General features: G+C 70.8%; 54 protein-coding genes (1 of these 54 cut by a window edge). 20 read left to right on the top strand and 34 right to left on the bottom strand.

The annotated features are described in order from the left end of the window. Positions 1 to 13: the 5' portion of a hypothetical protein gene (locus ACLBXO_RS11840; RefSeq protein WP_447685489.1), read on the bottom strand. It extends 650 nt beyond the left edge of the window; the window shows 13 of its 663 coding nt (coding positions 1-13); the start codon lies at positions 11 to 13; its stop codon lies beyond the left edge, outside the window. A 235-nt stretch (positions 14 to 248) separates the two neighbouring features. On the opposite strand from ACLBXO_RS11840, the gene glyA reads away from it, so the two are divergent. The 4 genes from glyA to ACLBXO_RS11860 all read left to right on the top strand — a co-directional run bounded on the left by glyA (position 249) and on the right by ACLBXO_RS11860 (position 3,934). After that, positions 249 to 1,553, top strand: a complete 1,305-nt coding sequence (glyA, locus tag ACLBXO_RS11845; RefSeq protein ID WP_331312741.1) for a serine hydroxymethyltransferase — start codon at positions 249 to 251, stop codon at positions 1,551 to 1,553. Positions 1,554 to 1,667: 114 nt separating this feature from the next. After that, positions 1,668 to 2,201, top strand: a complete 534-nt coding sequence (nrdR, locus tag ACLBXO_RS11850) for a transcriptional regulator NrdR (protein ID WP_447685490.1) — start codon at positions 1,668 to 1,670, stop codon at positions 2,199 to 2,201. Beyond that, a complete protein-coding gene (gene ribD / locus ACLBXO_RS11855) occupies positions 2,198 to 3,307 on the top strand; it encodes a bifunctional diaminohydroxyphosphoribosylaminopyrimidine deaminase/5-amino-6-(5-phosphoribosylamino)uracil reductase RibD (RefSeq protein WP_447685491.1) in 1,110 nt (369 codons plus the stop codon). Before nrdR ends, ribD begins: the two co-directional genes overlap by 4 nt. A 3-nt stretch (positions 3,308 to 3,310) precedes the next feature. Continuing rightward, positions 3,311 to 3,934 carry a riboflavin synthase gene (locus ACLBXO_RS11860; protein ID WP_447685492.1) on the top strand — a complete coding sequence of 208 codons (624 nt, stop codon included), beginning with the start codon at positions 3,311 to 3,313 and terminating at the stop codon, positions 3,932 to 3,934. 28 nt (positions 3,935 to 3,962) lie between these two features. Here ACLBXO_RS11860 and ACLBXO_RS11865 read toward each other — a convergent pair whose 3' ends face one another. The 12 genes from ACLBXO_RS11865 to ACLBXO_RS11920 form a co-directional block, all read right to left on the bottom strand. Then, complete coding sequence (locus ACLBXO_RS11865) at positions 3,963 to 4,391, bottom strand: PaaI family thioesterase (protein ID WP_331312576.1); 429 nt, start codon at positions 4,389 to 4,391, stop codon at positions 3,963 to 3,965. 222 nt (positions 4,392 to 4,613) lie between these two features. Further along, the gene (locus ACLBXO_RS11870; protein WP_331312577.1) at positions 4,614 to 6,191 is read right to left on the bottom strand and encodes a SpoVR family protein; all 1,578 of its coding nucleotides are present in this window, start codon (positions 6,189 to 6,191) and stop codon (positions 4,614 to 4,616) included. Between the two features lie 132 nt (positions 6,192 to 6,323). After that, positions 6,324 to 7,625, bottom strand: a complete 1,302-nt coding sequence (locus tag ACLBXO_RS11875; RefSeq protein WP_331312578.1) for a YeaH/YhbH family protein — start codon at positions 7,623 to 7,625, stop codon at positions 6,324 to 6,326. Between the two features lie 193 nt (positions 7,626 to 7,818). Continuing rightward, positions 7,819 to 9,771, bottom strand: a complete 1,953-nt coding sequence (locus tag ACLBXO_RS11880) for a PrkA family serine protein kinase (protein ID WP_010681919.1) — start codon at positions 9,769 to 9,771, stop codon at positions 7,819 to 7,821. 218 nt (positions 9,772 to 9,989) lie between these two features. After that, positions 9,990 to 10,433 carry an Ig-like domain-containing protein gene (locus ACLBXO_RS11885; protein ID WP_331312579.1) on the bottom strand — a complete coding sequence of 148 codons (444 nt, stop codon included), beginning with the start codon at positions 10,431 to 10,433 and terminating at the stop codon, positions 9,990 to 9,992. Positions 10,434 to 10,553: 120 nt separating this feature from the next. Further along, complete coding sequence (locus tag ACLBXO_RS11890; RefSeq protein ID WP_273560351.1) at positions 10,554 to 10,973, bottom strand: hypothetical protein; 420 nt, start codon at positions 10,971 to 10,973, stop codon at positions 10,554 to 10,556. A 79-nt stretch (positions 10,974 to 11,052) separates the two neighbouring features. After that, positions 11,053 to 11,556 carry a MerR family transcriptional regulator gene (locus ACLBXO_RS11895; RefSeq protein WP_447685493.1) on the bottom strand — a complete coding sequence of 168 codons (504 nt, stop codon included), beginning with the start codon at positions 11,554 to 11,556 and terminating at the stop codon, positions 11,053 to 11,055. A gap of 132 nt (positions 11,557 to 11,688) precedes the next feature. Beyond that, entirely contained in the window at positions 11,689 to 12,009 is a 321-nt protein-coding gene (locus tag ACLBXO_RS11900; RefSeq protein ID WP_020093876.1) for an integration host factor subunit alpha, read from the bottom strand. Positions 12,010 to 12,175: 166 nt separating this feature from the next. Next, a complete protein-coding gene (locus ACLBXO_RS11905) occupies positions 12,176 to 13,183 on the bottom strand; it encodes a beta-ketoacyl-ACP synthase III (protein WP_331312580.1) in 1,008 nt (335 codons plus the stop codon). Between the two features lie 100 nt (positions 13,184 to 13,283). Then, a complete protein-coding gene (gene plsX / locus ACLBXO_RS11910; protein ID WP_043348438.1) occupies positions 13,284 to 14,318 on the bottom strand; it encodes a phosphate acyltransferase PlsX in 1,035 nt (344 codons plus the stop codon). A 144-nt stretch (positions 14,319 to 14,462) separates the two neighbouring features. Then, entirely contained in the window at positions 14,463 to 14,993 is a 531-nt protein-coding gene (locus ACLBXO_RS11915) for a YceD family protein (RefSeq protein ID WP_331312581.1), read from the bottom strand. Continuing rightward, positions 14,990 to 15,559: a ubiquinol-cytochrome C chaperone family protein gene (locus tag ACLBXO_RS11920; protein WP_331312582.1), complete on the bottom strand. Its 570-nt coding sequence runs from the start codon at positions 15,557 to 15,559 to the stop codon at positions 14,990 to 14,992. Before ACLBXO_RS11920 ends, ACLBXO_RS11915 begins: the two co-directional genes overlap by 4 nt. Positions 15,560 to 15,714: 155 nt before the next feature. Here ACLBXO_RS11920 and ACLBXO_RS11925 point away from each other — a divergent pair, with 155 nt between their 5' ends. Then, the gene (locus ACLBXO_RS11925) at positions 15,715 to 16,212 is read left to right on the top strand and encodes an outer membrane protein assembly factor BamE (protein ID WP_020093881.1); all 498 of its coding nucleotides are present in this window, start codon (positions 15,715 to 15,717) and stop codon (positions 16,210 to 16,212) included. Here the strand turns inward: ACLBXO_RS11925 and ACLBXO_RS11930 are convergent. The 3 genes from ACLBXO_RS11930 to ACLBXO_RS11940 all read right to left on the bottom strand — a co-directional run bounded on the left by ACLBXO_RS11930 (position 16,149) and on the right by ACLBXO_RS11940 (position 20,018). Next, positions 16,149 to 16,880 (bottom strand): HAD hydrolase-like protein, encoded by a 732-nt coding sequence (locus ACLBXO_RS11930; RefSeq protein ID WP_447685494.1) that lies wholly within the window; start codon positions 16,878 to 16,880, stop codon positions 16,149 to 16,151. The two genes, ACLBXO_RS11925 and ACLBXO_RS11930, sit on opposite strands and share 64 nt — an antisense overlap. A 1-nt stretch (position 16,881) precedes the next feature. Next, positions 16,882 to 18,795 carry a PAS domain S-box protein gene (locus ACLBXO_RS11935; RefSeq protein ID WP_447685495.1) on the bottom strand — a complete coding sequence of 638 codons (1,914 nt, stop codon included), beginning with the start codon at positions 18,793 to 18,795 and terminating at the stop codon, positions 16,882 to 16,884. A 131-nt stretch (positions 18,796 to 18,926) separates the two neighbouring features. Beyond that, the gene (locus tag ACLBXO_RS11940) at positions 18,927 to 20,018 is read right to left on the bottom strand and encodes an alkene reductase (RefSeq protein WP_331312585.1); all 1,092 of its coding nucleotides are present in this window, start codon (positions 20,016 to 20,018) and stop codon (positions 18,927 to 18,929) included. Between the two features lie 408 nt (positions 20,019 to 20,426). Between ACLBXO_RS11940 and ACLBXO_RS11945 the strand changes: the two genes are divergently transcribed. After that, positions 20,427 to 21,092 carry a hypothetical protein gene (locus tag ACLBXO_RS11945; RefSeq protein WP_447685496.1) on the top strand — a complete coding sequence of 222 codons (666 nt, stop codon included), beginning with the start codon at positions 20,427 to 20,429 and terminating at the stop codon, positions 21,090 to 21,092. A gap of 35 nt (positions 21,093 to 21,127) precedes the next feature. Here ACLBXO_RS11945 and ACLBXO_RS11950 read toward each other — a convergent pair whose 3' ends face one another. From ACLBXO_RS11950 to ACLBXO_RS12000, 11 genes are all read right to left on the bottom strand, one after another. Continuing rightward, a complete protein-coding gene (locus ACLBXO_RS11950) occupies positions 21,128 to 23,071 on the bottom strand; it encodes a TniQ family protein (RefSeq protein WP_447685497.1) in 1,944 nt (647 codons plus the stop codon). Next, positions 23,013 to 24,086, bottom strand: coding sequence for an ATP-binding protein (locus ACLBXO_RS11955; RefSeq protein WP_447685498.1), 1,074 nt, complete (start codon positions 24,084 to 24,086; stop codon positions 23,013 to 23,015). The genes ACLBXO_RS11950 and ACLBXO_RS11955 overlap by 59 nt, the downstream gene beginning before the upstream one ends. Then, entirely contained in the window at positions 24,083 to 26,302 is a 2,220-nt protein-coding gene (locus ACLBXO_RS11960) for a hypothetical protein (RefSeq protein WP_447685499.1), read from the bottom strand. The genes ACLBXO_RS11955 and ACLBXO_RS11960 overlap by 4 nt, the downstream gene beginning before the upstream one ends. 80 nt (positions 26,303 to 26,382) lie before the next feature. Further along, positions 26,383 to 27,120 carry a hypothetical protein gene (locus ACLBXO_RS11965; RefSeq protein ID WP_447685500.1) on the bottom strand — a complete coding sequence of 246 codons (738 nt, stop codon included), beginning with the start codon at positions 27,118 to 27,120 and terminating at the stop codon, positions 26,383 to 26,385. Between the two features lie 686 nt (positions 27,121 to 27,806). Next, positions 27,807 to 28,040 (bottom strand): hypothetical protein, encoded by a 234-nt coding sequence (locus ACLBXO_RS11970; protein WP_447685501.1) that lies wholly within the window; start codon positions 28,038 to 28,040, stop codon positions 27,807 to 27,809. After that, positions 28,033 to 30,078: an AAA family ATPase gene (locus tag ACLBXO_RS11975; RefSeq protein WP_447685502.1), complete on the bottom strand. Its 2,046-nt coding sequence runs from the start codon at positions 30,076 to 30,078 to the stop codon at positions 28,033 to 28,035. The genes ACLBXO_RS11970 and ACLBXO_RS11975 overlap by 8 nt, the downstream gene beginning before the upstream one ends. Positions 30,079 to 30,251: 173 nt before the next feature. Then, positions 30,252 to 30,593 carry a hypothetical protein gene (locus ACLBXO_RS11980; protein WP_447685503.1) on the bottom strand — a complete coding sequence of 114 codons (342 nt, stop codon included), beginning with the start codon at positions 30,591 to 30,593 and terminating at the stop codon, positions 30,252 to 30,254. A gap of 519 nt (positions 30,594 to 31,112) precedes the next feature. Continuing rightward, complete coding sequence (locus ACLBXO_RS11985) at positions 31,113 to 32,942, bottom strand: response regulator receiver domain (protein WP_447685504.1); 1,830 nt, start codon at positions 32,940 to 32,942, stop codon at positions 31,113 to 31,115. Continuing rightward, complete coding sequence (locus ACLBXO_RS11990) at positions 32,939 to 35,935, bottom strand: ATP-binding protein (RefSeq protein ID WP_447685505.1); 2,997 nt, start codon at positions 35,933 to 35,935, stop codon at positions 32,939 to 32,941. The genes ACLBXO_RS11985 and ACLBXO_RS11990 overlap by 4 nt, the downstream gene beginning before the upstream one ends. Continuing rightward, a complete protein-coding gene (locus ACLBXO_RS11995; protein ID WP_447685506.1) occupies positions 35,932 to 36,375 on the bottom strand; it encodes a very short patch repair endonuclease in 444 nt (147 codons plus the stop codon). The genes ACLBXO_RS11990 and ACLBXO_RS11995 overlap by 4 nt, the downstream gene beginning before the upstream one ends. Next, positions 36,372 to 37,412: a DNA cytosine methyltransferase gene (locus tag ACLBXO_RS12000; RefSeq protein WP_447685507.1), complete on the bottom strand. Its 1,041-nt coding sequence runs from the start codon at positions 37,410 to 37,412 to the stop codon at positions 36,372 to 36,374. The genes ACLBXO_RS11995 and ACLBXO_RS12000 overlap by 4 nt, the downstream gene beginning before the upstream one ends. Positions 37,413 to 37,744: 332 nt before the next feature. On the opposite strand from ACLBXO_RS12000, the gene ACLBXO_RS12005 reads away from it, so the two are divergent. Beyond that, a complete protein-coding gene (locus ACLBXO_RS12005; protein WP_447685508.1) occupies positions 37,745 to 38,827 on the top strand; it encodes a DNA-binding protein in 1,083 nt (360 codons plus the stop codon). 69 nt (positions 38,828 to 38,896) lie between these two features. On the opposite strand, the gene ACLBXO_RS12010 is transcribed toward ACLBXO_RS12005, so the two are convergent. Then, positions 38,897 to 40,339: an ADP-ribosylglycohydrolase family protein gene (locus ACLBXO_RS12010; protein WP_447685509.1), complete on the bottom strand. Its 1,443-nt coding sequence runs from the start codon at positions 40,337 to 40,339 to the stop codon at positions 38,897 to 38,899. A 99-nt stretch (positions 40,340 to 40,438) separates the two neighbouring features. Here ACLBXO_RS12010 and ACLBXO_RS12015 point away from each other — a divergent pair, with 99 nt between their 5' ends. After that, on the top strand, positions 40,439 to 41,104 hold the full coding sequence (locus tag ACLBXO_RS12015; RefSeq protein WP_447685510.1) for a hypothetical protein: 666 nt from the start codon (positions 40,439 to 40,441) through the stop codon (positions 41,102 to 41,104). A gap of 94 nt (positions 41,105 to 41,198) precedes the next feature. Here the strand turns inward: ACLBXO_RS12015 and ACLBXO_RS12020 are convergent, their stop codons facing one another. Both ACLBXO_RS12020 and ACLBXO_RS12025 read right to left on the bottom strand, forming a co-directional pair. After that, complete coding sequence (locus ACLBXO_RS12020) at positions 41,199 to 41,738, bottom strand: metallophosphoesterase (RefSeq protein WP_447685511.1); 540 nt, start codon at positions 41,736 to 41,738, stop codon at positions 41,199 to 41,201. A 288-nt stretch (positions 41,739 to 42,026) separates the two neighbouring features. After that, complete coding sequence (locus tag ACLBXO_RS12025; protein ID WP_331312586.1) at positions 42,027 to 44,171, bottom strand: sodium-translocating pyrophosphatase; 2,145 nt, start codon at positions 44,169 to 44,171, stop codon at positions 42,027 to 42,029. Between the two features lie 517 nt (positions 44,172 to 44,688). Between ACLBXO_RS12025 and ACLBXO_RS12030 the strand changes: the two genes are divergently transcribed. Next, positions 44,689 to 45,060: a hypothetical protein gene (locus tag ACLBXO_RS12030; RefSeq protein WP_447685512.1), complete on the top strand. Its 372-nt coding sequence runs from the start codon at positions 44,689 to 44,691 to the stop codon at positions 45,058 to 45,060. On the opposite strand, the gene thiL is transcribed toward ACLBXO_RS12030, so the two are convergent. From thiL to ACLBXO_RS12050, 4 genes are all read right to left on the bottom strand, one after another. Beyond that, a complete protein-coding gene (gene thiL, locus ACLBXO_RS12035; protein WP_447685513.1) occupies positions 44,980 to 45,975 on the bottom strand; it encodes a thiamine-phosphate kinase in 996 nt (331 codons plus the stop codon). The genes ACLBXO_RS12030 and thiL overlap by 81 nt on opposite strands. A 3-nt stretch (positions 45,976 to 45,978) precedes the next feature. Further along, positions 45,979 to 46,569: a transcription antitermination factor NusB gene (nusB, locus tag ACLBXO_RS12040; RefSeq protein WP_447685514.1), complete on the bottom strand. Its 591-nt coding sequence runs from the start codon at positions 46,567 to 46,569 to the stop codon at positions 45,979 to 45,981. Between the two features lie 11 nt (positions 46,570 to 46,580). Further along, positions 46,581 to 47,075 (bottom strand): 6,7-dimethyl-8-ribityllumazine synthase, encoded by a 495-nt coding sequence (gene ribH, locus ACLBXO_RS12045; protein WP_273560364.1) that lies wholly within the window; start codon positions 47,073 to 47,075, stop codon positions 46,581 to 46,583. A 143-nt stretch (positions 47,076 to 47,218) separates the two neighbouring features. After that, a complete protein-coding gene (locus ACLBXO_RS12050; protein WP_331312591.1) occupies positions 47,219 to 47,806 on the bottom strand; it encodes a carboxymuconolactone decarboxylase family protein in 588 nt (195 codons plus the stop codon). 187 nt (positions 47,807 to 47,993) lie between these two features. Between ACLBXO_RS12050 and ACLBXO_RS12055 the strand changes: the two genes are divergently transcribed. The 11 genes from ACLBXO_RS12055 to ACLBXO_RS12105 all read left to right on the top strand — a co-directional run. Continuing rightward, on the top strand, positions 47,994 to 48,716 hold the full coding sequence (locus ACLBXO_RS12055; RefSeq protein WP_041372745.1) for an SDR family NAD(P)-dependent oxidoreductase: 723 nt from the start codon (positions 47,994 to 47,996) through the stop codon (positions 48,714 to 48,716). Positions 48,717 to 48,733: 17 nt separating this feature from the next. Next, positions 48,734 to 49,906 (top strand): hypothetical protein, encoded by a 1,173-nt coding sequence (locus tag ACLBXO_RS12060; protein WP_447685515.1) that lies wholly within the window; start codon positions 48,734 to 48,736, stop codon positions 49,904 to 49,906. After that, positions 49,903 to 50,427, top strand: a complete 525-nt coding sequence (locus ACLBXO_RS12065; RefSeq protein ID WP_331312593.1) for an NUDIX hydrolase — start codon at positions 49,903 to 49,905, stop codon at positions 50,425 to 50,427. Before ACLBXO_RS12060 ends, ACLBXO_RS12065 begins: the two co-directional genes overlap by 4 nt. Next, entirely contained in the window at positions 50,424 to 50,894 is a 471-nt protein-coding gene (locus tag ACLBXO_RS12070; RefSeq protein ID WP_331312594.1) for a TIGR02301 family protein, read from the top strand. Before ACLBXO_RS12065 ends, ACLBXO_RS12070 begins: the two co-directional genes overlap by 4 nt. Before the next feature lie 159 nt (positions 50,895 to 51,053). Then, on the top strand, positions 51,054 to 51,308 hold the full coding sequence (locus tag ACLBXO_RS12075) for a hypothetical protein (protein ID WP_012320917.1): 255 nt from the start codon (positions 51,054 to 51,056) through the stop codon (positions 51,306 to 51,308). Positions 51,309 to 51,421: 113 nt separating this feature from the next. Continuing rightward, complete coding sequence (ygfZ, locus tag ACLBXO_RS12080; protein WP_447685516.1) at positions 51,422 to 52,273, top strand: CAF17-like 4Fe-4S cluster assembly/insertion protein YgfZ; 852 nt, start codon at positions 51,422 to 51,424, stop codon at positions 52,271 to 52,273. A gap of 125 nt (positions 52,274 to 52,398) precedes the next feature. Then, positions 52,399 to 53,013 carry a DNA-3-methyladenine glycosylase I gene (locus tag ACLBXO_RS12085; RefSeq protein ID WP_331312595.1) on the top strand — a complete coding sequence of 205 codons (615 nt, stop codon included), beginning with the start codon at positions 52,399 to 52,401 and terminating at the stop codon, positions 53,011 to 53,013. Beyond that, entirely contained in the window at positions 53,010 to 53,600 is a 591-nt protein-coding gene (locus ACLBXO_RS12090) for an HD family hydrolase (RefSeq protein WP_331312596.1), read from the top strand. The genes ACLBXO_RS12085 and ACLBXO_RS12090 overlap by 4 nt, the downstream gene beginning before the upstream one ends. Positions 53,601 to 53,650: 50 nt before the next feature. Next, positions 53,651 to 54,163: a tyrosine phosphatase family protein gene (locus ACLBXO_RS12095; RefSeq protein ID WP_447685517.1), complete on the top strand. Its 513-nt coding sequence runs from the start codon at positions 53,651 to 53,653 to the stop codon at positions 54,161 to 54,163. Between the two features lie 137 nt (positions 54,164 to 54,300). Then, the gene (locus ACLBXO_RS12100; protein ID WP_012320922.1) at positions 54,301 to 54,561 is read left to right on the top strand and encodes an exodeoxyribonuclease VII small subunit; all 261 of its coding nucleotides are present in this window, start codon (positions 54,301 to 54,303) and stop codon (positions 54,559 to 54,561) included. Between the two features lie 43 nt (positions 54,562 to 54,604). Further along, the coding region (locus ACLBXO_RS12105) for a 1-deoxy-D-xylulose-5-phosphate synthase N-terminal domain-containing protein (RefSeq protein WP_447685520.1) at positions 54,605 to 54,764 on the top strand (160 nt) is incomplete at its 3' end.

The raw sequence follows: 54,764 nt of genomic DNA on the forward strand, positions 1-54,764 counted from the left end.
TCGAAACGTTCATGATTTATTCCATGAATCTTTTCCTTTTGTCAAGCGATTCGTGACAGATAAGGAAAATATGCCGACACCGCCCTCGGGGCAGCCGCGGCAGGCTGCGACAAATAATTCTTGGCGCGCGAGCAAAATGCCTGTGCTTGGCCTGAGCCCCCGGCGCGTGTAGGAATCCCACCTTCAACGCCCGCCCGTGCACGCCGACGAAAGGCCGGGCATCGCCCCTACCAGAACAGAGGCAGACCATGAGCGCCGGTACCGCCGCCGACAAGCACTTCTCCAACAGCTTCTTCGCCGCCCCGCTGACGGAGGCCGACCCCGAGATCGCCGAGGCGGTGGCCAAGGAACTCGGCCGCCAGCAGCACGAGATCGAGCTGATCGCCTCGGAGAACATCGTCTCCCGCGCCGTGCTGGAGGCTCAGGGCTCGGTGCTCACCAACAAGTACGCGGAAGGCTATCCGGGCCGGCGCTACTACGGCGGCTGCCAGTTCGTGGACATCGCCGAGGACCTCGCCATCGAGCGCGCCAAGCGCCTGTTCGATTGCGGCTTCGCCAACGTGCAGCCGAATTCCGGCTCGCAGGCCAACCAGGGCGTGTTCCTCGCGCTCATGCAGCCCGGCGACACCTTCCTGGGCCTCGACCTCGCCGCGGGCGGCCACCTGACGCACGGCGCCCCGCCGAACGTCTCGGGCAAGTGGTTCAAGCCGGTCTCCTACACGGTGCGCCGCGAGGACCAGCGGATCGACATGGATCAGGTCGCCCAGCTCGCGCAGGAGCACAAGCCGAAGGTGATCATCGCCGGCGGTTCGGGCTACCCGCGCCACTGGGACTTCGCAAAGTTCCGCGAGATCGCCGACTCGGTGGGCGCCTACTTCATGGTCGACATGGCCCACTTCGCGGGCCTCGTGGCGGCCGGCGTCCACCCGTCGCCGTTCCCGCACGCCCACGTCGCCACCACGACGACCCACAAGACGCTCCGCGGCCCGCGCGGCGGCATGATCCTGACGAACGACGAGGCGCTCGCCAAGAAGTTCAACTCGGCGATCTTCCCCGGCATCCAGGGCGGCCCGCTGATGCACGTCATCGCCGGCAAGGCCGTGGCCTTCGGGGAGGCGCTGAAGCCCGAGTTCAAGATCTACGCCCGCCAGGTGGTGGAGAACGCCCGGGCGCTCGCCGACACGCTGATCTCGGGCGGCTACGACATCACCTCGGGCGGCACCGACAACCACCTGATGCTGGTCGACCTCCAGCGGAAGGGCCTCACCGGCAAGGCCGCCGAGGCGGCCCTGTCGCGGGCGCACATCACCTGCAACAAGAACGGCGTCCCCTTCGACACGCAGAAGCCGACCATCACGTCGGGCATCCGGCTCGGCACCCCGGCCGGCACCTCGCGCGGCTTCGGCGTCGCCGAGTTCAAGCAGATCGGCGGCTTCATCGTCGAGGTGCTGGACGGGCTCGCCGCCAAGGGTGAGGCGGGCGACAGCGCGGTCGAGGCCGACGTCAAGACCCGCGTCCACGCGCTGACGGACCGGTTCCCGATCTACGGCTGAGGCGAGAGGACCGTCCGAGCGGGGCCGGTCTTCCGGGCCGGCCCGCGGTGGATTAGGAAACGGCCGCGGATCCGACCGGTCCGCGGCCGTTTCCATGCCCGAGTAGCGAAATCCATGCGGTGTCCTTACTGCGGCGGCTCCGAGACCCAGGTGAAGGACTCGCGGCCCTCCGAGGACGGTGCCGCGATCCGGCGCCGCCGGGTCTGCCCGGACTGCGCCGGCCGCTTCACCACCTTCGAGCGCGTGCAGCTCCGCGAGGTCGTGGTGCTCAAGCGCTCGGGCAAGCGCGTGCCGTTCGACCGCGACAAGCTCCAGCGCTCCATCGACGTGGCGCTCCGCAAGCGCGCTGTCGACCCGGAGCGGATCGAGCGGCTGGTCAGCGGCATCACCCGGCAGCTGGAGAGCGCCGGCGAGCCCGAGGTGACCTCCGAGGCGATCGGCGAACTCGTCATGGCGGGGCTCAAGGGCCTCGACGACGTCGCCTACGTGCGCTTCGCCTCCGTCTACAAGAACTTCCGCGAGGCCCGGGACTTCGAGGAGCTGCTCGGCACGCTGAGCGACGGCATCCCGGTGCCGGCGGCCGCGCCGGAACCGGAGGGCGACCCGGAGCCCGAGGCGTCGGGGCGGCGCCGCGTCGGGCGCCCATGAGCGGCGACCCGAACTTCATGCGCCTCGCCCTGGCGCTGGGCCGGCGCGGGCTCGGCACCACCTGGCCGAACCCGTCGGTCGGCGCCGTCGTGGTCGAGCCCGGGACCGGCCGCATCCTCGGGACGGCGGCCACGGCGCCGGGCGGGCGCCCGCACGGGGAGCCCGTGGCGCTCGCCGCCGCCGGCGAGGCCGCCCGCGGCGCGACTCTCTACGTCACCCTGGAGCCCTGCTCCCATCACGGCCGCACGCCGCCCTGCACCGACGCGATCCTGGCCGCCGGGATCGCCCGGGTGGTCAGCGCCCTGGAGGATCCCGACCCGCGTGTGGCGGGGCGCGGCCACGACCTCCTGCGGCGGGGCGGCGTCGCGGTCGAGACCGGCCTGATGCGGGACGAGGCGGCGCGCGACCATGTCGGCCACGTCACCCGGGTGACGCGCGGACGCCCGGCCCTGCACCTCAAGCTCGCCCGCACCCGCGACGGCTTCTGCGCCGCCGCCGGGCCGGAGCGCCTGCGGATCACCGGGCCGGTGGCGGACGGGGCGGTCCACCTCTGGCGGGCGCACGCCGACGCGATCCTGATCGGCATCGGCACCGCCCGGGCCGACGACCCGTCGCTGACCGTGCGGCTGCCGGGCCTGGGCGCGCGCTCGCCCCTGCGGGTCGTGCTCGATACGCATCTGCGGCTCTCCCCGGCGAGCGTGCTCGCCCGGACCGCCCGCGACACGCCGACCCTGGTGCTCACGTCCCGCTCGGCCCCGGCCCACGCGCGGCGGGCCCTGGAGGCCCTCGGCGTCGAGGTCGCGACCGTGCCGGCGGACACGGCCGGCGGGATCGATCTCCCGGCGGCCCTGGCGCATCTCGGCGAGCGCGGCCTGACGCGCCTGTGCAGCGAGGGCGGCCCCCGCCTTGCGGAGGCGCTCGCCCGGGCCGATCTGATCGATGCCTGCACGCTGGTCACCGGACCGGCGGAGCTGGGGCCGGCGGGCGGCCTGCCGGCCGTGGGGCCGGCCCTGGCGGAGGCCCTGGCGGGCGATCGGTTCCGGGAGGCCGAGCGGCTGCGGCTCGGGCCGGACGCGGCCGTGACCTACGAACGCAACAGGACGTAAGCGATGTTCACGGGCTTGGTCAGCGCCATCGGCACGGTCGTCTCGGTCTCGGGCGCGGGCGACCTGCGCCGGATCGCGATCCGCGCCGCCTACGACCCGGCCACGATCGCGCTCGGCGCCTCGATCGCCTGCGCGGGCCCGTGCCTCACGGCCGTGTCGGTGGAGCCGGCGGAGAACGGCTGCGTCTTCGCGGTGGACGCCGCCGCCGAGACGCTGGCGCGCACCACGGTGGGCGCCTGGGTCGCGGGCACGCGGATCAACCTCGAGCGCTCCCTGAAGATCGGCGACGAGCTGGGCGGCCACCTGGTCACCGGCCACGTCGACGGCCTCGCCGAGATCGTGGAGCGCGCGCGTGTCACGGCCGATGCCTGGGGCGCCAGCGAGCGCTTCACCCTCCGGGCGCCGTCGAACTTGGCCAAGTTCATCGCCGAGAAGGGCTCGGTCTGCCTCGACGGCACCTCGCTCACCGTGAATGCGGTCGAGGACGACCTGTTCTCGGTGCTGCTGATCCCGCACACGCTCCAGGTCACCACCTGGGGAGAGCGGCGGCAGGGGGACCGGCTCAACCTGGAGGTCGACCTGATCGCCCGCTACGCCGCACGGCTCGCCGAGGCGCGGGCCGGCTGAGGCCGGCCCCCGTCCTTGCTGCGGCGCGTCAGCGCGGCGGGATCGAGTAGGTGCCGGTGGCGTGGCAGACGAGGTCGGGGTTGCCCGCGGCGGTGATCGACACCTCGCCGACAGCGAGGCGCCGGCCGAGCTTGAGCAGCCGGCATTCGGCCACGAGATCCCCGGTGGCGGGCCTCCGCAGGAAGTTGAAGGTGAGGCTCGTCGTCACCGCGAGCGCCACGGGACCGATATTGGCCAGGATCGCCGCGTAGAGGGCGTAGTCGGCGAGCGCCATCATGGCCGGCCCCGAGACGGTCGCGCCGGGCCGGAGGAAGCGCTCGTGGGCCTCCAGCCGCATCCGCGCCGCGAGCGGTCCCACGGCCTCGAGGTGGTAGGCCCGCCCGCCCGCCTGCATCTGCGGGAACTCGCGGTCGAGGAAGTCGCTGGTCTCGGCGAGGGTGAGGATCGTGGCGGTCATCGCCCCATGCAGCACGGGAGTACCGCCGAGGCAATCACGAGGCCCTCCGAAGCGCCGCCCTCATCGAGAGAGACCGCTCGAGCCGCCGGTGTCGTCTTCGCGAGCGGAGCGACGCCATCCAGTCGGCGCTACACACACGGATGTCGCGCAACCCTGGGTCACATCGCTGCGCTCGTGACGAGGGAGGGCTGCCTCCATCGGAATGCTCGACCGGACGCCCCGTCAGAAGAAGATCGGCCGCGCGCTGGCGGTGATCTCGCCCAGCACCGTGCCGGTGGCGGGCTCGATCTCCTTGAGCACCACGTCGTAGCCCCAGAGGTCGGCGAGGTGCTGCAGCACGCGCTTGGCGTCGTCCTTCTGCAGGGTGATCTTGTTGATCGCCTTGTGGTGCAGGATCAGGCGCCGGTCGCCCTCCAGGTCCACGTCCACCACCTCGATGTCGGGATCGAGCCACGCCACGTCGTACTGACGCGCGAAGGAGCGGCGCAGCTTGCGGTAGCCGCGCTCGTCGTGGATCGCCTCCACCCGCAGTTCCGGCTCCTCCGGATCGTCGACCACGTGGAACAGGCGCAGGTCGCGCATCAGCTTGGGCGACAGGAACTGCTGGATGAAGCTCTCGTCCCGGTAATTCTCCCAGCAGTCGCGCAGGACCGCCATGGCGTCGCCGACCCCGGCGATGTCGGGGAACCATACCCGGTCCTCCTCGGTCGGCTGCTCGGCGATGCGGGCGATGTCCTGCATCATGGCGAAGCCGATCGCGTAGGGATTGTGGCCGCCGTAGGAGCGGTCGTCGTAGTTCGGCTGCCGGATGACGTTGGTGTGGGACTGCAGGAACTCGAGATAGGCCGCCTCGGTGATCTGCCCGGATTCCGACAGGGCGTTCATGATCCGGTAGTGGCAGTAGGTGGCGCAGCCCTCGTTCATCACCTTGGTCTGGCGCTGCGGATAGAAGTACTGGGCGACCAAGCGGACGATCCGCAGGATCTCGCGCTGCCAGGGGCGGAGTCTCGGCGCGACCTTCTCCAGGAAGTAAAGAATATTCTCCTGGGGCAGCTCCAGCAGCGCCTTGCGCCGTTCCGCCGCCACGTCCGGACGCGCCGTGCCGATCTTCTGCGGCAGGGTCCGCCAGAGGTCGTTGTAGATCTGCTCGCCGTGCTCGATCCGCTCGCGCTCGCGCCGCTGCTCGGAGGCGAGGTCCGGCCGCTTCTTGCGCGGGTAGCGGTGGACGCCCTGGCTCATCAGGGCATGGGCGGCGTCGAGCACCTGCTCCACCGCCTGATGGCCGTAGCGCTCCTCGCAGCGGGCGATGAAACCCTTGGCGAAGTCGAGGTAGTCGAGGATGCCCTCGGCGTCGGTCCACTGCCGGAACAGGTAGTTGTTCTTGAAGAAGTGGTTGTGGCCGAAGGCGGCGTGCGCGATGACCAGCGTCTGCATGGTCGCCGTGTTCTCCTCCATCACGTAGGAGATGCACGGGTCGGAGTTGATGACGATCTCGTAGGCGAGCCCCATCAGGCCGCGGCGGTAGCCGGCCTCGTGCTGGGCGAAATGCTTGCCGAACGACCAGTGCTTGTAGAACAGCGGCATGCCGATCGACGCGTAGGCATCGAGCATCTGCTCGGCCGTGATGATCTCGATCTGGTTCGGGTACCAGGACAGGCCGAGCTGCGGCCCGGCCACGGCCTCGCAGGCGTCGTGGATCCGCCGGATCGTGTCGAAATCCCAGTCGTTGCCGGTGAACAGGGGCTTATCGACCTTCACGGCCGGCGCACTCACCTTGGATCGGCTCAGGCTGGTCACCATGAAACCCTCATCGCATTCTCCCCTCCCCCTTGTGGGGAGGGACCGGGGGTGGGGGTGGTGCAGGAGGCACCGCGGCGATCCTTTCTGAACCACCCCCACCCCTACCCCTCCCCACAGGGGGAGGGGACAAACCTACGCCTCCGCCTCGGCGCGGCCTTCCTTGCGGCCGAACAGCTCGCGGAAGACCGGGTAGATCTCCCGGCGGTGGTTGACCTTGCGCATGGCGATCGGGCCGCCGGCCTTGGCGATGGCCTCGTAGGTCCGCCACAGGGTGGTGCGGTGCTCGACGAAGCCGGCGCGGGGGCCGTTCTCGTCCCCGACCTCCAGATAGGCGAAGTGCTGGCAGGCCGGCAGGATGTGCGACCGCAAGAGCTCCGTCGAGGTCGGCCCGTCGGAGGAGACGTTGTCGCCGTCCGAGGCCTGGGCGGCGTAGATGTTCCAGTCGTTCGGGTCGTAGCGCTCGGCGATGACGCGCTTCATCTCCACGAGCGCCGACGAGACCAGGGTGCCGCCGGTCTCGCGGGAGCCGAAGAACGTCTCCTCGTCCACCTCGGTGGCCCGGTCGGTGTGGCGGATGAACACGATCTCGACGTGCCGGTAGCGGCGCGTCAGGAAGATGTGCAGCAGGATGTAGAACCGCTTGGCGAGGTCCTTCATGTGCTCGGTCATCGAGCCGGACACATCCATCAGGCAGAACATCACGGCCTGCGCGATCGGCCGCGGATAGGGCTCGAACCGGCGGAAGCGCAGGTCGATCGGGTCGACGTAGGGGATGCGCTTCGAGCGCTCGCGCAGCCGGAACAGCGCCTGCTCCAGGTCCGGCCGCTCCGGGTGTCCCTCGGCGAGGGCGGCGAGCCGGGCCTCCAGGGCCGCGACCTCGTCGGGCTTCGGGCGCTTGAGGGCGATCCGCCGCGACATCGAGTTGCGCAGGGTGCGGGTCAGCGCGAGATTCGCCGGCGAGCCGGTGACCGTGTAGCCGGCCCGGCGCAGGCCCTCGGTCTCGACCACGGCCAGCCGCCGCTTGGCGAGATCCGGCAGTTCGAGATCCTCGAGGAACAGCTCCAGGAACTCCTCTCGGGTCAGGACGAAGCGGAACGCGTCCTCGCTGTTCTCGCCGCCCTCCCCACCCTCGCCGGCCCCGCGACCGCCGCCGCTGCCCGGGGGGCGCTCGATCGTGTCGCCCTCCACGTAGGTCTTGTTGCCGGGCAGGATGTGGTCCTGCAGGCCCGTGCCGGGCTGGCGCGAGAAGCGCGGCTCCCGGACGCCGTCCGCCGGCACGGTGACGCGGCCGTCCTTGCCGAGATCCTTGATGTCCTTCTCGCGGGCGGATTCGCGCACCGCGCGCTGGGCCACGTCCTTCACGCGCCTCAGGAAGCGCTGGCGGTTCGGGAGGCTCTTGCCGCCCGGGTTCAAACGTCGGTCGACGATGTGCATCCGCTGCGAAAACCCTCGTCCGCGTGCTCCGGCCGGGTCCGGACCCCTGTCGTACCATGCTGTCACCGGAGGGAAGGATCCCTCTTCGGCAGCAGGGCCGCGATCTTCGCCGGCCGGTCGTCCGAAACTGTGGCGGCGGAGGGTCGGAGCGGGGCCCGGCCGATCGATCGGACCGGCCGGGCCCCGTCGCCCCTCAGCCGGCCTGCTTCACCCGCATGTACCATTCCACCAGGCGGCGGACCTGCCGCTCGGTGTAGCCGCGCGCGACCATGCGCTCGACGAACTCGCCGTGCTTCTTCTCGGTCTCGCCGTCCTTCTTCGAGCCGAAGGAGATCACCGGCAGCAGTTCCTCCACCTGGGAGAACATCCGCCGCTCGATCACCTCGCGCAGCTTCTCGTAGCTGGTCCAGCTCGGGTTGCGGCCGCCGTGCTGCGCCCGGGAGCGCAGGGCGAACTTCACCACCTCGTTGCGGAAGTCCTTCGGGTTCGCGATGCCGGCGGGCTTCTCGATCTTGGTCAGCTCCTGATTCAGGAGTTCCCGGTTCATGAGCTGGCCGGTCTCGGCGTCCTTGAAGTCCTGGTCCTCGATCCAGGCGTCGGCGTAGTCGATGTACCGATCGAACAGGTTCTGCCCGTAATCGTGGTACGATTCGAGGTAGGCCTTCTGGATCTCGTGGCCGATGAACTCCGCGTAGCGCGGGGCCAGCTCGGTCTTGATGAATTCCAGGTACTTCTTCTCGGTCTCGGGCGGCAGTTGCTCGCGGCGCAGCGACTGCTCCAGCACGTACATCAGGTGCACCGGGTCGGCCGAGACCTCGGTGGTGTCGTGGTTGAAGGTCGCGGCCAGCACCTTGAAGGCGAAGCGGGTCGAGATCCCGTCCATGCCCTCGTCGACACCGGCCGTATCCTTGTACTCCTGCATCGAGCGGGCGCGGGGATCGACCTCGCGGAGCGACTCGCCGTCGTAGACCCGCATCTTCGAGAAGACGTTGGAATTGGCGTGCTCGCGCAGCCGCGACAGCACCGAGAACCGCGCCAGCATCTCCAGCGTGCCGGGCGCGCAGGCCGCGTCCGACAGTTCCGAGCCGGAGATCAGCTTCTCGTAGATCCGCTGCTCCTCGGTGACGCGCAGGCAGTACGGGACCTTGATCACGTAGATCCGGTCGATGAAGGCCTCGTTGTTCTTGTTGGTCTTGAAGGACTGCCACTCGGCCTCGTTCGAGTGGGCCAGGATCACGCCGGTGAACGGGATCGCGCCGATATTCTCGGTGCCGACGTAGTTGCCCTCCTGCGTCGCCGTGAGCAGCGGGTGCAGCATCTTGATCGGCGCCTTGAACATCTCGACGAACTCGAGGATGCCCTGGTTCGCCCGGTTCAGGCCGCCCGAGTACGAGTAGGCGTCGGGATCGGCCTGGGACAGGGTCTCCAGGCGGCGGATGTCGACCTTGCCGACGAGCGAGGAGATGTCCTGGTTGTTCTCGTCGCCCGGCTCGGTCTTGGCGATGGCGATCTGGCGCAGGCGCGAGGGCCGGACCTTGATCACCTTGAAGCGCGAGATGTCGCCGTTGAACTCGTCGAGGCGCTTCAGCGCCCAGGGGCTCATCAGGCCGGTCAGCCGCCGGCGCGGGATGCCGTAGCGGCGCTGGATCTCCTCGCCCATCGTCTCAGGGTCGAACAGGCCCAGCGGGCTCTCGAAGACCGGCGACACCTCGTCCCCAGCCTTGAGTACGTAGACGGGGTGAACCTCCATCAGGAGCTTCAGCCGCTCGGCCAGCGACGACTTACCGCCGCCCACCGGCCCGAGCAGGTAGAGGATCTGCTTGCGTTCCTCCAGCCCCTGCGCGGCGTGGCGGAAGAACGAGACGATCCGCTCGATCGTCTCCTCCATGCCGTAGAATTCGCGGAAGGCCGGGTAGGTCCGGATCGTCCGGTTCATGAAGATCCGGCCGAGGCGCGAATCCCTGGCGGTGTCCACGAATTCCGGCTCGCCGATCGCCGCGAGGATGCGCTCGGCGGCCGAGGCGTACATCAGGGGCTCGTCGCGACAGGCCTCCAGGTACTCGGAGAGCGTCATCTCCGTGTCGCGGCGGGCCTCGTACCCTCGGGCGAAGCTCTGGAAAAGGTCGTTCGTCGCATGCATCGGCATTCGATAACCCTCTCAGACCGTGACAGCTTCATCCTGTCTCGGCTCGGATGCAACCGACAGGCCCGCTTTTGTCGCAGTGCGGCGAGCATGGCGCCCGGCATGTCGATTGCATGCAACACTCCGGAGCGCTGAAGGCGGCACAGACGAGACTCCGTGCCGCCCCCGGACGGCTGCCCCGGCGGCAGAACTGCTCAGAGACCGGGTCGGCCAGAGCCTGCTCACAAATCCGTGCCCTCTTTCTTGCCGTCGTCTCCCGATTTGGTACCCGCGCCCCCGACCGTGATCTTCACGGTCTGCGTCTGGACTTGGCCGTCGGAGCTCTTGACCTCGAACGTCACCTCGTCGGTGCCGGTGAATCCGTTGTTGGGCTGGTAGAACAGCGCCTGGACGGCCGCCTCCTTGTTGGGGCAGCGGTAGCTCGCCGGCGTCTTCAGCTTGCCGACCTTGGTGATCACCGACCCGTTCTTCGGCGGGCCCGAGACCTTGAACTCGGGCATCGGCCCAGGAGAACAATCCTTCTTGAGGTTCGGCGCGATCTCGATGCGGACCGTCTTGCCGGGCGCCACCGTCTTGGTTCGACTGGACGGCGCCTGGGCCAGGGCGGGCCCGGCCAGTGCCATGCTCCCTGCGAGCAGCGCGGCGAGCGGACGTAGGGCGATCATGGCAGCGTCTCTCCAAAGCCGACCCGGGACCTCTCCCCGGACACGCGTCCGGATGCCCCGTTCATCGGTCCAGACCATGTGGGGACGCCCTGCACGGGCGTCGAGGGCCCGGGCGGCGGCTTAATTCTGGAGGGCCGCCGCGACGATCCCGGTGATGCGGGCGATCTGCGCGGCGTCGAACTCGCCGGCCAGCGCGGCGGCGAGCCGCCCCTCGACCCGCGCCCGCTCCCCGGCATCGGCCACCGGCACGGGGGGAATCTCGTCCTCGGCCAGCCGGCAGACCCGGCGGATCGTCTCGGCCGCGGCCAGGAGTTTCTCCCGGTCGGTGGGACCCATCTCCCAGAGCGGATTGCGCAGGCGGCTGATCACCCGCTTGGCGTCGCGGTACTCCCGGTCGACGCCGGTGGCCGCCTCGATCTGGCTGACGAGGAACATCAGTTCGAGGACTTCGGAGGCCGCCTCCGGGCAGGAGCGGACGATCCGCATGATGCGGGCCATCAGTTCCTGGCTGGGCGTCAACTTGGGTTTGGGCGCGGCCATGCGGGCGACAACGCGAGTTGTCGCCGGAAAGTTCGCCCGCAGGGCGCGATGCCGGGGCGGTCGCGTCCCGCGAGGCCGCTCAGGCCTCCGCGTCGGGCAGGTCGCGCAGCCCGTCGAGCAGGGCGCGGCAGGCCCGCAGCTCGTCCAGGGCCGCGGCCAGGGCCGCCCGGTCCGGGCCGTCGAGCGCGTCGCCCCGGCTCCCGGCCCGGCTTCCGGCCTCCGTCTCGACCTCCTGAAGCAGGGGCTCGGCCGCCACGGCCTCGCCGCGGCCGACCGCCTGGACGAAGCGGACGCCGTTCTCCTTGAGGACCCGCTGCGCCCCCGCGATGGTGTAGCGCTGCACGTGCAGGAGGTGGCGGATGCCGGCGACGAGTTCGATGTCCTGGGGCCGGTAATAGCGCCGCCCGCCCGCCCGCTTCACGGGGCGGATCTGCCCGAAGCGGGTCTCCCAGAACCGCAGCACGTGCTGGGGCACGTCGAGTTCCTCGGCCACCTCGCTGATCGTCCGGAACGCGTGGGCGCTCTTCTCGCCGATTCCGGTCGGCGGTTCGTCGGTCGGTGCGGCGGCGAGGGCTGGCGGCATGGGCGTCTTACGGAGCGGGGCGAAGCGGCCCGATCTTGCCGGCTCGCGAAGCCGCACTCAAGCCTGAAGAGACCGCCGACGCGGCCGCGTTTCAGGCCCGCGCCCGGACTGTGCCCGGACAGCGACGCGCGCTCACTCGTCGTCGTGATCGCCGGCGCCGTTCAGGCCGTTGATCTTGGCCTTGAGCACGTTGGAGGGCTTGAACACCATCACCTGCCGCGGCTCGATCGCGACCTCGACCCCGGTCTTGGGATTGCGGCCGACGCGCTTGCCCTTGCTGCGCACCACGAAGGAGCCGAACGAGGACAGCTTCACCGTCTCGCCGCTCGCGAGGCAGCTGCAGATCTCGGACAGCACGGTCTCGACGAGGGCGGCCGACTCGGTCCGCGACAGGCCCACCTGGTGGTAGACGGCCTCGCTCAAGTCGGCGCGCGTCACCGTCTTGCCTGCCATGCCGTGTCCCCTCGCCCGCATCGCTCGCCCCATGACGCGCGGCGCGGCACCCGTGGCCGCGCCGAACGCTGAAGGCGTATCCCTATGATCCGGCACGCTAATCGGCGCTCCGCCCCCGGTCAACCGCACCGGGGCAGCGAATCGTTTCGGGCGCGCCGCCCGAACCTCACCAGCGGATCAGCGCCGCGCCCCAGCTGAACCCGCCGCCGATCGCCTCGATCATCACGAGGTCGCCCGCCCGGATGCGGCCGTCCCGCCGCGCCACGTCGAGGGCCAGGGGAATCGAGGCCGCCGAGGTGTTGCCGTGGCGGTCCACCGTCAGGACGATCTTGTCCCGGGCGATCCCGAGCTTGTCGGCCGAGGCCTCGATGATCCGGCGGTTGGCCTGATGCGGCACGAACCAGTCGAGCTCCTCCGCGGTGATGCCCGCCTGCGCGAAGGCCTCGACGATCACGTCGGTGACCTGCCCGACGGCGAACCGGAACACGTCGCGGCCCTCCATGCGCAGGTGGCCGGTGGTGCCGGTGGAGCCGGGGCCGCCGTCGACGTAGAGCTTCTCCCGGTGGCGGCCGTCCGACCGCAGGCTCGCGCTGAGGACGCCGCGGTCCCCGGCCCCCTCCTGCGCTTCCAGCACGATGGCACCGGCGCCGTCGCCGAACAGCACGCAGGTGGTGCGGTCCTCCCAGTCGACGATCCGCGAGAAGGTCTCGGCGCCGATCACGAGGGCCCGGCGGGCGGCCCCCGTGGTCAGGAACTTGTCGGCGGTCGAGACCGCGAAGACGAAGCCGGCGCAGACCGCCTGCAGGTCGAAGGCCGCGCCCTGATGGATGCCCAGGGCCGCCTGGATCTGGGTCGCGGTCGCCGGGAAGGTGTGGTCCGGCGTCGAGGTGGCGCAGATCACGAGGTCGATGTCGTCCGCGCTCAGCCCGGCATCGTCCAGGGCGGCCCTGGCGGCGCGCGTGCCGAGGACCGAGGTGGTCTCGTCGGGGCCCGCGAGGTGGCGCTGGCGGATCCCGGTCCGCTGGACGATCCACGCGTCGGAGGTGTCCACCCGCTCGGCCAGATCGGCGTTCGTCACCACCCGCGCCGGCAGGCTCGATCCGGTCCCGACCACCACCGAGCGCAGGGGGGGCGCGCGCCGGTGCTGCTCGGGGTCAGTGCGGAGGGTTGCCATCATTGTCCTTCCCGGACGACACCGGATTCACAATCTTCGGTTGTGAGGCCGCGGGCGTCCGATTTCCATCCCGTCCGTCGACGGAGGCCGGGGGCCGGCGTCAGGCCGGCGCCAGCGCCGCCGTCTGGTCGAGCATCTCGCGGATCGTGCGGATCATGTCGTGGCGCGCCATGTCGTGCGCCAGATCGATCGCCGCGGCGAAGCCCTGCGCGTTCTCCGAGCCGTGGCTCTTGATCACGATGCCCTCGAGGCCGAGGAACACCCCGCCATTGGCCCGGCTCGGGTTCATCTTGTCCTTGAGGGCCTTGAAGGCCTGCCGGGCGAACAGGGCGCCGATCTTGGCGGCCAGCGTCCGGGTCATGGCGGCGCGGAGATAGGTGCCGATCTGCTTGGCGGTGCCCTCGGCGGTCTTGAGGGCGATGTTGCCGGTGAACCCCTCGGTCACGACCACGTCGACCGTGCCGCGCCCGAGATCGGTGCCCTCGACGAAGCCGTGATAGGTCAGGCCGGGGCTCTCCATCTCGCGCAGGATCCGGGCGGCCTCCTTGACCGCCTCGTTGCCCTTCATCTCCTCGGTGCCGACGTTGAGCAGGCCGACGGTGGGGCGGTCGAGGTCGAACACGATGCGCGCCATGGCCGAGCCCATCACGGCCATCTCGACGAGGTGCTCGGCATCCGTGCCGATGGTGGCGCCGACGTCGAGCACGACGCTCTCGCCGCGCACGGTCGGCCACAGGCAGGCGATGGCCGGCCGCTCGATGCCCGACATGGTCTTCAGGCAGATCTTCGACATCGCCATCAGCGCGCCGGTGTTGCCGGCCGACACGCAGGCATCGGCCTGCCCGTCGCGGACCGCCTGGATCGCCTGCCACATCGACGACTTGCCCCGGCCCTGGCGCACCGCCTGACTCGGCTTGTCGTCCATGGCCACGGCCACGCTGGTGTGGCGGATCTCGACGCAGTCCTTGAGCCGGGGCTCCTTGGCGACCAGGGGCGCGATCACCGCCTCGTCGCCGAACATCAGGAAGGTGGTGCCGGGATGGCGCTCCCGGGCCAGCGCCGCGCCGGGCACGACCGTGGTGGGCCCGTGGTCGCCACCCATGGCGTCGAGCGAGATGCACACGCGTTGGGACATGTCGGTAGCGGGTCGCGGGTCTCGGCGGGAAAGGGGTCGGACGGCGGCGGGACGGGGCCCGCCGGGCGCGGCGGACCATAGCGATACCGGCCCGGCGGGCAAATGAAATCGGGCGGCCGGCGGTTCCGGCCGGACGCGGCGGCCTCAGCCGTCGCGGTCGCGGAGCGTGCGCAGGCCGTCGAGGGGCCCCGCGTCGTCGCCCGCCACGACCGGCTCGAAGGCGATGCCGGGCTTGCGCGGGTACGGGTCGAGGCCCAGCGCCAGGAACTCGGCGGTGAGCGCGCCGAAATCGATGCGGCCGCCGACCAGGGGGTCGGGGATGTCGGCGTCCTCGGCATCGGTGCCGGCGAGCCGGTCGGTGTCGGTGAACACCACCTCGACCGGCTCCCGGACCGGCGCCTCGAAGGGCTCGAGGCTGACGGTGCAGACCTGGGTCACCAGGGCCTCCACGGTGCCGGTCACGGTGAGGCGGCTGGTCGCCCCCGCGATGGCGAAGCGCCCGACGAGGTCGCGGATCCCCGGGATGCCGAAATCGGCGGCCAGCGCCGCGCACTCGGCCGGGGTCGCCTCCACGGTGACGGCGCCGCGCCCCTGGGGCAGGCGCTCGACATTGACCCAGCGCGCGAGCGGGAAAGCGTCCTGTCCGGCATCGCGGCTGCTGGCATCGCGGCTCATGGGCGTCCTCCGTGGTCAGGGCCGGCCGGTGCCGGCGCGAAGCCGTCGGGCTCCGGGAAGGGCGGCCCGGCCCCGAGCAGCCCGTCGAGATCGGCCCCGGCGAGGGCGGCGTCGGCCGCCCGCACGTAGGCGGCGAGACCGCGCCCGTCCCCCTCGCCGCCGAGCACGTTGCGGACGAGGGCGGCCGCCAGGGCGGCGGCGTCGCCGGCCTCCAGGGCCGCGTCGTAGCCCTCGGCGCGGCCGTAGAAGGCGGCGCCGAGCTTCTTCATCCGCTTGGACACGCCCATGTCGCCGACACCCAACTCGCGCAGGGAGGCGTCGAGCTGGGTGAAGACGGAATTCACCAGATCCTGCGCCACCTCGGCGGCCGGCGGCGGCAGCCGGTTCAGCCGGCGCAGGACCAGGATCGCGTGCAGGCACAGGGACTCGAACCGGCCCTCCACGGTGTCGGGCACGCCGAGATCCGTGTAGAGGCCCGGCCGGCGCGCGGCCTCGCTCAGGGCGACGTGCAGCCCCTCGACGGCGCGGCGGCGCGCGCCGGCGCGGCGGAACAACCCGGCGATCATCGATGCGGAACCCCGGCCCACTGTGGCCAAGCTTGCCTTGTCAAAGCCATAACCCCGCGGTACGGCAACCCACGCCCAGGGCGCAAGCGCCGTCGGAGCCCCGTGCCGGCGGCGACGGTCGCGCCCCGTCCGTCAACACGCTCTCTGGGGGCCCGATGCGGCGCCGTTTCGTCCAGTCCTTCGCGCGCCTCGCCCTGCTCGGCCTCGCGGCAACCGGTCTGTCGGGCTGCATCGGCGAGGAGCTGCGCCACGGCTACCAGGTCGATCAGGCGGCGCTCGCCACGATCAAGCCCGGCATGGGCCCCGAGCAGGTGCTGCAGATCCTGGGCACGCCCTCGACCGTGTCCACGGTGGGCAACAAGTCCTGGTACTACATCTCGCAGAACACCCGCCGGACGATCATGTTCCTGGGCGAGCAGGTCGAGGACCAGAAGGTCACGGCCGTGTACTTCACCCCCGCCTTCAAGGTCGAGCGCGTGGCCCTCTACGGCCTGCAGGACGGGCGGATCTTCGACTTCATCGAGCGCACGACGCCGACGAGCGGCGCCGACCGCGCCTTCCTCAGCCAGCTGTTCCGCGGCCTGACCCGCTACGAGCCGTTCGGCAGCGGCAGCGGCACCAGCGTCGTGCCGGGCGCCAACCGCGGCATGTGACCGGCCGCGCCCGCCACCAGGCGGGCGATCGCCCCGGGCTCCGGGAACAGGTGCTCGGGGCCGCGGGACGCCAGGGCCCGCGGGTCGGTGTAGCCCCAGGCCACGGCCCCGAACGGGCAGCCCAGCGCCCGCGCCGCCTCGAGGTCGCGGATCTCGTCGCCGACGCAGAGGGCCCGGTGCGGCGGCACCCCGGTCCGCGCGAGCAGCGCCCGCAGCCGGCGCGCCTTCCCGAAGATCGACGCCCCGCAGGCGTAGGCGCCGATGCGGGCGGCATTGTCCGGCCCGAGCACCCGCCGCACCGTGTCGGCGCGATTCGACGACAGGATCGCCAGCGGCACGCCCGCCTCCGCGATCGCGGCCAGCATCGCCGGGACGCCGGGAAACAGCGCGATCTGCGCGGCGTCGCGGGCGGCCAGCGCGTGCATGTGGCGCGCGATGAGCGGCAGCTTCCAGCGCGGGATGCCGAGATGGGCGACGATCGCCCGGGCGCCCTGGAGCCGCAGCTCCTCGACCTCGTGGGCCTCGACCCGGCGGAACCGGTAGCGGTCGGCGACGCCGTTCAGGACCGAGCAGAACCACGCGAAGCTGTCGGCCAGCGTGCCGTCGAAGTCGAGGACGACGAGATCCGGCCCGGGCGCGGCCGGCATCCGGGCCGGCATCCGGGCCATGTCAGGTCCGCAGGTTCTCGAGCGGGACGCTGAGCCGCATCAGGAGACCGCCCGGCGCCCAGTCGTGCTCCAGCTCCCCGTCGAGCTGGCCGGCGACGCTGCGCTCGGCCAGCACCGTGCCGAACCCCTTCCGGGACGGTGCGCCGGCGACCTGCGGGCCGCCCTCCTCGCGCCAGGTCAGCGTGTAGCGGCCCGCCTCGCGGATCCCGCTCAGCGAGACGCCGCCCGCCTGCGTCGAGAGCCCGCCGTACTTGACCGCGTTGGTGGCCTGCTCGTGCATGATCAGCGCGAGGGCCGTGGCGGTGCGCTCGCCGATCTCGGCATCGTCCCCCGAGATCACGACGCGGGCCCGCCCGTTCTCCTCGTAGGCGGCCATGATCAGGCGCATCAGCCCGAGCACCGTCTGCCCGGCGACCGGCGGGGCGCTGTCGGGGGAGTGCGGGCGGACGTACTCGTGGGCTCGGGCCAGGGCGCCGAGCCGCTCGCGGAACGCCGCCACGAAGGGCTTGGCCGCGGGGTCGCTCCGGGCGGTCAGGGCGGCGAGGCCGCCGACCACCGCGAAGATGTTCTTGATCCGGTGGGACAGCTCGCGGATCAGCAGGTCGCGGGCCTCCTCGGCGCGCTTGGCCTCGCGCAGGTCGCGGGTGACGGTGGCGTAGCCGAGTTCGGTCCCGGTCGGGTCGCGCACCGGGAAGATGTTGTAGAGCACGGCCAGGGGCTCGCCGGTGACGAAGTGCCGGAAGGCGAGTTCGCCCTCCCAGAACCCGTCCCGGCGCACCGCCGGCATCACGGTCTCGGCCAGGATCCGGCGGCTGTCGTCGGTGAAGAAGTCGGGCACCGTCTTCGCGCGGGCGGCCGCGAGATCGGGCAGGCCGACCAGGGCCAGCGCCGCCTCGTTGAGGTGGGTGATCGCGCCCTCGAGGGTGCAGAGCCCGATGAAGTCCTTGGAGGTCTCGACGATCGCCGCGAGCTTGCGGGCCTCGGCCTCGGCGCGCTTCAGGTCGTCGATGTCGGTGCAGGTCCCGAACCAGCGCTCGATCCGCCCCTCGGCGTCCCGGATCGGCATGGCCCGCCCGAGGGTCCAGCGGTACTCGCCGCTGCGGTGGCGCAAGCGGTACTCGATCTCGTAGGGATCGCCGGTCGCGAGGCAGTGGCGCCAGCGCGCCCAGGCCCGCTCCTGGTCCTCGGGATGGAACACCCCGTTCCAGCCCTCGCCGTCCGTGGAGCCGTGCGGGACGCCGGTGAACTCGTACCAGCGGTCGTTGTAGTAGTCGTGGAACCCGTCCGGCCGCGTGGTCCAGACCATCTGGGGCATCGCCGAGGTCATCACGCGGAAGCGGCGCTCGCTCGCGGCGATCTCCGCCTCGCGGGCGGCGACCTGCGCCAGCGTCCTGCGGTGCTCCAGCAGGCTCGAGATCTGGCGCGCCAGAGCCAGCAGGGTCGCGGTCTGCTCCGAATCGAGCCCCGCCGGCCGCGGGACGCGGTCCAGCACGCAGAGCGCACCGAGGGGGATGCCGTGGCTACCGCGGATCACCGCGCCCGCGTAGAACCGGAAGGCCGGCGCCCCGGTGACAAGGGGATTCTCGGTGGTCCGCGCGTCGGCGGTCAGGTCGGGGATGATGAGGAGGTCGCCGGCCTCGATCGTGTGGGCGCAGACCGAGCAGGTGATCGGCAGCTCGCGCTTGCCGAGGCCCACCTCCGACTTGAACCATTGCCGCTCGGCGTCGACCAAGCTGACCAGCGCGACCGGGGCCCGGCAGACGTAGGCGGCGACGCGCACGAGGTCGTCGTAGAGCGGCTCCGGCTCGGAATCGAGGATCGCGAGGTCGCGCAGTTCGGCGATCCGGGCCGCTGCGCTCCAGCGCCCGTCGGTCAGTCCGGCTTCCGCGAGCGGGTGAGGTGCAGGCACATCCATGGTCCCGTCCTCACATAGGTGCGCGACGGGCCGCTGCCAAGGAACCGCCGCGCTTTCCTGCCGCACCCGTTCTGCCGCGCCCGCCCTGCCGCGCCCGCGCGAGGCGCGGCAGAGGTGCCGACGGCTGGGCGTCAGGCGGCGCGGGATTCGGCCAGGGTCGGGTAGTCGACGTAGCCCTCGGGGCCCTGGCTGTACCACGTCGCGGCGTCGTCCTTGTTGAGCGGCGCGCCCTTGGCGATGCGCTCGACGAGGTCCGGGTTCGCGATGAACGTCCGGCCGAACGCGATGGCGTCCGCCTCTCCGGCATCCAGGGCCTTCTGGCCGCTGATCCCGTCGTAATCGGCGTTCAGGATCATCGGGTTGCGGAACACGCGCCGCATCGCCGGGGCGATCGGCGGGTGGTCGGCCTTGCCGAAGGTGCCGTTCGGCCCCGGCTCGCGCATCTCCAGGAAGGCGATCCCGGCATCGGCGAGCACCTGGGCGGCGGCGACGAAGAGCGGCTCCGGGTTCGAGTCGTTGCAGCCCTGGATCGCGCCGTTCGGCGAGAGGCGGACGCCCGTCCGCTCCGGCCCGGCGACCTTCGCCACCGCCCCGGTCACCTCGCGCAGGAGCCGCACGCGGTTCTCGACGGAGCCGCCGTACTGGTCGGTGCGGTGGTTGGTGCCGTCGCGGAGGAACTCGTCGATCAGGTAGCCGTTCGCGGCGTGGATCTGCACCCCGTCGAACCCGGCCGCCAGGGCGTTGGCGGTGGCCCGCTCGTAATCGGCGAGCAGGCGCGGGATCTCGGACACCTCGAGGGCGCGGGCCTCGCTGTAGGGCTTCTTGCCGGAATAGGTGTGGGCCTGGTCGGGAGCCGTCGTCGGCGAGGACGAGACCGGCTTGGCGCCGCCGAGGAAGTCCGCGTGGACCATCCGGCCCATGTGCCAGATCTGGCAGACGATCTTGCCGCCCCTGTCGTGGACGGCCTTCACGACCGGCCGCCACGCGTCGACCTGGGCGTCGGACCAGATGCCCGGCGCGTAGGGCCAGCCGAGCCCCTCCTGGCTGATGCCGGTGGCCTCGGTGAGGATCAGGCCCGCGCCGGCGCGCTGGGCGTAGTACTCGGCCATGATCGGGGTCGGAACGTGCTCGCGGGTGCCGCGACCGCGGGTCAGCGGCGCCATGAAGATCCGGTTCTTCGCCTCGATGGCGCCGACGCGGATCGGGTCGAGCAGGGACGGCATGGGTTACCTCGTGCTGATGCGGCGGGGGCCGCGTCCGGGTTTAATCCGGCGCCGAGGTGGCGCTGCGGCGCCGCGATGCCAAGGTGCTGCGCCGCGGGGCTGACCGTCGCGTGCGGGGGCGCACACGGCGAGACGGGCAGGGCCGGGCTCGCGCGGAGCCCGGCCCCGTCGGCCGTTCCGGGCCTCGCGGACCTCAGCTGATAGCCGACCCAAAGTTCCGCATCCGCCCGCTCAAGCTGATGCCATACGGAACTCAAAGTTCCGTGGCCATATCGCCGAAGTTCCGCATAGCCCTGGCCGGCGGCGTGACCCGGCGCACGGCATCCGCCGCGTTTGAAGCTTGCCGGGCCGAGGGGGACATTGCCCTGCCGCACCCGCCACAGGGCGGCTGCGAGACGGGGCGCCGCCATGGGCTACAAGCACACCAATCCGCAAAACCGGATGAGGGCCGCGGCGCTGCTCCGCCATCTCAAGGGCCGGCTGATCGACGTGACCGGCGTCCGGGTCGAGATGTTCAGCAACACGGCCGCGTCGGCCGAGGCGTACTGGCAGCTATCGAAGGCCCGCGGCGTCCACCTCTACCAGGAGGGCGGCGGCTGGCACGCCGACCTGGAGTTCGGAGGCTTGCCGCCGGGCATCGGCACGATCATCGGCACTCCCGCTCCGGTGGCGACGCGGGCGGAGGCCATCGAGAGCGTCGTCGGGATGATGTCGATCTGCGCGCAGAGGGATACGGTGCCGCCCCCGGACCCTGCGACCGGCCTGCGGTGGTTCAGGTTCGACGAGCACGAGGTCCCGGTCGATGCGGGGATGCTGGCGGACTACATGGAGAAGGCCAAGGCGTTCGGCGTCACCAGGAACGATGCCGTGGTCGAACTCATGCTATCGCGAAGGGAGATAGCGGGGTCCGGCCCGGTGACCCGGGATGCCTGGGCGGCCGCGTCCTTCGAGAGCCGCTACCAGGCGTGCAAGGTGTGCTGCATGGCGATGGCGCTCGGCATCCGGGAGACCGTCCACGAAGCCGGCCTCGACCTCGAACCGGAGGCAGGCCCGGCGCTCCCCGGCATTCACTGACGGCCCGGGGCTAGGGTCGCCACGCATCGGCCCGGTCAGGAAGCCGGAGCCGGCACCAGATACCTGGCCACGTCCGAACGGTTGTAGATCTTCGACCGGACCTGCTCGAAGCTCACCGCCTCCCTCACGCCGTCGCCGTTGAGGCGGCGCAGGGCGAAGAGCGGCGCGATGCCCAGCGCGGTCGAGACCTCCTGAAGGGTGGCGTACCGCGCGGCGAATGCCTCGACGCTCGCGCCCGTGAGGACCTTGAGCGTGCGAAGGCTCGTCGGACGATACTCCGAGGCGTATTCGAGCAGGCCGGCGCGGACCAGCCGCGGCAGGCTGTGATGCTTGATGCCCGGGAGCCTGGCCATCGCCTCAGTCAGGGTCAGGCCGGTTCCGGGCCGCGCAGGCTGCAGGATCGCCCGCACCTCGTCCACGTCGACCAGGAGGTTCTCATAGCGGCGGCCGTCGCCCTGGCTTCCGACCCACCCGAGCTTTCCCTCGAAGACGAGTTGTACGACGTCGGCCGCCGTGACGCGGGCGACGCTGCGCGCCCTCTCGATGGGCACGCGGCTCCCGGACGGCCCCGGCACGGGCACGGCGTCTCGAAGCAGCCGGGCCATGAACGCGTCGATGTCCGCGCGCAGGAAGCGGCGATAGGCCCCAGCGGGCCGGGATGCCTCCGGCAGGATGGGCAACACACCCCGTTCCACCAAGCGGTCGATCTGCCGGATGTCCAGCCCGGTGAGGGCGGACACCTCCTTGTTCGTCATGTGCCCCGCGACGCTCGCGACCAGCGCCTCGAACTCGGGGACGGGGATGCGGAGCCGCCGTCCGGCCGCGGCTTCGGCGGTCCCGTTCCCGACCAACCGCAGCATGCTGCTATCCGCCCGCGCGCTTGAGACCGCGGCGCTCCGTTGGTTGTGGACGCGGCGCTCGTCCAGCGCCACGCCGAGGAAGGGGATGCCGGGGCTCAGGGGAAGGTTCGCGAACGCGTGCTCGCGAAGGACGTCCCTGAACTTCGCGAACGCCGGGTCCTCGCCGTGCCAGCGCAGGACGCGGTGGACCTGCCCGTAGATCCTCTCGTGCCCAACCGAACCGCGCTTCTTCGTCAGTTGCGTCTCGACGATTCGGTCGAAGAGGGTCTCGACCGCCTGCCTGCCCCGGGCGGCGATGCGGTATCCCTCCTCGGCGGCCCTCGCCAGATCCCTCATACCGAGGGCCGAGGGGCGCGTGCCGGGGGCGTGCAGGGCGGAGATACCCAGTCCCTGGCAGAAGGCCATGCCGGCGCAAAGGGGAACGTCGTCGAGCCAGTTCCCCGCATCGACGGCACCGTCGAGACGCCCGGCGACCCACTCGACGTAGGTCGTCGCCTCCCCCTCCGCGGCCTCGGCGCGCAGGCGTTCGAGCCCTGGCAGCACCTGCGAGGCGACCGTCCACGAGAAGTCGCATCCCAGGTGGAGCTTTTCGTCGGGCCGGACATCGACGAGCGCGGCCCCGTGGGCGGCGCAGGCGCGCACCCCCGACAGCACCCATTCCAGGCGCAGCCAGGGACGCGCGGCCACCGGGCCCTCGAACCTGTCCAGGTCCTCGGCGATGCAGTGGGGGCACACGCGGAACGACCCCGCCAGCACGTCCCCCGGGAGCATCGGCGCCCCTGCCACCGCGTAGTCCCTCGCTCCCTCTTCACGCCTCGGCGTGTAGGTGACGAGGGACTCGACCGCCTTGTGGTCCAGGGAACGCAGCGCGGCGAGGCCGCGAACCGCATCTCCATCCCCCCGCAACAGCTCCTTGAACCCGATGCGCATGTCTCGGAGGAACCGGGCAAGGTCGACGCCCTGGATGGCGGCCAGGCGAGCGGCGTATCCCATCGCCGGCTCGCGCGGTTGCAGGGGATGCCCGTGCCTGACGAAGGGATGGCCCGGAATGCGGGTCCGGCTAATCATGAGCGTCGGCGTCCCGCTGCCCGTCCTCAGGGAGTTCCAGGAACGATCCATGATCCAGGCTCCTCCAGGCATCGGTGATGAAGGGGTTCTTGTCCGGCCTCCCGAACGCCAGGGTGCGGCGTTCGTAGGCCTTCGCGAAATGACCGATGGCCAGCGAGGCGGTCTTCCTGTGCAGCGCCTCGTGGATCGCCGACAGGACGAGTTGGCAGATGCGCCCGTACCGGAAGTGTGCGGCGTGTGCGAGCCGCTCCAGGAAGTCGCCCTCGACGAGCCCTGAGACGTCGAGCCCGGCAGCTCCGGCCATCTCGCAGACGATCTTCTCCACGAGGTCGCTTTCATCGGGCATCGCGACGTCTGTAAACACGGTGTAGTCGCCCCGCTTGTCGACCTGCTCATCCTTCCGCGCCAGGTTGATGATCTCCGGCAAACCTGAGAACACGAAGACGATGGGCCAGTTCGGGTCGACCGATGCGCCCTTGATCGCGTTGGCGAGTTCCTGCTGTTCCTTCACGCCCGCATTCTTCCTCAACAGGTGCTGTGCCTCGTCGACGTGGACGACGAACACCCGCTGCGCACGGAGCGCGTCGTTGAGGCCGTCGAACATCTCGCCCTGAAGACTGCCGTTCACCTGGCCGTATCCGGCCTCGCGGATGATCCGCGCCGCCACGAGGCGCGGGAGGCCGTAGCCCTTGAGCTTGATCGAGACGTAAGGCGTGACCGTTCCGTACGGGGTATCGACCGGCTGGAGCCCCGGATGCTCGCGGAGCAAGCGGCCGACCGCCTTCGTCTTCCCGGCCCCGGACTGGCCGACGAGGATGTAAATGTCCGCCTCCTCGCGGACCTCGTTCCGTCCGGCGTAGAAGCGTTCGAGGAAGCGGTCGAAATTGGCCCGCAGGGCGGCGTCCCGGCCGCACTCGACGTACACGGCCCGGACGCGCCTCAAGGTCTCGATGACGCGCTGGCTCCTTTCCGGCATCCTCGACTGGAGGGTACGGAAGTAGGCTTCCTCGTCTTCCCGGTCGAACCGCGGCGCGAGGACGACGGGTCGGCGCTCACCTCTGGTCATTCCTCGTCCTCGCTGTAGCGATTGATGGATCTCGGCGTCGCGTCGGGGTCCGTAGCCGGCCGGACCTCGCGGGCGGGCCCGGCGGGCCTGGCCATCGATTCGCCGAGGATGCCGGGCTCGTCGTCTGCGCCCATGGGCGGGCCGACGGGCGCGGGCCGGGGCTTGGTCGCCCTGGCGCCCGCGCGCTCGAACTCGGCGAACAGCTCGATGTACGTCTTGGCGGACAGGATGTCGGACGGCACGCCCGCCCGGATGCGGGCCTTCTCGGCGGCGCCCTTGATCGAGCGCAGGGCGTCCAGCCGGAACGACCTGCCTTCCGCGTCCTCCCGGGCCTCCAACGCGAGCAGCGCCGCGCTGTTGTTCATGTGGCGCAGGGCGGACACGCCGTGGAACTCGGTCCGCGCCGTGAAGGCCATGTATTCGCCCTCGACGTCGAGGTTGCGCTTGGCCTCCTCCGGGATGCGGATCAGGATCCTGCGCAGGTCGTGCGGGTCCACGATGGCCGTCAGGCGACGGTTCCCGACGCTGCCGTGCAGCAGCGCCATCTTATCGTGCCTGTACTGGATGTGCAGGAAGGTGACGCCGGCGGCGTCGATGGTGCGGTCGTCGAGGCGGATGCCGAAGCCGACCTGCCGTTGGACGGCGTTCGGCGCGCCCGCAAGGACGTTGCCGGCCGTCTCCCAGGCGGTCCGCGGACGGGCCGCGATCTCCGGGTGGGTTCTCTCGTGGTAGTAGTCCACGATGAACCTCACGAGGTGTGTTTCGAGGTCGACGGCGAAGAGGCTCGCCAGCTTGTCGGCCTCGTAGTCGCCGCGCTTGACCACGTTGGAGAACGACTGGCCCGTGAACCGTCTGCAGAATGCCTTCAGGATGCGGAGGGACGACTCGACCGTGGCGCGCCGCGTCGGGTTTCCGCCCGGATAGCGGTGCCCGATCCCGAGGCGCTCCACGGTATCGTGGAACTCGCCCTTGAACACGGGGCCGCCGTCCGTCGCCACCTCGCGGGGCTTCGCGAACATGGGCCAGTCGCGTTGGCATCCCGCGGCCTGCGCGAGCGGCGTCTTGTCGACGAGCACGCTGCGCAGGGCGCCCCTGGCGCCGGCGACCGCAGGCTCGTTCGGCGAGACGTTGAGGCCGACGACGCAGCGGGTGACCACGTCGATGGCGAACGTGACGGTGCAGCGGGTCGCGCGGACGATGTCCTTGGCCTTCTCGCGCGCCTTCGGGCTCAACCTCTCCCGGGCATGCTTGTGGTTGATCAGCGTGAACAGGTCCATTTCCCAGTCGTCGATCTCGACCCTGTCCATGCGCCGGAGCGGCTCGATGCCGTCGATGCTTTCGAGACCATGCCCGACGGGCGTGTACTTCCGGCGGGCCCTTTCCTTGCCCAGGCGCCCGGCGTCCTTGAAGAGCGGATCGAGCTGGTGAACGCGCCGCCTGACGGCGCGCTCGCTGACCTGGAGGCGGTCCTCCGGTTCGCGGTCCCGGTTCAACGCGTCGAGGCGCTCGACGACATTCTCGTAGATGTCGGAGATCGTGGGCTGCGCCTTGCTGGCGTAACCCTGCACCTCGCGCTCGATGACCGAGACGATGAGGCCGTTCAGTTGATGGCGGTTGCCGCAGTTCTTGTACTGCGGCCGGAAAGCCTTCTTCTTGTGGCCCTTGGCTTCGTAGGCGGCGAGCCAGTCCCGCAGGGTCGAGGCTCCGGGCCAGTCGTAGGGCTTTGGGTCCGTGCCCTTGAAGAAGCGGCCGGCAGGGCGCGGCTTGCGGAACGTCCTCACGTACCAGCGGTGGATGGGCTCGCGCTCCCGCTCGATGAACGCCTCCAGCCCCTTGGGCGTGCACGGGGGAGCCTTCACGTAGCCGTCGAGGAGGGCGCGTGCCCGGTAGAACCGGGTGCACCATTCGAGCTTCCAGGCCACCGTCAGGAGTTCGTCCTCGCTCAGGTCGCTCAGGTCGGAATCGTCGCTCCGCTCCGATAGGAGGCGTCCTACGGGCGCGAAGAAATCGTCTTCGACGAGGATGGTTTCGGACCGGCGGAGCCTGTAGTGGTCGCGGTCGGACAGGTGCCAGCGATGGCCGTCGAGGGCCGACCCGTCCGTGAGGCGCCGCAGCACCCAGTGGCGTGCTTGGTCGTCGCGGCTTTCCGGGCGGTAGAACTCGCCCTGGTACCGGACCCGGTCGTTCATCCCCAACCTGAAGGTATCGTAGTGCATGGCTCGGCCCGGGTCTGGCGGAGGGGCGGCGGGGCGGTGTCTCCGTAGGACACCGTCCCGCCGATTGCCGTAGCGACGCCTTAAGCCGCTTGGTTAGCGGGACGGCGGCTGCGCAGGTTGGCTAAGGATGTGTGAAAGCAGAGCTGCAGGCCCGGAGGGTTCAGCAGATCGCCCTCCGGGATGAGGGCGAAGGCCGCCCGCATCGCCCTGACACCCAGGCCTGTCGCCAAGCCGACCTCGTGCGCGGTGACTTCCGGACCGAGGTCCGGGAGCACCGCGCGGACGGCGCGGCGGGCTTCCCCGTCGAACTCCCCGCCGCAGCGCGTGATCAGCCCTGCGTTGGCGACCGTCGCCGGGGAGAGACCGTCGAAGGTCACGAGGCGGTAGTCGTCGGCGAACCGGGCACCGTGCCGCGCGCAGATCGCGGTCAGGATCGCACGCGCCTCCCGGCGGACCTCCTCCGTGGCCTCCGACTTCACGTAGCAGGCGACGCGCTTACCCCCCCGGTAGGTCGCGAGCACGTCCATGAAATGGATGCGCTCGACGCCGTCCAGCGAGTACGTGACCTCGACCTGCTCCTCGATGCGCATCACTTCCGGGAACGAACCGAGCACCGTGATCACGGTGCGTTCGGCCTCGCTCTCGTAGGTGTAGGTGCGATGCCGGAACGGGTCGGCGACCGTGCCGACCTGCGGACCCGTCTTGCGGGGCGCGGGCGTTCTATCCGGGTCGGTCCCGGCGAAGTCGATGCCGACGAGATCGGGCTCCGCCTTAGCGGCACGGCCCGTGTCCCCCTTTGGCGGGGACGGTCCTGTCACCCTTTGGGATCGAGGAAGTCGGCGACGTAGGCCGGGACGTTCCGGCCGGACGCCATTGCGGCGAGGATGCGTTCGCGACCTGACATGGGCGGTACTCCCTGGTAACGAGCGTGACACCGCGCCCCGTGACGGGGCGGGCCTTCGGGTTTTCGCGAAGGGTCGGGCGCCCGCGGGCGCTCCGGGTCAGGTCCGGTTCCGGGATATCGCCATGGTGGGGACACCGCCGGACCGGACGGGACGTATGGTCATGCAGGGCATGCGCGCGCTCCTCCGGTGGGGCCGTTTGTCGGCCGGTGGGTCGATGTCGGACGATGGGTGCATCCTGCACCGCCCAGGCTGACGACAGGTTAACGAACACCCTGGCCGCGCCGATTGCGTGAGAAGCCTGTAAATGACGGGACCGGCAAGGGCGCGCCATCATGGGCCTCGCGGCCCCGGGAAGGTCACCACGTTTCCGTCCGCCGGACGGGCGTGGCGACGCTCCGCGACGAGCTCCATGCCGGTGCCCACCTCGACGGCGACGGCCCCGAGCAGGCTGTCCGACTCGCGGGGTCGATGGCTCCGCAACTCCGCTGCCGGCTGCCTTGCGGGGGGGCAGTTGCGATAACCACTGGGCGGCGGTCCCGCGGCGCGGAGGCCATAACGAGTTCCTGTGGACAACCTCGGTGCAGCCGCCGAGAGCGGCGTCAGGGTGCTTCGTCCCGGATGCCGCCCCTGGCGATTGCGCCCGGGAACGGGATCAGGTTGCCTTCGGCCTTGCGACGGTATTCTGCCTCAAGCGCGAGCTCCAAGCCCTGCTCGATCTCGACAAGGACGGCTCCGAGCAGGTCCTGGAAGTCGGACGATGCGAGGACCCGACGCAGGCGCATCAGGCCGATCAGCACATCGCCGATGTTGGCGTCGGTCTGACTGTCAGTCACGGGCGCCTCCCGCGTTCACCGAACTGCGCCGGCGGGCATATGCCCGATTTCCGGGCTCCGCGACGATGGCGGCGACGTCGGCACCCGAGAGGATGCGGGCCTGGACCAGACGGCGGGCGACCGCATCGATCAGCACATGGTTTTCCTCGACGAAGCGCCGCGCGATGTCGAAGAGCCTCGTCAGGTCGTCGTCGACCACCTTCCTGAAAGCAGGGTCGGTCCGGAGCTGGTCGAGGGCCTCTGTGGGCTCCCCGCGATAGAGCAGCGATGCTCCGAGGCCGTAGGATGCGTGCTTGCCCGCAACGAGGCGGGTGGCATGCGCAAGATCCGAGCCGGGGCCGCCCGCAGAGCCGGTGGTGACGCTTCCCCAACGTTCGTCCGCGGCGCGAGCGGCCAGGATGGACACCACCGCGTTGTCGAGCTCGGTGGCATCCATCGCCGAGGAGTTTCTGAAGTGGACGATGGTGCGCCCCGAGAAGGAGCCCCTCTCGATCAGGGAGACCGTCAGGACCTCGCCAAGCTGCAACCTGAGGTGGCTTACGGCATGACCGGCTTCATGCCTCGCCACGGCGAGAAGCTGGGCCGGTGAGCGCGTCTCGGGTGGCGCGAGCTGCTCGACGAGGTCCGCGAGGACCATCCCGCGGCCGGCGGCGCGGGCCGTCATTCTGGCGCCGCGCGCCCACCCGGCGACGTCGGCGCCCGTGGCTCCGGCGCCGATGGTGGCCAGCGGCATCAGGTCCTCGCCTTCCAGATCGGCTCCCAGGTGCTGGCGCAAGATGCCGGCGATGGCCAGCACGTCCGGCCGCTCGATGTGCACGACCCTGTTCAGCCGCCCGGGCCGGACCAGAGCCTCGTCGAGGCGCTCGGGGAAATTGGTGGCTCCGATCACGATGATCCGGGAGTTCGGTCCGGACACCGCCGACGAGAGCGCCAGGAGGATGTGGCTGACAACGGGCACCCAGAAGTCCCGGTGCCGGCTGTCGCAGTGCGCGCGCGACGGCACGGCATCGATTTCGTCCAGCAGCAAGACGCATGGACCGCAGGCGATGGCTTGGTCGAACACGGCGTCCACTGCCTTGCAGATGTCGTTGAGGTACCCGCCCGTAGACGCGAACCACGACGAGACAGACGTCGCGATCAGCGGGATGCCTGCAGTCTTGGCCAGGCTCCTCGCAAAGCTAGTCTTGCCTACGCCAGGGTCTCCAGATAATACAATGTTCCGATCTTCTACGGTACTCCAGTCACGCTCGCCGCGCTGATATTGGCGAACTGCCTCTACCAACTGCATTCCCCACGCGTGGGCCGCCCCATAGCCAAGGCAGTCGCTCAGCAGCGGCACCGAAGCGAGATCCTGGTCGGCTCCGCCGACCTTCGACGCGGCGGCCTCCTTAAGCCTCCGGACGCAGGCGGCCGCGCTGCTGCCCTTCCGGATGCAGGACGCGAGCTCGGTCAGGGAGAGCCCGTGCCCGAGCCCCGGCGGAAGCTTGCGTGGCCGGGTGCCGGTCACGAGGTCGATCACGAGCGTCATGACCTTGGCGTTCGGGGCGCGCAGGTCGACACGGATGTCCGCCGACGCCAGGAGAGCGGAGGGCAGGTAACGCTCCGGTGCGGTCGATACGCCCAGGACGGAGCGGCCCGAGCTGAGCATGTCGCAGGTCCTGTCGTTGCCTAAGTCGGTCTTCTCGCTGCGGCTGGCGCCGGCCCTCCTGAAAATCTCCGACCACGTGTGCACGCGGGAAAGCGACCGTCCGACGTGCTCCATCCAGTCCGAGCCCGGCACCTTCACGACCATCGCGAGACCCTGCTGGCGCATCAGGCGCCGGCGCTCGGGCGCGGTCAGGGCGTCGAGCAGCATCGCCGTCGCCAGGATGGTGCCGACGGAGGCGTTCGCCAGGAGATCTCCCGGCTTGCCGAGGGCGTCTCCCTCGCCTTCGGGCTCGGGAAGGCCGTAGTCGAGCTCCACCTCTTCGGTACGGGGAGCGGCCCGGCGGCGATGGTCGAGAAGCGAGGAAGGGGTTCTCTTCTTGGAATTGGTCATGGCGGCCTCCATCGCGAGGCCGCCGCGCGCGTCCGTGCGCGCCGGTCAGGCCCCGGGGGGTGTCTCGGATCGTGTGAGGAAGATGACGGCCGGCAGGCCCAGGAGGCCGCCGGCGATGCGCGGTATCTGTTTCAGGTCAATCACGGATTGCTCCTCAGGGTCGGGATACCGCTTCACTCGGCCTCGCCGGCGTCCCAGCCGTCGAAGTCGACGCGGCGGGCGGTCGCAGACACCCTCATGCCGGGGGGCACCGGGGCCGAGCGCTCCTTCAAGTGCCAGGCTTGGCGCTCGGCCTCCTCCAGGGCGGCCCTGCCGAGGGCCACGAGCACGGCGGCTGCGATCCGGCCGAAGCCGGTCTCCCCGAAGGTTTCGCGCGACAATGCAAGGCGCCGGAAAATTTCCCCCACGAAACGCGCGGGATCCTCCGTTGCGGGGACGGGTGCGGCCAGGCCGGCCAGGGCTGTTTGCGCCGCCAACGGCGAGACGTCGGATCGGTCGGAAGCGCGGTCGGTCAAGGCAGCCTCTCTCCGGGGCTGCCGACGCTCGCGTGCGGTCAGGCCCCCTGTTGGGCGGATCGGGAAAGCGACGGTCGGCTGGGAGCCGCGGCCTTCCGTATGAGGTGCAGGGGGTGGGACACGTCGGTCTCGCTTTGGTACTGGGCGCCGCCCAGGCTTGAAACAAACTGGCAACCGACGCCCAGGGCGTCAACCGCTCGAACGGGACCCAGCAATTTGCGGGCCCGAAAGCGGTGGATCCGTGTGGAGGACCCGGGACCTTTCGATAGCCGGCTCCGTCAGGTTCGGCGGGCCTAGCCGCGGTCGCCGCTGCAGAAGTCGACTCGGCGGGTTGTCGCGGACACTCCCAGCCCGGGGAAGGAGGGGCCGAGCGCCCCACCGGGTTCCGGGCCCGGCGCCCTCCATGGCAAATCTGTCGGGGGCGACGACTGAGCGGGCGCGATTTCGCGGTCCCGGCGTGGGGACGGCTTTCCAAAGGACGCCCTCGCCGACCCTCACCATGCGACGGGCCTGCACGCCTCAGGTGCCGGCAGGATTGCCGTCCTGTCCCGGCTCACTCTTCTCGGCCTTCGGCGGCTTCTCCTTGGCATGAAGCCGCAACCACTCGAACTCGTCGATGCCGACTTCGTGCAGTCTCGATGCCACCGCTCCGGCCGTTCGCTGCGCGGTCAGATCGCGTAGATCGCCCAGCCACAGGTAACGAGTTGCAGGCTTATCGCATGCGACGAAATGGAACGAGTTGCCCACTGCTTCGGCCATAACGCGCTGGTCGATTTTCGCCTCGAATTCGACCATGACCGTATCATGGGGTTTCATCTCGATGATAACGTAGATCGGCTCCTCGCCATCCGCGGTGCCCGGCTCGCTCGCAACGAGATTGAAAGCTTGCGGCGTCGCAAGTCGGCCCATCTGAAAGGGAAATCTTCGTGTCTTCTCAATGCGGACGGCGTCGCACCGTGGCTGCGTACATAGCAGGTAATGATCACGTATCGGATTATTCTGAGCGTCGAGTTTCACGATGACGCTCCCCAGCGAAAGCGTCGGCCTCCAGTCGTCCCTCGGAGCCCGCCGACCGTATGGCTCGTTCTTGAATTGGGACAGGCGAGCGAACCCGTGGTGGGCGCGTAGATAGTGTTCGGTATTTTCATGGAATAAAAGACCGACGGTGCGAATGCCGATTTTCTTTTGACCCAGCCCGCCTTTGGGTTGAGGTTGGCCCGGTGCCACGGCGTGCTTTTGCAAATTTTCCGTGCTCGTGATTGCCTTCTCGCCGTCCCTAGCGAAGGTTTTCACTATCTCAGCTGGAATTTCCACCGCATCGGTGCGAATGTTACCGTCGGTGCCCGCCTTGCGGGCGATCCATTCCTCCAGGGGGCCGGCAGCAAGGACGCGGGTTGCCTCGCCTGCGCGCGTGACGACACCCTTGAATTCCCCGGCGAGCAGCTCAAGGGCGAAGTCGGTTGCGTCGTCGGGCGTCTTGAGCGCGCATCGGTGAGCCAGAAACGCTCCGTCGAGTTCGGACGAGAACACCGCAAGGACGTGATGCGTCGCCCGTCGAATGCCCGCGACCGCGGTCACGGCGAATGTACTCAGGATACCGTTCGACAGCCTCGCGAACTCATCGATGATCCGTTCGGGAAGGGCATCCACCGCAACGGTCTCGGTGGCAAGTGGCGTGCCTGCCTTATTGAGGACGACGATCCGCGTATCCGGTCCCGTCAGGACGCCCCCTCCGCGGTCAACAAGGCCGGCTTCCGCCATATGCTCTAGAATTTCTTTTGAAATTCCGCCGACCCCTGCCATGGAGGTATAGACTACGATGAGGCGCAGTCTGCCGTGATCTTCCTTGTCACCTTTGAGTATTCCTGCGATGATGTCCTTTGCAGGCGTGGGGTCGCTGCCCATCAGGAGCCAATCGACGATGACGGCATCCGAGCGGCGCGCGGCGTTTATGGCTTCCTGGACGAGGTCGTCACGCTTCTCCGGCCTGTGCATGCCGCAGATGAGTGACCGCCTGAGAAATGCGTCCATGATCGTCTTGACGTTCAAGGTGCTGGCATTCGGCTCTGGCTCGGCTGATTTCCCCGTTTCCGGCATCCGCCCGGCGCCTGCCTCTTGAGCCGTCCCTTCCGCAGTTGCGGGAACCGCGTCCGGATCGGCGTCGGCGCTTCCGGCCCCTGTGGCGGACGCTCTCGAAAACGGCCTGGGCCGTTGGTTCCCGAGCCTGGGCGCCACGGTTTCCCGAGGCGGATCTTCCATCGCCAACTCGTTGTCGATCACGAGAACGGTCTGCAGGAACTTTGCTGCGCCGTCGCGCACCAATTGGTCGAGGCTCATGCCCGCGGTCACCCGTCGTTCTCCGTCTCGTCGACTGCTTCAATGGAAGCGACCATGAATCGGGGCTCGCGGGAGGCCCCGACATCCAGGAGTGTCAATTCGAGGCCGGATCGACGCAAGGCCTGACGCGACACATAAAGGCCCATCCCGCGCCCCCCCGGACGTGTCGTCTCGCCGTACTCGAAGATGCGCTCCGCGTTCCTGGCCTCGATGCCCGGTCCGCTGTTGGCGATGGTCAGACCCCCGCCCTCCACGCCGAAGGTGATGACCCTATTCCCGTGGGGCGCCGAGCAGACCCAGTGGATGGCGTTGTCCATCAGGTTCACGAAAGCCGCGAGGATTGCCGAGGGCTGCCCGTCGAGCTTGCCGCCGTCGAAACCGGGAGAGACGACGACGCGGACCCCGTGCCGTTCCATCCGGTCGCCGAAGACCTCATCGAGGTAGGTACGGATCTCGCGACCGGAGACGGCCACCCCTGTCCTGGTCAATCGCTTGCTCAGGGGTGCGAACAGGTCGAGGTAGGCATCGATATGCTCGAACCCGGACCGGAGATCCCTATCGAGGGCCTGGAGTTCGGGATTGGACTTCGCCCACCAGTTCAGTTGCTCGATGGCCCGCCGGACGCGGACGACGGCGCTCGCGAACTCGTGCTGGACGATGCCGACCGCGGTCCCGAGTTGTGCGAGTTCGACGTATTGGTCCAGCTGCTCCCTGTACGCCTCGGACCGGGTCTCGATGGCATCCGTCGTTTCGTCGAGCGTCCCGCCGCCGCGCACCGCATCCATGAGGCTGCCGAGCTGGCCGGCGAGGGATTCCAGCATCGCCCGAGTGTCGCGTGACGATGCCTCGATGTCGCTCTCGAACGACGTGCGCATGTCTTCGAACGCCTGTTCGTCGAGACCGCCGGTGCTGATCCCCGAGAGCGTGATGCGCGTGCCCTCGACCTTCGATGAAAGACCGGAGATCGCGTTCCTGACGCTGGACGTGACCTGGGCACGGAGCTCTTCGAGACGCTTGTCGACCGCCCCCCGCACGCGCTCGGCCTGCGCCACGACCCGTTGACCCTTGTCGTCTATCGCCTCCGCGAGCCGGCGGCGACGGTCGACGTTCAGTCCCTTCGACTTGATCGCTCGCTCGATCATCCCGGCGGTCTCGGCATCCAAGGGCTCGACGACCTCGGCGCGGATGCGGGCGACGTTGCGCAAGTAGGCGTCCCAGTCGGCCGCTCTGGCTTTCGACAATCCGGCGCCCAACGGCTTCGTGAGTACGAGTTGGGATGAAAGGGCATCCTTGGCGCGCCGCAGGTCGGCCTCGATCCTGAGGATGGCGGCCCCCCCGGCTTCCGGGTCGGACGTGAGGGCGTCGAGACGCGCGGCCACGTCGGCGCGAATGCGGTCGGCCTCCTTCGTGAAGGCCCCGGCTTCGAGCCGTTCGAAGAACCCGTCGAGCCGCTTTGCGAACCTAGCCGACTTGACTTTGGCCGAGCGGTCCCGCTTGGCCAGGAGCAATGCCTCGCGGTTCAGCCGCAGCTTCGTCTCGTTCCATTCCCCGTGCTTCGAACTGTCCCGGAAGAAGTCGACGGCCAGCCTCTCGAAAAACCCGGAAAGTATCCCGACGAAGTCATTGTATGCCCCGTCTCGTATGAAGCCCTCGCGACCGGCTTTTTCCTTCAGGTCCTTGTTCTCGGGATAGGTGATCTCCACCGCCCCGAACATCCGGCGATAGGAAAAGAACCAGTCGGCGGCGCTCTTCGTTCGCCTGCGCTCGATCCCCACGAAGTCCTGGTCCGGTCCTCCGTACGGAAGGATGCGGATGCCGTCCCGGTAGACGTAGAGGCCGCCTATGCGGTTGAGCTTTTTCGACATCGCCGCGAATGCCTCGGGCGGCAACAAGGTCTCAGATACCTTTCCCTGGAGGTAACCGAAAGTAATATGGAAGGGGCCGCACCGTGAAGGTTTCCCGGTTGAACCGCGCCAAGCGATCTCATGGTCCTTTGGTTCGGCGCCGTACACGGAAATGCGGCCGCGGAAATGTCCGTGTTCGTCGAAACGACCTTTGATTGAGTGATCAGCGGCGGAAAAGTCAGCCGGTGTGAAGAATTGTTGCGCGCCGATTGGCGTATTGACCGTTCCGTCGGCCAAATGGTCATTGAAGGTTGCGACGATTGCGGGAGACGGCCGGTCCGGCATCATGGTATTGCTGAAGCCGAGCAGATATTTCTCGACCTGGGACAGGTCGTCTTCGTCGGGTTTGTCCAGGTCGAAGGCGAGTGTTTCAGCGGTGGGCTTTATGATGAAGTGCGTACCGTGGCCGCCGGACGCGAGGCTCGGTCCCGCCATGTCCGCGAGGTCGGTGTCGGGTGCGATGTCGAATTCCCTGATCTGTCGCAGTATTCGGTCGATGACTTCCCGGTTGTGCGGGGTGCGCATCGTCTCCACGTTCGCCGCCAACCGTCCGGCCAGTGCGAGGACGGCTGAGGCGTCGGGTAGGTCGCCGCCGGGCAGTCGCATCGTGGGAACGACGACCCGCGACAGGTCGACGTCGGGCAACTCGTTCACGCCCCAATGGATGAGGCTGACGTGCAGCGGTTGGATCACCCCTTCGACGGGTCGGGGACGCGTCATGATGAGGACCTGGGGGCCAATTGACGCGATGGCGAGACGTCCGATGCCCTTCTCGCCCATGATTATGCGGCGTGGCCGCTCACGGTTCCCGTGTGCCGCGTCCGGAGCTCCCGAGTTGGCGTTGGTCTTGACGGCGCTCGCGAGTGTCAGCCAGCCCTTGCGGAGCTGATCCCCGGTCATGCCGTCGCCGTCGTCCCTGATGACCAGGACGCCGGCCTCGCGGTAGTAATCGGCAACGACCTCATCGGCGTAGGCGTCGTGGGCGTTCTTGAAGAGTTCGTGCAGTGCCGTCGGGATGTTGGCAATCTGCTGCCGCCCCAGCATGTCGATGGTCCGCGCCGGCACGGACCAGGTCTCGTCCCAGATTTCGGGCTGGTTCACTCGTCTGCCCCTTGAGCGAGGGCTGCGAGCGCGGAGAGGACCATGCCCGCGGCTTCGTCGTACCCTGTGTGCTCCCAAATTCTTAGCACGCGCCACCCGGCGGCTTCCAACGCTTGGTCCGTATCGCGGTCACGCAGCCGGTTCCGCTCGATCTTCGCTTTCCAGAAGCTTGCGTTGGTCCGCGGCGGCGTCCCGTGAACAGGGCATCCGTGCCAAAAACAGCCATCCACGAAGACGGCGAGGCGGCGACGCGTGAACGCGATGTCGATGGTCCTGCGTGGCCTGCCCGGAACCGGATACGTGACCCGATAGCGCAGCCCGCCTCCGTGCAGGCGGCTTCGGAGCTCGATTTCCGGCTTGGTGCCGGCTGTCCGCACGCGGCGCATGGCGTCGGACTTGGCCGGCTCGGGCTCGATCCACCCTTCGCCTTTCCTCTTCACGTGCTCGCCAAGGCATCGAGGATGGCGGGCACCATCGCGGCCACCATGGTCACCGGTACGGCATTGCCGATCTGGGTGGTTATTTCCTTGTAGGCTCCGTGGAAGACGTACTTCGGCGGAAACGTCTGGAGCAACGCCGCCTCGCGCAGGGTTATGGCCCGATCCTGTTCCGGATGAGCAAAACGCCCCCGGGTCACGTCGGTGCACCCCGTGGTCAGGGTCGGCGCGACGTCATCCCAAGCCATGCGTCCATAGACATCCGGATAGCCGTGGGTGTTCTCGTGGCACTTCAGCCTGAGCTCCGGGGGCAGCGACGACCTGCTTCCTCCATCGGCGGGTATCGACCGCAACCGACGGAGCGCGATGGGGGCGTGGCGGCGCGCCGCATGGAGGGGGTCGTCGGGATCCGTTTCGCCGCTTTCGAGACGTTTGAGGGCTCGTATGGCCTGCGCCACGGTCGTCCGGGGAGCCGACCACTCGGCAGTCTCGAACCGGGCGACCCTTTCGGCGGAGCGCGCGGCGAACATGACGCAGCGGATGCGGCGTTGGGGAACGCCTAGATCCGCCGCGTTGACCCTTCGGGGTCTTCCGACGACATACCCGACCGCGGCCATCGCACGGGACAGTTCCGTATAGACGCCGGATGAGCCCGCCAGGCCCGGGACGTTCTCGAAAAGGATGCCCGTCGGATTGAGCGCCTGCGCGTAACGAGCGGCCTGCAGGATCAGGGAAGCCCTCGGATCGGCGGCCTTGCGGCGGTTCTGGTTGCTGAAGGGCTGGCAGGGCGCACAGACGACCAGCAGGTCCAGGTCGGCCGCCGCGGGAACGGCTTCCAGGATCTCGAACGGATCGAGTTCAGTGATGTCCCGCTCGAAAAGCCTGACGCCCGGATGGTTGGCCTTGTACGTGCGGCAGGCCGTCGCGTCGTTGTCGACGGCCGCCACGACGTCGAAGGTGCGGGACAATCCGGTCGTGACGGCGCCGGACCCGCAGAAGAGGTCGACCGCGCGGAGCCGGCGCTTCGTGGAGTTCCGCATCAGGCTACCTCCGGACAGGGCCCGGATTCGCTGCTCTCCCGGGGTAGGAGAGTACCACCGTGCCGAGCTTGGCAGAAGGCTGCGGGGCTCTGCCGGCTCGGAACGCCTCGCGGTTCTCCTTCGCTGATCTCGCCGGCTCTGTTGGCATGGTGCGGTGTCCCGGTTCCTTCAGGTTGGCTTGTCCCAGCTGCCGGACCGGCGGTGCAAGGGGCTTGGCTATGGCGTCTTGCGCCGGGCAAGTTTCGCCTGTGGATCCCGGCGGTCGCGCCTGCGGTGACCGCTTCTTCATGCGCCGTCCGGATAGTGCTCCCGACAAATTCGGGGCTGACGTCATGGTGGACAGGGCGGAGATCTTCAGGGTCGCGGACCAGATGCGCGGCCTTCGGGGCGAGCAGGCGGTCCGGGTCTCCGTCCGACGGGTGCGCGAGAAGCTGAAGCGCAGGGGCTCCTTCGGCGACGTCGGCAAGGTGCTGAAGGACTGGAGGGACACCCGCAACTACCAGCCGGTGATCGAGCTGATGCAGTTGCCGGACGCCCTGCAGAAGCGCCTGGGCGACTTCGGGAAGGCGCTGCTCGACGAGGTGCAGGCATCCGAGAGCCGGGTCCGCGATGCCGAGCGGGCGAACTTCGAGGTCGAGCGGGCGAGCTACCGGGAGCTGCTGGACGAGGCCGGCATGACGGTCGACGTTCTGGAGGCGCGCGTCGCGGCGCTGACCGCCGAGGTCGAGCGGCTGCGCAAGGGGGGCGCCGTCGAGGCGGCGGGTCGTTCCCCCGAAGAGGCAGCCGAGGAGCGGCGCCGGACCGACATCTGGGAGAAGGGCGCCGCGCTGCGGGCGCTGATGGCGCGCAGCAGGGACGAGAAGGTCGTCCCGGGGGCCCAGGAGGCGTTCTGGCGGGATGTCGAGCGCGAGGTGCTGGCACTGGTGCGCAAACGCGGCCCGATGCCGGCGGGCGACCTGCTGCGGGGCCTGTCCGAGGCGCTGCTGAACCGCGGCAAGGACGTCGAGATGCCGCTCTCCGTCGGCTGGCTCCGCTTCAGGCTCCGGACCCTGACCGGCGACGGCGGCTCCCTTGTCGAGCGCGACGGCCTGTTCGAGCCGTGCGAGGCGCCCGGGAGCGCCGCACCGGGCGATCCGGCATCCTGGATGGTGGACGACGAGCCGCCGACCTCGGACGGGGACGCGGTGATGAGGGCGGTGCGCGACGTGCTGGTGCTGTACGGGCCGATGAAGCCGCGGGACATCGTCACGAAGCTGCCGGCCGAGACGGTCGTGTTGGCCAACGCCTTCTGGAAGGATGGCCTCGACAGGTTCTGGAAGAAGATGGCCGACCGCGTCGGACCGAAGGCGTACTTCCATCGGTGCGGCGGCGGGCTCTACGCCGCGGGTCCCGGGGAGCGGGAGGTCGCGGCGTAGCGACTCCGAGGGTAACGCGTAGCGGGTGCCGGCACGCGGTACGCGTCACGGACCGGAGCGCCGGGTGCCTCAGGCCGCGAGCCGCCCGGCGCCCGCCTCGAACAGGCAACCGGCCATCAGTTCGATGCGCCCGCGCCCAGCCAGCCGGTCGAGCCATTCGTCCGGGATGGCCGAGGCGCCGTACAGGGCGCCGGCGATCTGCCCCGCGACCGCGGCGGTGGTGTCGGCGTCCTCGCCGAGGTTGGCCGCGAGCAGCACGGCGTCCCTGAAGGTCGAGGTGCGCGACACCGCCCAGACAGCCGCGTGCAGGGAGGCCACCACGTAGCCGGTGCCGCGCACCTCGCGGCGGGCCTGGCCGGGCCGGAAGCCGCGGACGCGGCCAGCGGCTGCCGAGGCGACGAGAGCCGGCAGGGTGGTGCCGTGGATGGCCGACGCCAGGAGGTCGGCGAGGATCTCGCAGCCCTCGACGGCCTCGGGCGCGGCGTGGGTGGTGCGGGACTGATCGCGGGCGACCCGCAGCAGGGTCTCCCGGTCGCGCCAGTGCCGCACCGCGACGGGGGCGAGGCGCATGATCGAGCCGTTGCCGGCGGTGTCCGGGTCCGTCGAGCCGGCGAAGGCATTCCTGGTCCGCTCGAACCGGCGCAGCGCGGCGGCGGTGGTGGCCCCGATGTCGAAGCAGCGTCCGGTGCAGGAGAAGATGCCGTCCCTGTACCAGGCGACGAACCGGCGCATCAGGTGCCTCGGGTCGAGGTCGGGCGCGGCGAGGAGGCTGTCGGCGAGCGCCAGGGCCATCGCGGTGTCGTCCGTCCACTGCCCGGCCTGCAGCCCGAACGGCCCGCCCCCGACCATGTCGGAGAGCACCGCCCGGGCGGGCTTGGCGGAGAACTCGATGGTGGTGCCGACGGCGTCGCCCACCGCCAGGCCGAGCATCGCGCCGACGGCGCGGTCCCGGGCTCCGGCCACGTCGGGCCGCGGGAGGTCACGAGGCCGCCCCCGGCGCACCCACGCCTCCTGGGCGCGGGTCTCGACGGCATGCGGATCGCGCGCGCGGCGGACCGCGGCGATGGCCGCCTCGGGGTCGGCGCCCATCTCGACGAGCAGGCGGGCGGCGACCATGCCGGCGCGCCCGAGGCCGCCCCGGCAGTGGACCAGCACGCGGTTGCCCGCGGCGACCAGGGCGCGCAGCCGGGCCGAATGCCCGGGCCAGCCGGCCTCGAAGGCGGCGTCCGGCACGTCGACGTCGCGGATGGGGAGGTGGTGCCACTCCATGAAGCGCGCCCGAACCTCCTCGCCGATGGCGGGGATGCGGTAGCGGTCGAGCTCGTCCGCCTGCATCAGGGTGACCACCGCGGCGGCGCCCCAGGCGGCGACCGCGTCGAGGTCGGCAGCGAGGTCGCGCTCGTGGAGGCCCGTCAGCCCCGACGCCTGCTTCTTGCCCGGAGCGAAGGTGATGCCGATCATGCCGCCCATGGTCCCGGCGGGCAGTTCGGCGATGCGGAGGTCGTTGGTCATGATGCGTTCCCGTGTGGCTGGTGACGGGGTCACGGTAGGCCCGGCGGGGCGCCCGGACGGGTCGCGTCGGAATTTTCCGGTTTCGGTGTCGAGGGCGTGATGGGTGCGTTCGTCGGGTTCTACTGGACCTTCCCGGTGCGCTGGGCCGGCTTCCTCGACCTACCGGACGATGCGGCGCGGGCCGCCGAGGCGAGCCGGACGGTCGCCTACCAGCGCGCCCTGGCCCGACGGTTCGTAGAGTGGGAGAACGGCAGCCTCGTCCACGAGGTCGTGGCGATGGAGGTTAGCCCCGACCGGGGCACGTCGGCCATCGAGGGCGACGTCGCCCGGGCGGGGCGACTGTGCCGGGAGGCGGACGCGACGCTCCTGCATGTGGACTTCCACAGGAACGGCGGCTGGCGGCCGCACCCGTTCCTCGGCGAGGCGCTCTGGGCCCTGAGGGGCGCCGGGGTGCCGGTGCTGGGCCTGCCCGCGGACGCGATCATGCTCGACGGGCGGCCCTTCGACCCGGCGGAGCACTTCTCGCTTTGGCGGGTCCGCGACGCCGAGGAGCGGGACCGCAGGCGGCGGGAGGTGCCGGCGGCGCTCGCGGCGGCGCTGGCCGAGGTGCCCGAGGGCCGCGGGCGCTGGAAGGCGGTGGCGGGCCTCCTGAACGAGCGGGAGGTGCCGACCTTCGGGGGCGGGGCGACCTGGACGCCCGACAACGTCCGCAAGGCGGCCAAGGATGTCGAAGAGGCCGCCGCGGGTATGCCTCCGGGCCCGTGAGGACGGATCGAGTGACTCCGAGGGTAATAGGTAACGGGTACCGGCATCCGCTACCTGTTTTTAGGGGTCCGGCCCGGCATCCGCGAAGCGTCGGTCAGCCGGCGGTGTTCTCGGCGAGGCGGACCCGGATCTGGTCGAACGTGACCGGCCGGAAACCGAAGCAGTCGACGCCGACGTCGGTGCTGGCGGCGGTGCCCGGCAGCGTGCCGTGGGAGTGCCCATAGAGGTGGATGTCGCCGCGGTGCATGCGCGGCCAAACCCTGCAGGCGTAGTGGAACATGAAGATGCCGACCGGCACCCCCGTCACCGGATCGGGCACCACGGTCCGGGCGACGTCGAGGACGGGCCCATCCCATGGCATGCGGGCGCCGACCTTGTCGTGGTTGCCGCGCACCAGGAGCTTCCGCCCGTTGAGGCGGCGGAAGATCGCGCGGGCGCGTTCCTCCGGGCAGCGGTAGCAGAAGTCGCCGAGATGCCAGACGGTGTCCTCCGGCCGAACGACGGCGTTCCAGTTCGCGACCAGCGCCGCGTCATGCTCCTCGATGGAGACGAAGGGCCTGGGGTTCTGCATCCTCGGCGAGAGGATGCCGACATGCCCAAAATGTGTATCAGCGACAAAGAGTTGGCGTGACATGTGAGCCTCGCTGGATGCGGAGGCTCGGCAAGTGGCGGCACTCCGGGGGTCAGACGGTCGGGTGTTTGCCGCCGGTTTTCATGGAGGTGTCTCCTAAGGGCCGTTGACCGTGTCGCGGCCTTCATGTCCGCGCAAGCCCGGGGCGGGGGATCCACAGGGGCGCGCCGCCGGAACTTCGCCTCGGCTGCAACGACGAAGGGCCGCCATCGATTGGCGGCCCTTCATCACTCTAGGCTACTCCGAAGCGGAACTTTAGGGTCCGAATGCGGATCTTTGGTTCGGCTATCATCAGCTGTGCGCCAGCACGGCGAGCAGCAGCAGGGCGATGATGTTGGTGATCTTGATCGCCGGATTCACCGCCGGGCCGGCGGTGTCCTTGTAGGGGTCGCCCACCGTGTCGCCGGTCACCGCGGCCTTGTGGGCGTCCGAGCCCTTGCCGCCGTGGTGGCCGTCCTCGATGTACTTCTTGGCGTTGTCCCAGGCGCCGCCGCCCGAGGTCATCGAGATCGCCACGTAGAGCCCGGTGAGGATCACGCCGAGCAGGCTCGCGCCTACGGTGGCGAAGGCCTGGCTCTTCCCGGCGATGAACTGGATCACGAAGAACAGCACCACCGGCGAGAGGACCGGCAGCAGCGACGGGATGATCATCTCCTTGATCGCCGCGCGGGTCAGCATGTCCACCGCACGCCCGTAATCCGGCCGGTCGGTGCCCTGCATGATCCCGGGCTTGGCCCGGAACTGGCGCCGGACCTCCTCGACCACCGCGCCCGCCGCGCGCCCGACCGCCGTCATGGCGATGCCGGCGAACAGGAACGGGATCAGGCCGCCGAGCAGCAGCCCGACCACGACGTACGGGTTGGAGAGCGAGAAATCGACGCTGACGCCCTGGAAGAAGCGGTACTGCGTCGGGCTCGCATGGGCGATGAAGTAGTTCAGGTCCGACGTGTAGGCGGCGAACAGCACCAGCGCCCCGAGCCCGGCCGAGCCGATCGCGTAGCCCTTGGTCACCGCCTTGGTGGTGTTGCCGACCGCGTCGAGGGCGTCGGTCGACTTGCGCACCTCGGAGGGCAGGCCCGCCATCTCGGCGATGCCGCCGGCATTGTCGGTGACGGGCCCGAAGGCGTCCAGCGCCACGATGAAGCCGGCGAGCGCCAGCATGGCGGTGACCGCGATGGCGATGCCGAACAGGCCGGCGAGCGCGTAGGTGCTGATGATGCCCGCCACGATCACGATGGCCGGCAGCGCGGTCGATTCGAGCGAGATCGCCAGCCCCTGGATCACGTTGGTGCCGTGACCGGTCACCGACGCATCGGCGATCGACTTCACCGGGCGGAAGTTGGTGCCCGTATAGTACTCGGTGATCACCACGATCAGCGCCGTGATGGCGAGCCCGATCACCGCGCAGCCGAACAGCGCGGCCGACGTGAAGGTCAGGCCGGTGGAGGTGGTGAAGCTCGTCGAGAAGCCGCCGAGCAGGGTCATGTTGACCGCCGCGATCGCCGCGATGGACAGCACGCCCGCGGCGATCAGCCCCTTGTAGAGGGCGCCCATGATCGACTGGTTCGCGCCGAGCCGCACCGCGTAGGTGCCGGCGATGGAGGTGAGGATGCAGGCCGACCCGATGGCGAGCGGGTACAGCATCATCGGCTCGAGGACGTCGCGGTTGCTGCCGCCGGCGCCGGAGAAGAAGATCGCGGCCAGCACCATCGTGGCGACGACCGTGACCGCGTAGGTCTCGAACAGGTCGGCCGCCATGCCGGCGCAGTCGCCGACATTGTCGCCGACGTTGTCGGCGATGGTGGCGGGGTTGCGCGGATCATCCTCCGGGATGCCGGCCTCGACCTTGCCGACAAGGTCGCCGCCGACGTCGGCGCCCTTGGTGAAGATGCCGCCGCCGAGGCGGGCGAAGATCGAGATCAGCGAGGCGCCGAAGCCCAGCGCCACGAGGGCGTCGATCACCTCGCGGCTCGACGGCTCCAGATGGGCCGCGCGGGTGAGGAACAGGTAGTAGAAGGCGACGCCCAGTAGCGCGAGACCCGCCACCAGCATGCCGGTCACCGCCCCCGACTTGAAGGCGACGTCGAGGCCGCCGCCCAGCGAGGTCGAGGCGGCCTGGGCCGTGCGGACATTGGCGCGCACCGAGACGTTCATGCCGATGAAGCCGGCCGCGCCCGACAGCACGGCCCCGATCAGGAAGCCGACCGCGACCTTGATCCCGAGGAAGACCGCGAGGAGGACGAACAGGACGACGCCGACGAGGCCGATCGTCGTGTACTGCCGCCGGAGATAGGCCTGCGCGCCCTCGGCGATGGCGGCGGCGATCTCCTGCATGCGCTGCGTGCCGGCGTCGCGCCGCATCACGTCGAGAATCGTGACGATGCCGTAGGCGACGGCGCAGAGCCCGCCCGCGATGATCAGGACCAAGGGAATCATTCGACCGTCCTTGTTATTATCGTGCCTGGCGTGGGCTTGTGATTGTCGAGCTTGACCGCCGGACGACGGCCATGGGACGCGGTGCTCGGTTTCGGGGCTTTCCTTCCCAGAACAATGCCTTGATTGCCAAACTTCGCCGGGGAGCGCAAACGCCGCGTGGGCGGGCGGCGGCCGGGATCGCGTCTCCCGGCCGGGCGCGAATGGCGGTCCGCGGCCCGCAATACTGCATTATGGTGCAGATTTTCCTCCTCCGGCCGCTGCCCGCAGGGTCGCGGGCCCGGCACGACCGCTCGGAGCCGTCGCCGATCGGGTCGCGACGGCGGCGATCGCCGAGCCCACGCCGCACGGGGCGCTCGTCCCCTCTCCCGAGCGGGAGAGAGGGCGTGGCGCGGCGCGCGCGCGAGGGTGCCCGTCGGATCGACCGGCGCACCGCGATCGGGCGCGGCCGTCGCGACCGTTAACCCCGCCTTAACCGACGGATATTCTATTTTTGGTTGTAGTCTGACGGAGGCTCGCCATGGGCAGCGACCAGGCCGCCAAGCTGGCGGCGACGATCGAGGTGTTGAGCGGCGCGGTCGGGTTCCTGCTCGCCGAGCGGGTCGCGGCGCAGCCGGTCACGATCCAGGACGATCTGCTCCGCGTGCTGCAGCGCGCCCTGTCCCGGGCGCCCGGCGCGTGCGGGGACCCGGTCGGCCGCTGGATCCCGGTGGTCGCCGCCGGGATGATCGGCGAGGTCCGGCGCCAGATCGGCCACCCGGCCGGGGACACCGCCGGCCCGATGACCGCGGGACCGGACGCGATCCGGGTGTCAGAAGTGGCTGAAGGCCCCGGCCGCGAACACGCGCTCGGCGCCATCGCGCATTTCGAAGCGCGGCGGGCCGTCGCCTGAGGTGACGGTGCCGATGGCGGCGACGGCGATCCCGGCCGCCGCGGCCTCGGCCCGGAGATCCGCCAGGCGCTCCGGCGCGACCGTGCAGAGGATCTCGTAATCGTCGCCGCCGGTCAGGACCGCCTCGATCAGGGCGGGCTCCGCCGCGCAGGCGCACCGGGCGGCCTCCGAGAGCGGCACGTCGGCCGTCGCCACCCGGGCGGTGCGGCCCGCGCCCAGCATCTTGGCGAGATCGCCCGCGAGGCCGTCCGAGACGTCCATGGCCGCCGAGGCGTGGCGGCGGAGGGCCGGCGCGGCGGCGAGCCGCGGGCGCGGGTGCAGGTAGCGGTCGGCGAGCTCGGCCCGCAGCGCCGGGTCGAGGCCGGCGGCCCAGGGGGCGCCGGGCTCCAGGCGCGTCCGCAGGCCGAGGGCGCCGTCGCCGATCGTGCCGGTGACGCAGATCCGGTCGCCGACCCGCGCGGTGGTGCGCCGCACGATGCCGCCGGTCGGCACCTCGCCGAGCAGGGTGACGGAGATCAGCGCCGGCCCGCCGGAGCGCACGGTGTCGCCGCCCAGCAGCGGGCAGCCGGCCGCCGCGGCCGCCGCGCCGAGCCCCTGCGCGAATCCGGCGAGCCAGGCCTCCGTCCAGTCGTCGGGAAGCGCCAGGGTCAGCAGGAAGCCGCGCGGGACCGCGCCCTTGGCGGCGATGTCGGAGAGGTTCACGCCGAGGGCCTTGCGGGCGATCGAGGCCGGCGGATCCTCCGCGAAGTAGTGGATTCCCGCCACCACGGCGTCGGCGGTGAGGACGAGGTCGTGGCCCGGCGCGGGCGTCAGCGTGGCGGCGTCGTCCCGGAGCCCGTCGGCGCCCGGCCCCGCGAGCGGGGCGAAGTAGCGGGCGATCAGCCCCTCCTCGGAGGCGCGGGCCCGTCCGGTCAAGGCTCAGGCCTTCCCGGCCGACGGTTTCGCGGCCGCGGGCTTGCTGGCGGGCTTGCCGGGGAGCGGCTTGGACGAGCCCGGCTTGCCGGAGGCCTTCGGGGCCCCGACCTCGCCCGGCCGGACCTCCCGGGCGACCCGGTCGAGGACGGCGTTGACGAGGCCCGGCTCGTCGGCGGTGTAGAAGCTGTGGGCGACGTCGACGTATTCCGAGATCGCCGCGGCCGCCGGCACGTCGCGGCGGAACATCAACTCGTAGGCGCCCGCCCGCAGGATCGCCCGGAGCACGATCTCGATGCGCCGCAGCGGCCAGCCCTGGGCGAGGGCCTGGTCGAGCTTCGGGTCGATGGCCCGCTGCTCCTCGACCGTGCCGCGCAGGAGGTCGCGGAAGAAGGCGGTCTCGGCCGGGGGATGGGCGATCCCGTCGACCTCCTGGCCGATCCAGAAGGCCTCGAACTCGGCGAGGGCGTCGAGCACGCCCTTGCCGGAGACGTCCATCTCGTAGAGCGCCTGCACCACCGCGAGGCGGGCGCCGCTGCGCAGGCTGATCTTGGCGGGCGCGCCGGTTTCCGGCTGGGTGTCGGGGGTCCCGGTCATGGGGGTATCCGTCATCGGGTGCGCGCGGACTCGGCCGCCCGCTTTAGGGCGAGCACGCCGAGCGCCGCCTCGGCGGCACCGCCGCCCTTGTTCATCTCGGCGACCCGCGCGCGGGCGAGCGCCTGCGCCTCGGTCTCGACCGTGAGGATGCCGTTGCCGAGCGGGACGCGGCGCTGCACCGACAGGTCCATGAGCGCCCGCGCGCTCTCGCCGGCGACGATGTCGTAGTGGCCGGTCTCGCCGCGGATCACGCAGCCGAGCGCCACCACGGCGTCGTAGGCACCCGCGTCGAGCAGGATCGCCACGGCGGCGGGGATCTCCAGGGCCCCCGGCACGGTGACCACGGTGGCCTGCGCGTCGGCGGCCGCGATCGCCGCCAGGGCGCCGGCCAGGAGTTCGTCGGCGATCGCGTCGTAGTAGCGCGCCTCGACCACGAGGATCCGGGCGCCGGCGAGCGCCGGGTCGGTGGGCTTGGGCGCCGAATCGGCGCGGGTATGGGCGACCATGGCTCTCGTCCGGCCGGGTTTTCGGGAACGGGCGGGCGGCACGTCGGGCACCCGCACGGGGGAGGACGGTTAGACCGAAGCGGCCCGCGCCACAAGCCGCGCGGGATCGCCCCCGGCCCGCACCGCGGCCGCGGCGGCGCGCCCTACCCCACCAGCGACGGCAGCGGCGGGGCCGCGGGGCCGCCCTCCGGCAGCGCCGTGCGGGCGACGTTCATCGTCATGGCCAGCAGCGCGTAGTAGCCGTTGATGCCGGTGAGATCGATCGCGCCCTGCTCGCCGAAGCGCGCGACCAGGGCCGCGTAGGTCGCGTCGCTCACCGCGCGGTTGCGCATCAGCTCGGTCGAGAACGCGTAGGCGAGCGCCTCGTCGGCGCTCATCGAGTCGGGGCGGCGCCCCTCGGCCAGCGCCCGCGCGGTCTCGGGGGCGACCCCGGCCTCGAGGGCGATCGGATGGTGGATCGCCCACTCGACCGGCTGGCTCCATTCCCGGGCGACCACCAGGATCGCGAACTCGCTGACGCGCAGCGGCAGGACGCTGCCGTAGCGCAGGTACTGGCCCATCCGGCTCGCGCACAGCATCAGCTCGGGGCTGCGCAGGAGCGGCACGAACGGTCCGAAGACCGGGACGCCGCGCTCGGCCCGGAACGCGGCCGCGGCCGCGTCCTGCGCCGGGGACAGGCCGCCGTCCGGAATTTCCGGCATGCGCTCCGCGCTGGTCTGCCCGCTGGCCATGCGTGTCCCCTCCCCCTGCATCCGCCCGGCATCCGCGCCCACGCGCGGCCCGCTCTGGATTTCCGGTGCCCGTGCGCCTAGACCATTGAGGCTCACCGGCACGCACCGCGCCCGACCGGGCGGCGATCCCTGAACGCCAGCGAGGCTTACGGCTTTGGCCCTCCCCGTCAACGAACGCCGGCGCATCATGCTGCTCACGGGCGCGAGCCGGGGCATCGGCCACGCCACCGTCAAGCGCTTCTCGGCCGCGGGCTGGCGGGTGATCACCTGCTCGCGCCACGCCTTCCCGGAGAACTGCCCCTGGGAGATGGGCCCCGAGGACCACCTGCAGGTCGACCTCGCCGACGCGCAGGACACGGTCCGCGCCGTCGAGGAGGTGCGGGGCCGGCTCGCCGCCGAGGGCGGGGTGCTGCACGCGCTGGTCAACAATGCCGGCATCTCGCCGAAGGGGCCGGAGGGCGAGCGCCTCGGCGCGCTGGCCACCGAGTTCGACACGTGGCAGCGGGTCTTCCAGGTCAACCTCTTCGCCACGATCCTGCTGGCCCGGGGCCTGCGCGAGGAACTGGCCCGCGCCAAGGGCTCGGTCGTCAACGTGACGTCGATCGCCGGCTCGCGCGTCCACCCCTTCGCGGGGGCGGCCTACGGCACATCCAAGGCGGCGCTGGCGGGCCTGACCCGCGAGATGGCCGCCGATTTCGGGCCGCTCGGCGTGCGGGTGAACGCGATCTCGCCGGGCGAGATCGACACGTCGATCCTGTCGCCCGGCACCGAGAAGCTCGTCGAGCAGATCCCGCAGCGCCGGCTCGGCACGCCGGACGAGGTCGCCAAGGCGATCTACTTCCTGTGCACCGAGGCCTCCTCCTACGTGAACGGGGCCGAACTCCACATCAACGGCGGCCAGCACGTTTGACCAGATCGGGCGCTTCCTTGGGCGCTGCCGCGCGCCGGCCTCCGGCGCCGGGCCGCGGGCGCGCGCTCGTCCTCGGCGTGCTCGCCTGCGTCGCGCCGGTCGCGGTCGCGCGGGCGGAGCCCGGGATCCGGATCCTCGATCTGCCCTTCAAGGTGCGGGCGCTGCGCGGCTCGCGCAGCGAGGCCGCGGTCTCGGTGGCGACGTCCGGGCTCCTGCCGATCACCGGCGGCACGGCAGGCGCGACGGCTGGCGCGAAGACCGGCGCGCAGGCCGGCGGCCAGCAGCCCGGCGACGAGGAGAGCGCGCCGATCGCCGTGGTCTGGGGCGACGAGGGCGGCGCCGTGCTCGCCCTCGCCGAGGGCAGCGTCACCGTGCGGCCGATCGGCCGGGATGCGGTCGAGGGGCTGACCGCCGCCGAGACGCCGCGCGGGGCCCTGCCGGGCTCGCGCCGGGCCCTCTCCGGCCCCCTGAGCGCCTATCTCACCGGGCGCACCCGCGCCCCCGACGGCGGTGCGGCCGCCGCGGTGCTGACGATCCGCGAGCGCCAGCCGATGGCGGTGAGCACCGATCCGAAGCCCGTCCCCGTGGCGACCGTGACGGTGCCGGCGGGGGGCGAGGCGGTGTTCGCGCCCCTGCGGCCGCGCCTCCTGCGTCTCGGGGGCCGCCCGGCTCTGCTGACGGCGACGCTGTCGGGCGCGGATGCCGGCGGCCTCGCGCTGATCGACCGGCCGGCCGGCGACGCGGGCGCGGCCTGGACCGTCGCGGCCCGCACGCCCGCCCAGCCGGGTCCGCCCCTGAAGATCGCCGGCATCGCGGATTTCTCCGGGTCCGGCGTCCCCCAGGCCGCGACGGTCAGCGCCAGGGGCCGGCTCCAGCTCTGGACGCTGCGTCCCGGCGCGATCGAGCCCGCCGGCGAGGCCGCGGGCTACGCGGCGGGCGACGGCGATTCGGATCTCGCCGTGACCGATCCGGCCGGCGGCAGCCCCGAGCTGGTCCTGCCGGTGGCGGGCCGGCCGGAGATCGCCTTCGTGACGGCCCGGGGCGGCCTGCACGAGCGGGCGCGCGTGCCCCTGCCGGCCCCGGCCGAGACCGGCATCGTCGTCCTCGGCGAGGGCGCGACGGCGCGTCTGCTCGTCGGCCTCGCCGACGGCCGGGTGGCCGTCGTGGCACCCGACGGGGGCAGGCCGTGACCGCCAGCGCGCCGGATCCCGACAGCCGCCTGTTCCCGGCCCGGCCCTTCGTGGGCGCGTCGATCGCGGTGATCCGCGGCGAGCGGGTCCTGCTGGCGGCGCGGGCCAACGAGCCGATGCGCGGCGTCTGGACCCTGCCGGGCGGCCTCGTGGAGGCCGGCGAATCCCTGGCCGAGGCGGCCCTGCGCGAACTGTCCGAGGAGGTCGGCCTGCCCGCCGAGGTGGTCGGCGTGCTCTCGCCCACCGAGATCATCGTCCGGGACGAGGCCGGCCGGGCGCGCCATCACTACGTCGTCCACCCGCACGCCGCCCTGTGGTGCGGCGGCGAGCCCGTGGCCGGGCCCGAGGCCCTGGGCACCCGGTGGGCGACTCTCGCGGAGGTGTCGACCCTTCCGACAACCCCCGGCCTGGTCGACACCCTGCGCGAGGCCTTCGCGCGGGTGGCGGCCCGGGGTGCGGACGGGAGCGCGGATGGACGCGTGAACCGCGCGGGCATGCCGGGCGGGGAGTCGACAGCGTGAGGCGCCCCGCGACCCTCCTGTGCCTGCTGGTGCTCCTGGCCGGTCCGGTCGCCGCGCCGGCCCAGGCGCAGCAGCGCTCCGGCCGGAGCGGAGCCCCCGCCAAGGAAACCGCGAAGGAGGCGCCCAAGGACGCGTCCAAGGAGGCGAACGCCCCCGCGGACGTGCCCGCGCCCTACGACCGCGACCTGCTGCGCATGTCCGAGATCATCGGCGCCCTGGCGTTCCTGCGGAACCTCTGCGCGGCGCCGGACGCGGCCGACTGGCCGGCCCGCATGAAGGCGCTGATCGACTCCGAGGGCGTGACCCCGGCCCGCCGCGACCGGCTGGCGGGCGCCTACAACCGCGGCTATCGCGGCTTCGCGCTGACCTACCGGGTCTGCACGCCAGCGGCCCACGAGGCGGCCGCCCGGTACGTCGCCGAGGGCGACCGGCTGTCGCACGCCCTGGCCGGCCGTTTCGGGGGGTGATGCAGGCGCAACACACGAGGCGGCGATGCCGGCGAAACATCGGATTTGAGCGCCGGCGTTAACCGATCCGAAATTCTCGGCTGGCCGAGCCGCCGGGACCTGCTTATCATCCATTGTGTCCGCCGGGCCCCGTGTCCGGCGCAATGGAAGTATCCGGCCATGCAGCACAGCTCTCACACCGCCCCCATCGAGGTCGATGTCGAGGAGAAACGCGTCGCGCTGAGCTACGTCTCGGAAGCGTTCGCGGAAGGCTGCCTGGATGGACTCGACGGTGACTGCATGGCCCAGGCCGCCCTGTTCGCGGCCTTTCAGGAACTCGTGACGACGTACGGCGAGGAGGCCACGGCCCGCTACGCGGAGGGATTCCCGGAGCGCATCCGCGGGGGCGCCTTCACCACGACGCTCCAGCATTGAGCGGCCTATCGAGCGCGTGAGCGCGGACGGTTGAGGCGTGGGCGGTCAGCGACTACGTCCCGGGTTCGCGGTCCGGCCTGCCGGACCGCCCGCTCTCCGAGGAATCGCCGCCCATGCCCGTCGCCCTGCTGCCGGATCGCGCCCTGGTCACCGTCACCGGACCGGACGCCACGACGCTGCTCCAGGGCGTCCTGACCTGCAACGTCGAGACGCTCCTGCCCGGTGAGGCGCGCCTCGGCGCCCTGCTCACGCCGCAGGGCAAGATCCTGTTCGATTTCCTGGTCTCGCGGATCCCGGACGGCTTCCGGTTCGACGTGCTGGCCGACAGGGCCGCGGACCTCGCCAAGCGCCTGACGCTCTACCGCCTGCGCGCGCAGGCGACGATCGCGGTCGATCCGACCGTCGCGGTCGCGGCGGCCTGGGCCGGCGCCACGCCGCCCGCCGCGGAGGCGCTGGCCGATTCCCGCGCGGCCGATCTCGGCGCCCGCCTCTACGCCGCCGCGGGCGCCGTCTCGGCGGACGCGGCCGAGGCCGATTACCACGCGTTCCGGATCGCCCTCGGCGTGCCCGAGGGCGGGCGCGACTTCGCCTTCGGCGACGCCTTCCCGCACGAGGCGCTGATGGATCAGCTCGGCGGCGTCGACTTCCGCAAGGGCTGCTACGTCGGCCAGGAGGTGGTATCGCGGATGCAGCACCGGGGCACGGCCCGGACCCGCATCCTGGCCGCCACCTACCCGGACGCGGCGCCCGCGCCCGGCACCGAGATCGCGGCCGGCGGCAAGGTGCTCGGCACCGCGGGCAGCGCCGCGGGACGCCGCGGCCTCGCCACGATCCGCCTCGACCGCCTGGGCGACGCGCTGGCCGCCGGCGAGACCCCGCGCGCGGGCGACCGCCCCGTGACGCTCGAGCGTCCCGCCTGCGCGAGCTTCGCGATGCCGGACGCGGCGGCGCGCGCGGCCGAGTAGGGCCGCGCGGGCGCGGCGCGGGGGCCGCGGCTCCTCCCGGAGCGCCGCAGCGGCCGCGCAAGCCGATCCGATCGGTCCCGGTTCCGGCGGTGGCGTTCCGCTCCTGTTCTCGTTACCATCGCGGTATGTCCGTGACCGGCCTCATCGACCATCCCGACGGCTGCCCGCGCTGCTGGTGGGCCGGCCTCGACCCGCTCTACGTCGCGTATCACGACACCGAGTGGGGCGTGCCCGAGCATGACGGCCGGGCCCTCTACGAGAAGCTGATCCTCGACGGCTTCCAGGCCGGCCTGTCGTGGATCACCATCCTGCGCCGCCGGGACGGGTTCCGCGACGCCTTCGCCGAGTTCGATCCCGAGCGGATCGCCCGCTTCACCGAGGCGGACGTCGCGCGGCTGATGGCCGACACCCGCATCATCCGCAACCGCGCCAAGATCCAGGGCACGATCGCGGGCGCCCGGGCGTGGCTGCGGATCGAGGAGCGCGGCCCCGGCTTCGCGCGCTTCCTCTGGGACTTCGTCGACGGCCGGCCGGTCCAGGGCACGGCCCGGACCCGCGCGGAGATCGCCACCGAGACGCCGGTCTCCCGGGCGATCGGCAAGGCCCTGAAGGCGGAAGGGTTCTCCTTCTGCGGGCCGACCATCGTGCACGCCTTCATGCAGGCGGTGGGCATGGTCAACGATCACCTCGTCGGCTGCCACCGGCACGGACCCTGCGCCGCGCTGGGCCGGCCCCGATGAGCGCGCCGCCGCGCGCGTGGCAGCGCATGCTCTCCGGCCGGCGCCTCGACCTCCTCGACCCGGCGCCCGGGGATATCGAGATCGCCGACATCGCCCACGGCCTCGCCCGGGTCGCGCGCTGGAACGGCCAGACCCGCGGGCCGCACGTCTTCTCGGTGGCCCAGCACAGCCTGCTGGTCGAGGCGGTGGGCCGCCACCTCGCCCCCGGCGGCACCGACCGGGACGGGCTCGAGCTGCTCCTGCACGACGCGCCGGAATACGTGGTCGGCGACATCATCTCGCCGCTCAAGGCCGCCATCGGCGACGCCTATCGCGGCGTCGAGCTGCGCCTGCTCGCGGCGGTGCGCCGCCGCTTCGGGCTGACCGCGCCGTCGCCCGCGCTCGCGCGGCTCGTCAAGCGGGCCGACCGGATCGCGGCCCATGTCGAGGCGGTGCGCCTCGCCGGCTTCGCGCCGGAGGAGGCCGCGCGCTATTTCGGCCCCCCGGTCGACCTGCCCGCTCCGGTGCCCGCCCTGGCCGAGCCGTGGCCGACCGCCGAGGCGGAGGCGCGATTCCTCGCGCGCTTCGACGCCCTGTCTCCGCCCTGACGGATCTCCGCCCTCGATCCGTCACGATCGCAGGTCACTGGCGCCCCACCATGCCGACCCTCCACGTCTGTCCGCTCTCGCGCCTGCCCGAGACCGTCGCCGCCACCGGCGCGAGCCACGTGCTCACGCTGATCAATGTCGGCACGCCGCTGGAGCGGCCGGCCGTGATCGACGCCAAGCACCACGCCGTCATCGGGGTCAGCGACATCGCGGCGGCCCGCGACGGACACGTTTTGCCGGCTGATGAACACGTGGCCCAGATCCTCGACTTCGTCCGGGCCTGGCCGCGGGAGAAGCCGCTGGTGATCCACTGCTACGCCGGGATCAGCCGCTCGACGGCCGCCGCCTACATCGCGGCCTGCGCGCTGGCGCCGGAGCGCGACGAGGCGGCGATCGCCGACGCCCTGCGCGCCGCCTCGCCCTCCGCCACGCCCAACCCCCTGTTCGTGGCGATCGCCGACCGGATGCTCGACCGCGACGGCCGCATGGTCGCGGCGATCGCCCGCATCGGCCGCGGCGCCGACGCCTTCGAGGGCACGCCGTTCACCCTCGCCCTGGCATGAATCCCTCCGACGCCAAGTGTGGCGCAAACGCCGCCGCGGCCGTCCAAAACGGTCCGGACCCGTCCGGCGAGCTGGTCCCCAGGGTTGTGGCCACCGGGGATCGCGCCGTACAAACACCCCCAAAGGAAGTATCTGGGATGAGTGCGAGCAGACCCGAGGTGGCCCCCGCCGCCGGCGACCTGCCCTTCGAGAAGGCGCTGGAACAGCTCGAGGAAATCGTCCGCCGGCTCGAGCGCGGGGACGTGCCGCTCGACGAATCGGTGGCGATCTACGAGCGCGGCGAGGTGCTGAAGAAGCATTGCGAGGCGCTGCTGAAGCGGGCCGAGGCGCGGATCCAGCGGATCACGCTGGGCTCCGACGGGCGGCCCGAGGGCGTCGCCCCGCTCGACATGTCCTGAGGCTCGGCGGTCGAACCGATCCCATCCGTTAGAGGTTGATGCCGTGGCGATTACCCCCGAGCAGAGTGCACTTCTCGACCGCGTTCCGTCCCCGTCGGCGCTGCGGCGTCTTCCGGAGTCGGAGCTTCAGGCGGTGGCGGACGCGGTGCGCGCCGAGATGATCGACGCGGTCTCGATCACCGGCGGCCATCTCGGCTCGGGGC

This window comes from Methylobacterium sp. C33D, from assembly GCF_053345825.1.

Coding starts and splice junctions, on each gene's coding strand:
- glyA (WP_331312741.1), top strand. CDS start 249: ATGAGCGCCGGTACCGCCGCCGACAAGCACTTCTCCAACAGCTTCTTC.
- nrdR (WP_447685490.1), top strand. CDS start 1,668: ATGCGGTGTCCTTACTGCGGCGGCTCCGAGACCCAGGTGAAGGACTCG.
- ribD (WP_447685491.1), top strand. CDS start 2,198: ATGAGCGGCGACCCGAACTTCATGCGCCTCGCCCTGGCGCTGGGCCGG.
- ACLBXO_RS11860 (WP_447685492.1), top strand. CDS start 3,311: ATGTTCACGGGCTTGGTCAGCGCCATCGGCACGGTCGTCTCGGTCTCG.
- ACLBXO_RS11865 (WP_331312576.1), bottom strand. CDS start 4,391: ATGACCGCCACGATCCTCACCCTCGCCGAGACCAGCGACTTCCTCGAC.
- ACLBXO_RS11870 (WP_331312577.1), bottom strand. CDS start 6,191: ATGGTGACCAGCCTGAGCCGATCCAAGGTGAGTGCGCCGGCCGTGAAG.
- ACLBXO_RS11875 (WP_331312578.1), bottom strand. CDS start 7,625: ATGCACATCGTCGACCGACGTTTGAACCCGGGCGGCAAGAGCCTCCCG.
- ACLBXO_RS11880 (WP_010681919.1), bottom strand. CDS start 9,771: ATGCCGATGCATGCGACGAACGACCTTTTCCAGAGCTTCGCCCGAGGG.
- ACLBXO_RS11885 (WP_331312579.1), bottom strand. CDS start 10,433: ATGATCGCCCTACGTCCGCTCGCCGCGCTGCTCGCAGGGAGCATGGCA.
- ACLBXO_RS11890 (WP_273560351.1), bottom strand. CDS start 10,973: ATGGCCGCGCCCAAACCCAAGTTGACGCCCAGCCAGGAACTGATGGCC.
- ACLBXO_RS11895 (WP_447685493.1), bottom strand. CDS start 11,556: ATGCCGCCAGCCCTCGCCGCCGCACCGACCGACGAACCGCCGACCGGA.
- ACLBXO_RS11900 (WP_020093876.1), bottom strand. CDS start 12,009: ATGGCAGGCAAGACGGTGACGCGCGCCGACTTGAGCGAGGCCGTCTAC.
- ACLBXO_RS11905 (WP_331312580.1), bottom strand. CDS start 13,183: ATGGCAACCCTCCGCACTGACCCCGAGCAGCACCGGCGCGCGCCCCCC.
- plsX (WP_043348438.1), bottom strand. CDS start 14,318: ATGTCCCAACGCGTGTGCATCTCGCTCGACGCCATGGGTGGCGACCAC.
- ACLBXO_RS11915 (WP_331312581.1), bottom strand. CDS start 14,993: ATGAGCCGCGATGCCAGCAGCCGCGATGCCGGACAGGACGCTTTCCCG.
- ACLBXO_RS11920 (WP_331312582.1), bottom strand. CDS start 15,559: ATGATCGCCGGGTTGTTCCGCCGCGCCGGCGCGCGCCGCCGCGCCGTC.
- ACLBXO_RS11925 (WP_020093881.1), top strand. CDS start 15,715: ATGCGGCGCCGTTTCGTCCAGTCCTTCGCGCGCCTCGCCCTGCTCGGC.
- ACLBXO_RS11930 (WP_447685494.1), bottom strand. CDS start 16,880: ATGGCCCGGATGCCGGCCCGGATGCCGGCCGCGCCCGGGCCGGATCTC.
- ACLBXO_RS11935 (WP_447685495.1), bottom strand. CDS start 18,795: ATGGATGTGCCTGCACCTCACCCGCTCGCGGAAGCCGGACTGACCGAC.
- ACLBXO_RS11940 (WP_331312585.1), bottom strand. CDS start 20,018: ATGCCGTCCCTGCTCGACCCGATCCGCGTCGGCGCCATCGAGGCGAAG.
- ACLBXO_RS11945 (WP_447685496.1), top strand. CDS start 20,427: ATGGGCTACAAGCACACCAATCCGCAAAACCGGATGAGGGCCGCGGCG.
- ACLBXO_RS11950 (WP_447685497.1), bottom strand. CDS start 23,071: ATGGATCGTTCCTGGAACTCCCTGAGGACGGGCAGCGGGACGCCGACG.
- ACLBXO_RS11955 (WP_447685498.1), bottom strand. CDS start 24,086: ATGACCAGAGGTGAGCGCCGACCCGTCGTCCTCGCGCCGCGGTTCGAC.
- ACLBXO_RS11960 (WP_447685499.1), bottom strand. CDS start 26,302: ATGCACTACGATACCTTCAGGTTGGGGATGAACGACCGGGTCCGGTAC.
- ACLBXO_RS11975 (WP_447685502.1), bottom strand. CDS start 30,078: ATGACCAATTCCAAGAAGAGAACCCCTTCCTCGCTTCTCGACCATCGC.
- ACLBXO_RS12000 (WP_447685507.1), bottom strand. CDS start 37,412: ATGCGGAACTCCACGAAGCGCCGGCTCCGCGCGGTCGACCTCTTCTGC.
- ACLBXO_RS12005 (WP_447685508.1), top strand. CDS start 37,745: ATGGTGGACAGGGCGGAGATCTTCAGGGTCGCGGACCAGATGCGCGGC.
- ACLBXO_RS12010 (WP_447685509.1), bottom strand. CDS start 40,339: ATGACCAACGACCTCCGCATCGCCGAACTGCCCGCCGGGACCATGGGC.
- ACLBXO_RS12015 (WP_447685510.1), top strand. CDS start 40,439: ATGGGTGCGTTCGTCGGGTTCTACTGGACCTTCCCGGTGCGCTGGGCC.
- ACLBXO_RS12020 (WP_447685511.1), bottom strand. CDS start 41,738: ATGTCACGCCAACTCTTTGTCGCTGATACACATTTTGGGCATGTCGGC.
- ACLBXO_RS12025 (WP_331312586.1), bottom strand. CDS start 44,171: ATGATTCCCTTGGTCCTGATCATCGCGGGCGGGCTCTGCGCCGTCGCC.
- ACLBXO_RS12030 (WP_447685512.1), top strand. CDS start 44,689: ATGGGCAGCGACCAGGCCGCCAAGCTGGCGGCGACGATCGAGGTGTTG.
- nusB (WP_447685514.1), bottom strand. CDS start 46,569: ATGACCGGGACCCCCGACACCCAGCCGGAAACCGGCGCGCCCGCCAAG.
- ribH (WP_273560364.1), bottom strand. CDS start 47,075: ATGGTCGCCCATACCCGCGCCGATTCGGCGCCCAAGCCCACCGACCCG.
- ACLBXO_RS12050 (WP_331312591.1), bottom strand. CDS start 47,806: ATGGCCAGCGGGCAGACCAGCGCGGAGCGCATGCCGGAAATTCCGGAC.
- ACLBXO_RS12055 (WP_041372745.1), top strand. CDS start 47,994: ATGCTGCTCACGGGCGCGAGCCGGGGCATCGGCCACGCCACCGTCAAG.
- ACLBXO_RS12075 (WP_012320917.1), top strand. CDS start 51,054: ATGCAGCACAGCTCTCACACCGCCCCCATCGAGGTCGATGTCGAGGAG.
- ygfZ (WP_447685516.1), top strand. CDS start 51,422: ATGCCCGTCGCCCTGCTGCCGGATCGCGCCCTGGTCACCGTCACCGGA.
- ACLBXO_RS12085 (WP_331312595.1), top strand. CDS start 52,399: ATGTCCGTGACCGGCCTCATCGACCATCCCGACGGCTGCCCGCGCTGC.
- ACLBXO_RS12090 (WP_331312596.1), top strand. CDS start 53,010: ATGAGCGCGCCGCCGCGCGCGTGGCAGCGCATGCTCTCCGGCCGGCGC.
- ACLBXO_RS12095 (WP_447685517.1), top strand. CDS start 53,651: ATGCCGACCCTCCACGTCTGTCCGCTCTCGCGCCTGCCCGAGACCGTC.
- ACLBXO_RS12100 (WP_012320922.1), top strand. CDS start 54,301: ATGAGTGCGAGCAGACCCGAGGTGGCCCCCGCCGCCGGCGACCTGCCC.